This is a genomic window from Phenylobacterium sp. FG114 (assembly GCF_057809855.1).
The window spans coordinates 1-56,944 of sequence record NZ_JBMDKU010000017.1 but is presented as its reverse complement, the minus strand read 5'-3'; the positions used below and the strand labels follow the sequence as shown (position 1 = coordinate 56,944).

The window sequence follows — 56,944 nt, the reverse complement described above, 5'->3', positions numbered from 1 at the left end:
GTAGGCCACAGTCCCGTCGGCGGCGCCTTCGGGTTCCCAGTCGGAACTGGAATGGTTCGTCACGCGCGTGATGACGCCGTCGGGCCCCATGGCGACGATGTTGATCCGGGTCTGCGGCGCCTCGACCGCCAGGCGGTCGTGCCGGTCGCTGGACATCCGGCTGAAGGTGAACTGGCCAGCGCCAAGGCTGATGCGCTTCGGTGGGTCGCGCCGCGCCGTGTCGATGGTCCAGAGGCCGAACTCGCCGCCGCGGTTCGAGGAATAGAAGATGTGGCGACTGTCATGCGACCACACGTACCCGGCCGCCTTCCAGCCATCGGTCGTCAACGCCCGCTCGCGACCGGTCTTCAGGTCCATCAGGAACAGGTCGTCGGCGCCGTGCAGCAACGTTCGGCGGAACACCACCAGCTTGCCGTTCGGCGAAACCATCGGGTCGCTGTCGCCGAGCGTCTCGGGCGACGGCGCGGTGAGGTCCTTGACCATCCCGCTGGTGAGATCGACCGATCGAAGGCGCCAGGGGACATCCGGCGTGGCCCGGTCCCCGAACACCAGCGTCTCTCCGTTCACCCAGCTCACGCGGCTGTAGACCGCCTCCTGGCAGCGGGCGACGGTGCGCTCCGGGCCCACCGGCATCGGCACGACCAGGATGGCGCAGTGGCCGCCGGGGGTCGTGCGGATGAACGCGATGCTGTCGCCTCTGGGCGACCAGGCGGCGCTGTGGTCGTCGTTCGGGTCGCTGGTGATGCGCACCGGCGTGCCCTGGTCGATGCCGCGGATGTAGAGGTCACGGTAGACGGTCGAGTCGGGCCGCTGGGCGTAGACGATCTGCTGGCCGTCGGGCGAGAGCGCGGGGTGCGTCTCCATGCCCGCTTCGGCCGTGAGTTGATGGTAGGCGTCGGCCGTCCAGGTCACGGGGCGCGGCGAGAGCAGCAGCATCGCCGCGGCGGCGATCGCCACGACGACGGCCGCGGCGCCGCCAGCAAGCAGCCAGCGCCGCGGCGTTGAGGCCCTCGCGACGGCCTGCGGCGCTTCGCCGGGCGGCGTGTCCGCGTTCGCCGCCGTAGGCAGCGGCTGGACGTCCGCGCCGGCCTGCAGGCGGTAGCCGACCGTCGGGATCGTATCGAGCTTGATCCGCGGATTTTCGTCCAACGCCTTGCGAAGCTGGGCCACGCAGCGGTTCAGCGCGCCGTCGGTGACGATGCGGCCGTCCCAGCAGAGGTCGATCAGTTCATCCCGGCTGACCGGGTGGCCCTTGGCGCGTTGCATCGCCACCAGCACCTTCATCACCCTCGGCTCGAGGGTGGTGACCCGGCCCGCGAATTCGACCTCGAGGGCCGATGGACGCACCAGCGTACCGGCCAGCGCGAACGGCAGCTCGCGGGCCAGCGTGAGCTTCGGCCATAGCGCGACATGTTCGTTCATCGTGAAACCATCACGCAGAAATCACGCCCGCAGCCACGCCGTCCCCGGCCGAGCATCGGACAAACCACCGGGTCTGAACAGCCACGTTCGCCGGGATTACAACGATGTCACGTATCGCGGGTCTCTTGCTGACCCTTGCCGCCGCGTCCCCCGCCGCAGCCCAGGACAGCGCCGTCCGCACCGCCGCCGACGCCTTCGGCGAGCGGGTGGGAACCGAGCAGTCCGGACTTTATGACGAGGGCCAGGTCCGCGGCTTCGACATGAACGATTCCGGCGCCTATCGGATCGAGGAGGCCTACTTCAGCCGCGTGTCGCCGCTGAACGATCCGGTCCTGGCTGGCGTGGGCATCCGGGTCGGCGTCAACGCGGCCCGCCTCGCCTACCCCGCACCCTCGGGCGCAGTGAACTACCGGCTGCGCTCGCCGGGGCCCACGAACGAGGTGCGCCTGGGCGCCGGGCTTCGCGATTTCGGGACGCGGGTGGTCCAGGGCGACGGCTCATGGAGGACCGAGGACGACCGCTTCGGCCTGGCCGGCGGCTTCGTATGGCGCCCCCAGGTGCGCTGGTCGGCCGGCAGCGAGGGCAAGGCCATCGACGTGGGCGCGGTGGGGTCGTGGAACGTCGCCACGGACCAGCGGGTGCGGGTGTTCGCCTCGCTCTACCGTCGCCGCTACGACGGCGACTACGCCTTCCTGCCGACGGACGGCGCCGCCCCACCCGACGCTCGCAAGCTGCACCAGTATTCGCCGGACTGGGCGCGGGTCGAAGCCATGAACGCCAATCTGGGGGTCCTCTACGATGGCCGCTTCGGTCCCTGGACGGTGGACCTCGCCGCGTTCCGTTCGCAGTTCGACAGCGACGGCGGAGATTTCACGATCATCGAGACCCGCGCTGGCGGCGACGCCTTCGCGACCACCTATCGCAGCCCCGGAAAGCGAAACATTTCCGATTCAGCCGAGGCGCGCCTGGGCCGGCGCTTCGACACAGGCGACGTCAGCCATCTCCTCTCGGCCTCGGTGCGCGCCCGCCGCAGCCGGGTGGATCTCGCCTCGACGGTCGCCATCCCGCTCGGCGCCTTCGACCTCCGCGACGACGAGCCGAACGGCGTCGAACGGCCGTGGAGCGGGACCCGCGGCCTGGACACCGTGGAGCAAGTTACCGGGTCGGTCGGCTATGGCCTGGCCTGGGCCGAGCGGCTGCAGGTGCGTCTCGCGGCCCATCGGACGCGCTATGACAAGGAGGTGCTGAGCAAGGCCGGCGTACGCAGCCAAGGCGTCAGCGAAGCCACGCTCTACAACGCCTCGGCCGTGGTCAGCCTCACGGCGCGCACGGCCATCTTTGGCAGCTGGGTCACCGGCCTGGAGGAGAGCGGGGTCGCCCCCACCTCGGCGGTCAACCGCGACGAGGTGCTGTCGCCGGTGGAGTCCGAGCAGTTCGAGTTGGGACTGCGCCACAACCTGACGTCCGGCCTCGTGCTTATCGGCGCCCTGTTCGATGTCTCGAAACCTACGACCGGCTTCCGCGTCGATGGCACGTTCGGTCACGTCGGGCAGGTGCGGCACCGGGGGGTCGAGGGCTCGCTGGCCGGCCAGTTGGACGCCAAGACCAGCATCGTCCTGGGCACCGTGGCCTTCACGCCGAAGATCACCGGCCCGCTGGTCGACGCCGGCCTGGTGGGCCCGCGCGCGGCCGGCATCTCGCACGTGGTCGCCAACGCGAGCATCGAGCGGCAGGTCGCCGCCGGCTGGTCCATGGACGCGCAGCTCAGCTACTCCGGCGAGCGCTGGGCCGACACGGCCAACACGTACAAGACGCCGGCGGTCGCCACGCTCAGCCTGGGCGCGCGGCGAAGGTTCGAGCTGGGCGGCAAGCCGGCCCAGTTCCGGGTGCTCGCGTCCAACCTCACCGGCGCCGGGGGCTACTGGGCCTCGCCGTCGGGCCTCCTGTGGCCGATCGCGCCCAGGACGGTGAGGGCCATGCTGACCCTCACCCTCAGCTAACGCCCTAGCGACCGCTGGTCGGTGCGACCGGGGCGTTGTTGGCCTCGGCCGAGCGGCCGCGGCGGCCCGGCAGCATGGCCTGGGCGGCGGCCAGTTCCGCCTTGTCGAGCGCCCCGTCCTTGTTGGTGTCGATGCGGTCGAAGTAGTTGGCGATCATCTGGCCCATCTGGCCCTTCGCCTCGGCCTTCTGCAGCTTGCCGTCTAGGTTGTCGTCCATCATCCCCATCAGGCGCGTGGGCGCGAAGCGGGCGTCGCTGTCGACCTGTTTGGCGGCCGTCTCGTCCAGCCAGCGGAACGAGAGCTGGGTGAACAGCATCTCCTCGTGGCTTTGCTCGCCCCAGGTGACCTTGATCGTGGGGTCGGGGTTGGACGGATTGCGCTTGGAGTTGTCGTAGACGTAGTTGGCGATGATCCGCGAGCCGGCCGGGATCTTGATCGGCTTGTCGAACGTGTACGCCCGCTGCCAGTTGAAGTCGTAGCGCGGCAGGCTGAGCAGCAGCGTCTTCTTGCCGTCGGGCGTCTGCAGCCACAGGTCGTTGGAATAGGCGCGGTAGTGGGCGTGCGGGAACGCCGAGTACAGCAACGCGTCGTTGGGGAACTCCACGTAGGCCACTTCCTTCGCCCGCGCGGTGTTCGGGGCGATGGTGATGGTGGGATCGATCACCACCACGCTGCGCATCATCAGCTCGGGCGGCTTGTCGTAGAAGTAGACGCCGATCTTCGAATTATCGACCGCTTCCTTGCCGTACGGCGTGTAGTGCATCTGGAAGCCGATGGCGCCGCCCGCCGGCAGGTAGCTGCCGACGTTCGACGCATAGATGTTGGACTCCGCGCCCACCGCGTAGCCGCCCACCGAACCTTTCCAGCGAGTCTCCGAGGACTGGCCGTTGGCGGGCATCTCGGCCATCCAGCCCGTCAGCACATGGTGGACCGACTGACGGTCGCCCGGCTTCACGGTCGTCGCCCGGATCCAGCGGCCCTCCGTCTGGGTGTTCGCGATGGCGGGGCGCTGGTAGTCGACGATGCCCGACGCCGGGACCTTGAAGGCCGGGATGTCGATGATCATGTCGGGCTTGCCGAGAGGCCACTCGGCCGCCACGTGCTTCACCGCGCCCAGCGGATCGGTCCCCTCGCCGCGCGGCGCGCCCCCCTCGATCCAATGGACCAGCGTTTTGATCTCGGCCGGCGACAGGTTCTTGTCGTCCGAGAACCGACCGACGTGTGGGTCGGCGTTGTAGGGCGGCATCCGGTCGGTCCGGATCACCTCGCGGATCATGGGCGAGAAGCCCTTGACCATCTCGTAGTTGCTCATGGCGAACGGGCCGATGCCGCCTTCCTGGTGGCAGGCCACGCACTTGGCCTCGAGGATCGGAGCCACATCCTTCACGTAGGTGAGCTTCGCCCCCTTGCCGCGCTCGGGGAACGCGATGGCGGCGCCGGTCAGCGAGGCGGTCGACGCCGGAACCGGCTGGCCGGCGGCCAGGGCGTCCAGCGCCGCGCCGACGCCGGCCACCGGGCCGCGATAGGCCACGGTCCAGGTCTTCGGGTTGATCACGAACGCCTCAGCCGAGCGCGTGACGCCCAGGCCCTCGCCGATGAGTTGGTTGGAGTCCATGAGGATCGGCAGCTCGATGCCCGCCTTGGCCGCCTCGGCGAGGATCGCCTCGCGGCTGTCCTTCAGGCTGGAGTTCAGCAGCATGATCTCGACGCCCTTGGCCCCGTAGGTCGAGGCCAGGGTCTTCAGCGCCGGGGCCGCGGCGCGGATCGCGGCGTCGCCGTTGGCCTGGGTTATGATGACCACCGCCGGCGCGTCGCCGAGACGGTAAAGCTCGTGGGCTTCCAGGTTGGCGTCCACAAGCATGAAGTTGTCGACACTGGCTGGCGCCGTGGCCGACGCGTTGATCGCCGAGCCGGCGGCCATGGCGCTGGGCGCGCCCTGGTCGGTGGCGCAGCTCGACAGCAGGGCCGTGGAGGCCAGCAGGGCCAGGACGCCGAAACGGGCGGTGCTCATGGAATCTCCCCCAAAGGAAATGCTTGGCTTCGGCGGTCCCGAAGTTGAACGCGCCGTCATTTTCCAAGGGCTTCGTTACACCAATATTTCGAAGAATGACCGCCTATGACGGCCGTTTCCCGCCAGCCGGCGGGCCGGGCCCAGGCTATCGCCGAGCGTCGAAGCTCAGGAGCACACAGCCTTGAAGATCGCCCTCGCTATCGCGACGCTCGCCGTGTTCGCGACCACCGCTCGAGCCGCTGACGACCGCGCGACCGTCGCGGCGCTCGACGTCGCCTACCAAGCCGCGGTGAAGGCGAACGACGCCGAGGCCATGGCGAAGATCCTCCATCCGGAGATGACCCTGGTCGTCGGGTCCGGGACCGTGGTGACCCGCGAGGACCTGCTGAAGGAAGCCCGGGGCAAGACCATCGTCTACGAGATCCAGGACGAGGCGCCCGGCAGCCAGACCGTCCGGATGTTCGGCGACGACACTGCGGTGGTCACGGCCAAACTGCGCCTGAAGTACACCTCGGCCGGCAAGGCATCGGACCGCACGCTCTGGTTCAGCGACACCTACGTCCGCACGTCCTCCGGTTGGCGCTACGCGTTCGGCCAGGCCTCGCTGGCCCTCCCGCAGGACTAGCCGTCGCCCAGCATCACGAGGTTGCCCTCGCTGTCGCGGAACAGGGCGTAGCGTTCGTTCGCCCGCCAGGGCGCCGCCGTGGGATCCTGGGTGAACGCGACACCCCTCGCCTTCAACGTCGCGCAAGTCTCGTCGAGGTCGTCGCAGACTAGGATCAGGTCGGGCTGCTCCGAGGGCGCCTCGTTGGGCCGACGCACGAGGACGACCCGGGTCACGGCGTCGCCCACGCTCAGCTCGATCCAACGGAAGCCCTCGCCATAGGCCTCGTCGGCGGCGACGGTCAGGCCCACCCGATCCCGCCAGAAGGCGACGGCGCGATCCTGATCGGCGACCGGCAGGTTGGCGAACTTCACATGGCGCAGCATGGCGGGAGCCTACGCCCGCGCGACCAAGACGGAAACGCCCTCCCCCGGTGCTAGCTGAGGAGGGCGTCCGGCATCCGCCATCCGGCGTCAGCCTCCCGTCTGCGCCTTCCCACCCGGCGCGGCGACGATCATCTGGACCAAGGCTTCCGTGACCTTGGGTTCCAAAGCTTCAGTATGGCCTTTGTCGAGTCTCACCACATCGGCCACCACCCGTCCACCCTGGCACCCCTGCCAGGCGAAGAGTTCGCTCGTGCCGGGAGCGGCCTTGCGGCCCCAAACCTTGTAGCCCGCCCTGGCGTAATCCCAGACGTGGCCGCCCTTTTCGTCCACGATGTCCTTTTCGCGGACACGCCGCGTGCAGCCGTACTTTTCGGCCCAGGGAGAAGTGTCAGGCAGGGCGTCGATCTCCCACTGGCCGACCTCGAAGATGTGCGAGAAGTCACAGGTGGGCGGGCTGTCGTTGGCCATTGGGTTGGGTCCGGCGGGACGCGGGTCCGGCGGCGAGCCATCCGCCTTGGGCGGTCCGAACTGCTTCACGAACGGCGCCTGGCCGATCCGGCCGCCGGACAGGCTGAGCCAGCCATCGACCTTGTTCTTGAAGTAGTCGCTGCAGACAATGCGCCGCGAGGTGAAGCCGCCCTGGCTATGCCCGGCCAACCACATCGAGCGGATATCGGTTTTGCCGAAGCTGTCGAACACGAAATCGGTGATGTTCTGCAGATAGGCGTCGTCGGCCGCCCCGTCCCAGCGGCGCACGGGCGTGGCCGTCGCGGCCGTTGGCGTCGCCACGACCAGCCGGTACTTCTGGACGAAATCCGAGGCTGGGAAGTAGTGGCGCTGCCAGTTACCGACCGAGCCCGCCCCGTGCAGGTTCAGGATGAAAGTGACCTTCTCGCCCGGCTTGAGGTCGCAGGGGTAGTCCAGCCAGAACTTGCGGCCCGTCTTGGCGTCGGTGGCGTTGCCCAGGTTCGCGAGCGGCGCGCCGTTGCAGGCTTCGCCGTCGCAACGGCCGGCTTGCGGGGTCGTGCAGACCACCCCGCCCACGTCGCGCGCCATCGCCGGAGCGGCCGCCAGGCTCGCAAGCGCAGCCAGCGCCATCAGCTTCATGTTCATTCCGGTGCTCCCTGCCATGCGCGGTCCTTCGCCGCGTCGGCCGACGGTATCAGTGGTCTTGGAACTTTGCGCCGATGTTTCAAAAGTTCGGTATGGCGCGCCGGATCGCCGCGCCTGGATCAAACCCCCCTAGACTGACCTTACGGACGGCGCAGAATCTTCCTCCAAACGGCGAAGCCGACCCATCGCAAGGAAAGATCATGCCCGAAGCTCTCATCATCGACGCTGCGCGTACGCCGCGCGGGATTGGCAAGGTGGGCAAGGGCGCCCTGGCCGACCATCACCCGCAGCACCTCGGCGCCGCGGTCCTGAAGGCTCTGGCCGAGCGCAACGACCTGAACACCGCCGAAGTCGACGACGTGATCTGGGGCACCTCGTCCCAACGCGGCAAGCAAGGCGGCGACATGGGCCGCATGGCTGCCCTCGACGCCGGCTACGACATCAAGGCCAGCGGCGTGACGCTGGATCGCTACTGCGGATCCGGCATCACCGCGGTGAACCTGGCGGCCGCCCAGATCATGTCCGGGATGGAAGACCTGGTCATCGCCGGCGGCTGCGAGATGATGTCCTACACCGCGTCCAGCGCGCCGAAGCCCGATCCGGAGGCCGGCCCGATGCTGATGGACTCGGGCAATCTGCGCCTGCGGGCCCGGCATCCGCAGAGCCACCAGGGCATCTGCGCCGACGCGATCGCCACCATGGAAGGCATCAGCCGCGAGGCGCTGGACGAGCTGGCCTATGTGAGCCAGCAGCGAGCGGACCATGCCATCCGCAACGGCCACTTCGACCGCGCCTTGGTGCCGGTCTATCGCGAAGACGGCTCGCTGGCGCTGGATCGCGAGGAGTTCCCGCGGCCGCAGACCACGCGGGAGGGCCTCGCCAGCCTGAAGCCTTCGTTCGAGGCCATGGCCAATGTCCCGCTCGACGCCAAGGGCACGACCTTCGCCGGCCTGATCAACCAGGTTTATCCGGACCTGAAGATCCAGCACTTCCACCATGCCGGAAACTCCTCGGGAGTCGTGGATGGCTCGGGCGCCGTCCTGCTGGCGTCGCCGGAGTACGCCCGGAAGAACGGCCTCAAGGCGCGCGCCCGCGTGGTCGCCATGGCCAATGTCGGCGATAGCCCCACCCTCATGCTCAACGCGCCGGTCCCGGCGGCCCAGAAGGTGCTGAAGAAGGCGGGCCTGACGGTCGACGACATCGACCTGTGGGAGATCAACGAAGCCTTCGCCGTCGTCGCCGAGAAGTTCATCCGCGACCTGAAGCTGGACCGCGAGAAGGTCAATGTGAACGGCGGCGCCATGGCGCTGGGTCACCCGATCGGCGCGACCGGGGCGATCCTGATCGGCACGATCGTCGACGAACTGGAACGCCGTGACCTCAAGCGCGGCCTGGTCACGATGTGCGCCGCCGGCGGCATGGCGCCGGCGATCATCGTCGAGCGCGTCTAGTGGCGCCCGAGCGCGACGGCGCTCGAGATTCGTCGTTGAGGCGCGCCCCGGGCGGCGAACCGGCGGCCACTTCGCCTGGGCGCACCTTGTCCCGGCAGCGCCGCTTCGTGACGCCGGGGCCGGAGGAGACGGTGGAGGAGCTCGCGGTGCGGGCCCTCCCCGACCAGACCGTGGAAACCGCGGTGGACGCGATCAAGAGCTGGAACCTGCACATCTTCGCGGTGCGCAGGCCGCCAGGCCTGTTGCTGGGGTCGGACGTGGTGTTCGTCGAGCCTCCGCTGTCGTGAGCCCCAGGGCTGACGAAGCGGTCATCGTCGCGGCGGATCTTGTCGCCGGCCACGACGGCTCGACCGAACTGCTGGTGCGGCTGCGGCATCCGAACGGGGCCGAGGGGCCCGTCGTTCTCGACGAGGAGACGGGCCTGCGGCTGATGAAGAATTGCGGCGCGGCGGCGTTGGGCGAACTGGTGGGCCAGTCCTGGCGGCGGATCGTGGAGGGAAGCTGATGTTCGACGTCATCGTGCGGAACGGCCTGGTGGTCGACGGTTCAGGCGCTCCCGCCTTCAAGGGTGATGTCGCGGTCAAGGACGGGCGTATCGCCGCCGTGGGCGAGGTCGCAGGCGAGGCCCGCCGCGTGGTCGACGCCGGCGGCCGCGTCGTGGCCCCCGGCTTCATCGATCCCCACACCCATTTCGACGTCCAGCTTCTCTGGGACGGCGCGGCGCGGCCGGCCCTGGAGCACGGCGTCACCTGCGTCGTGCCCGGCAACTGCTCCCTCTCCCTGGCGCCGCTCAAGGCTGCCGACCGCCGTCGGGTGGTGGGTATGTTCCAGCAGATCGAGGAGATGCCGCCCGAGGCCTTCACCACCGCCTTCGAGTGGAGCTGGGAAGACTTCGCCGGCTACCGCGCCGCCATCGAGAAGGCCTTGTCGATCAACGTCGCCCCGCTCGTGGGCCACAGCCTGATCCGCCTGTGGGTCATGGGCCCGGCCGCGCAGGAGCGCGCCGCCACGCCCGACGAGATCGCCGCCATGCAGGATCTGCTGCGCGAATGCCTGGACGCCGGGGCGGTCGGCCTGTCGACCAGCTTCGTCGATGTCGACGAGAACGGCCGCCCGGTCCCCAGCCGCTTCGCCCAGTTCGAGGAACTGGACGCGCTCTGCGCCGTGCTGGGCGAGTACGACCGCATGCTGCAATGCGTGCCCGAGTTCTACGCCACCGACATCACCATCGCGCGCATCGACCAACTGGCCGAGCTCAGTCTCAAGCACAACATCCCGACGACCTTCTCGCCGCTGTTCGACACCTCCGCCGTGCCCGACAATGCGCCGCGCGCCATCGCCCGCGTGGAAGAGCAGTTCGCCCGTGGCGCCCGCGTCTGGCCCCAGATGCAAACACGACCGATCGACATCAGCTTCAGCCTGCTGCGCCCCAGCCTGTTCTTTGCGCGCCTACCCCGCTGGGTGCGCATCCTGCGCCAGCCGCTTGAGGCCCGCCTGGCCGCTCTGCGCGACCCCGAGACGGTGGCCAAGATGGTAGCCGACACCGGCCCGGATGGTGGTGAGGCGATGATGGGCCGCCTGGTCCTGCGCGGCGGCGACGCGGCCCCGGCCGAGCTGGCCGGCCGGACGCTATCCGAGATCGCCAAGGCGCGCGGCCAGGTCCCGGCCCAGGCCTTGATCGACCTCAGCCTGGAACATGGCCTGGACGTGGCTTTCCTCAGCGCCAGCCAGGGCCACCAATCCACCGATCGCATTGGCCCCATGCTGGCCCACCCGCTGGTCCACATCGGCGCGAGCGACGGGGGCGCTCACCTGGCTTCGTTCTCGACCTACGGCGACACCGGCTATCTGTTCAGCGAGTTCGTCCGCAAGGCCGGCGCACTCAGCCTGGAGCAGGCGGTCGCCAAGATCACGGGCGAGACAGCCGACATCTGGGGCCTCAAGGACCGTGGGCGCCTCAAGCCCGGCTTGGCGGCCGACATCGTGGTATTCGATCCTGACACCATCGACCGCGAGCCCGAACTGCCCGCCTTCGACATGCCGGGCGACGGCATGCGCTATGTCCGGGCGGCGCGCGGCGTCGACACGGTGCTGGTGAACGGCGAGGTGGCCTACGCCGGGGGCGCATATACCGACAGCCGATCGGGCGTCGTCTGCGTCTGACGCCGCGCCCTAAGTATTACCAAGATGTTAACGCGTTATCGCTAGTCGGTATATTCGGCGACGCCGTTCTTTTGCCCAATTCATCTTTCAATATTGGGAACTAGGGACGGCATCCGGTTGTTGAACAACCGACGGCGCAAAACGCGACGTCTCGCACAGGAAAACGAGCTCTACTGTAATTTGGGGGCGCATTCGATGTTCGCCAGCGCCATGACATCCGATCCGGGCCTCGCCCGGGAACTCTCCTCCGCCCGCGCGCGCCTGGCCAGTCAGGAGCGCCAGATCCAGGAGCTGAACCACCGCATCGCCAACAGCCTTCAGCTGGCGGCCGACATGCTGGTGTTCGAGCAGCTCAGATCGCGCGATCCGGTGGCCGCAGCCGCGCTGGAAGCTAGCCGCGCCCGCCTCGTGGCCGTGGGCGAGCTTCATCGCTACCTGTACGACCACGCCGACCGCGCGTCGGTCGAGCTCAGCCCGTTCCTCGCCGGTCTCTGCCAAGCCATCGCCGCGACGACCGGCCTCAAGTGCTCGATCCAGGCCGACCTGACCAGCGTGCCGGGCGACATGGCCCAGCAGCTCGCGATTGCCATCAACGAGTTCGCGATCAACGCCGCCAAGCACGCCTACGAGGGCAAGCCCGGCGGCCGCCTGGTGATCACCAGCCGCCGCGACGGCAACGAGCTGGTGATGACGGTCGCCGACGAGGGCAAGGGCTTCACCACCGGCGCGGGCCGGTCCAGCGGCCTGGGCATGTCGATCGTCGCCGCTATCGTCCGCGACCTGAAAGGCGCGATGACGATCAAGGGCGAAGGTGGCGCGACCTTCACGATCCGCGCACCGATCCCCGGCGCCGCGCCCGTGGTGGATCGCTCGTTCCAGTCCTGGGTGGACGCCGACTAGCCGTCAGGCCACCCTGCCGACCCGCGCGCGGGCGTCCCGCACGACCTGGCTCGGCGCCCGTTCCGCCGCCCGCGCCATCAATCCCAGCACGCTGCGCGCCAGCGCCAGCCGCAGCGGCCTGACCTTCAGCCCAAGTTTCCGGCGGATGTCGACCCGCAGCAGGTCGATGGCCGCCTCGACCACCAGCGGCTGCAGCGCCCGGCCGGCGAGGCCCAGCGGCGAGGTGGTCGACACGATCCCCAGGAATTCGTCGATGATCGGATGCGGGACCAGCATCGGCCGCATGCGGTCGAACCACCCCTCGACGCCCGCCACCGACGCGGGCGGCTCCGGCGCGCCGAACAGCCGCCCTAGCCGCCCGCCCTCCGCGAAGTAACGATCCTGGTCCCCGCGGCTCAGAGGCGCGACATATCGATCGTAGGCGTTGAGGAATCCCCAGCTCGCGGTCACATGGACCCACGTCATCAGTTCGGGTTCCAGCGCCGTGTAGGCCTGCCCCTCGGGCGTCACGCCGCCGACCCGCTCGTGCATTCGGGTCACCATCGCCACGCGCGCCTCGGCCGCCTTGGTCGGACCATAGGTGGTGATCAGCGTCGCCTCCCCGGTCCGCTGCATGCGCCCCAAGGGATCTGTGCGGAAGGTGGAATGCTCCCAGACCCCAGTGCGCACGCGCGGCTCGGCCAGTTCCAGGATCACCGCCGCGACGCCGCCGACGGCCAGCGCGACGGGGTTGGCGTGGACCCGCCAGGCCATGGAGTCCGGCCCGAACAGCCCCCGATCGCCGGCCGGCTGGCGGTAGTCCAGCTTGCCCCCACTCATCGGGCCGGCGCGCGACGCCCTCGCCCGCGGGGGGGCCGCAGCCCGGGTGGTGTCTTCGAACGCCGTCATCCGCAATCCTCGCCGCGTGTCGGCCTCAGCATAAGGCCGCGGCCCGCTCGGAACACTCGGATTGGCATATCCAGCCGCCGAGCGGAAAACTGCACGATCTCAACGCATTGCGCGGCAGATCTCGACCCGGCGGAAAGAGGCCGTCCGGGGCGCTCGGAACCGCCGGACGGCCAGTCGGACACCGGAGGCCGGGGTAGCGGCCGCCGTCCGCTCGCGGGCCTGCGAACCCGAGCCGGCCCGCGCGCCCTGCGCCGGGCGTTCAGAAAGCCTTGCTCACCGACACGCCGTAGAGCCGGGGTTCGGTCAGGAAGATGTTGGTGAACAGGCCCGAGGTGTCGTCGGTCAGGTACTGGTCGGTCACCACCGTCTTGTCGCCCACGTTCTTGACGTAGGCCTGCACGTTCCAGCCCAGGTCGGGGATGTCGAAGATCAGCGACACGTTGGTGTTGGTGTACGACCGCAGCCGGTCGTTCACGGCATTGAAGATCCGCGCGTACGACTTGCCCTGGGCGTAGAAGTCGACGCGTGGCGTCGCCGTCCAGCCGCCGCCGAGGTCGAACCGGTACTGCGCGCCAAGCGACAGCGTGTAGTGCGGCGAGTTGGGCAGCTGATTGCCTCCCAACGCCGCCGGGATGCCGCCGCTGGGCGTGACCGCCACCAGGGCCGACAGCGGCGTCCCCGGCGCGAAGGCGCCCTGGCAGACGCCCAGATCCGATCGTCCCGGCACGCCGGTCATCGCGATGGCCGGCAGGACGCCCGCGTTGATCAGGGCCTGCAGCGCGGCGACCTGGTTGGTCGGCGCGATGCAGTTCGAGAAGGTCCCGCCGTTCTTGACGGTGACGAAGCCCGAATTGCCCTGCGTCAGGTTCGACAGATCCAGCGAGTCCGTCCCGCCCAGCTTGGTGTCGAGGAAGCCGAGCTGGCCATTGAAGCGCAGGTTCTGGACCGGCTCCCACAGCGCTTCGAACTCGGCCCCCCAGATCTTGGCGTCGATGTTCACGTTCACCGAGGTCCGCTGGATGATCTGGGAAACCTGGTAGCCCTTGTAGTCGTAGTAGAAGCCGGTCGCGTTCAGCACCAGCGCGCCGCCCATCAGCGTGTTCTTGGACCCGATCTCGAAGGCGTTGATGAACTCTGGCTCATAGGTCTCCGGGAACAGGTTCTGCCCGGCCGACTGCGGCGGGTTGAAGCCGCCGCCTTTGTAGCCGCGGGCGTAGGAGGCGTAGAACAGGCTCTTGTCGGTGAAGCCCAGGTCCGGCGACCATTCGGCGTTGAGCCGCCCGGTCAGCTCGGTGAACGAGGCCTTCTGCTGCGGCAGCGCCGCGAGGCCCGAACCCGGCAGGAACAGGCCGGGCTGGAACGGCTGGGCCTTCTTGTTGTCGTCGGTGTAGCGCAGGCCCGCCGTCACCCGGAACTCGGGCGTGAACTCGTAAGAGGCTTCACCGAACGCTGCGTACGAGCCGATCTGATAGCGCGTCCGATTGTCGAAGTAGTTGTGCCCGGACCCATCGGGGATGGCGTTCGGGTCCACGTAGACGCACTGCGGCGTGGTCAGCGACCCGTTGAGCGCACAACCCGGCGTCGCCGCGTTGAACAGACCGATGGCGACGGCGGTCAGGGTATTGCTGGTCACCACATAGTCGCTCTGCGACCGGAAACGCAGGTAGCTGGCGCCGAGGCTGAAATTGAACGGTCCCTCGAACGACGACTGCAGCCGCAGCTCGTAGGTGCGCTGGACGCTCTGCCCGAAGGTGAAGTCGATGGTGCGGAACTGGTTCGACGGCCCAACCTGCGGATCGTTGAAGACGCCGCCCGGCGAAATGGGCGTGACGTTGAAGGTCTGCGTGGGGGTGGTGCGGTTGTAGTCCGCCTGGCTGGAGCCGTTCCCGTCGGCGTAGCTGCCCGTGAACGTGAGCTGTAGCTGGTCGGCCAGCTGGTAGGCCAGCGACAGCATGATGATATCGCCCTTGGACCGGTACATCGGGTCGAAGGCCGACTCGATGTTGCGCAGGTTCGGGTCCTGGGCCTTCCCGGCATAGGCGTCGCCGGTGATCAGGCCTGTCAGGATGCCGAGCCCCCCGCCCAGGGTCGCGGCGCTGTTGACCGCCTGCAGCGCGTTGGCGCCCCGCAGATTGCCGGGCACACAGCCCTGGCTGAGATAGGCTTGCGTCGCTCGGCCCGGCAGGTTGGTCGCCACGCCACCCACGCTGGTGAGGCCCGGGTCCTTGATGCAGAGCTGCTTGGCGACCCGGGCGCGGTCGTCGTCTTCCTTGAAGTGCTCCCACATCAGATCGGCGGTGAAGCGGTCGTTCGGCTTGAAGCGCACGCTGATCCGGCTGGACCACAGGTCGCGGCCATCGATCCGGTTGCCCGTGACCAGGTTGCGGCCGTAGCCGTCGCGATCCACCCACGAGCCCGCCGCCCGCACATACAGCCAGTCGGTCAGCGGCACGTTGAGGAAGCCGTTGGCCTGCTTGTTCTGGTAGTTGCCGTATTCCGCCGTCAGCCGCCCCTGGAAGGTGTCGACCGGCTTGGCGCTGATGATGTTGATCAGGCCGCCGGTGGTGTTGCGGCCGAACTGCGTGCCCTGGGGCCCGCGCAGCACCTCGATCCGCTCCACGTCGTAGAAGTTCGAGTCCGCCAGATTGTTGGCGGTCAGCGGCACGTTGTTCTCGTGAACGCCGATGGCCGCGTCGGCGCTCGTCGCCACCAGCTTGGTGCCGATGCCCCGGATCTGGAAGTTGTAGCCGCCGAAGTTGCCGCGGCTGAAAGTGACGTTGGGCACCGCGAGCAACAGGTCGCGACCGCCCTCGATCCGCTGCTCCTTCAGCGCCTCGTCGGAAAACGCCGACACGGCGATCGGGACGTCCTGGATGCTCTGTTCGCGCCGCTGGGCGGTGACGACCAGTTCCTGGATGACGTTGGCGGCCGGCCTGGCCTGGGCCAGCGCGGGCTGCGCCGCCAGCATGGCGGCCGTGGAGACTCCGAGCGCGAGCGCGCCCCGAAACGTGGCTTGCATCCGCATCCTCCCATGCCCCTCGGATGTTTCCCCTGGGGTCTTTCGATGGAGGTTCGGATGGCCGTTTCAGCGGCCGTTCCCCCTCCCTTGCGAGGAAGTATGGGCCTCTCGAAAACATGGCATACTCGGGTTCGGCCGATGCCGTTCTCCGAGAGGGCGAGCGCCTGCGCGGCAGGGTTGCTCGGATATGTCAGTGGGGCGCGGGCAGGCCTTCCGTGACGTCATGACCTAGCGCCATCCGGCAGGTCATGATCGCCAGTTCGTGGCACAGCAGGCGCCGCTCCGCCTCGTCGGAATCCAGGAAGGCGATCTCAAGCATCGCGTTGAACAGCATCTGGGAGATCAGCCAGGTGTCGGCCTCCGGCTCCGGCAGGTTCAACCGGTCCGCCGAGCACGCGCGGATCGCCTGGCACAGCCCGGTCAGCGCGGCCCGCGCCTGCGTCATCGCCGGCAGGGTCGTCACGAACGGCGCTTCGCGCAACATCACCTTGAACGCGTTCTGGCGGCTGCCCAACGCCTCGACGCCAGCCATCAGCAAGTGCTCGGCGCCTTCGAGCTGGCCCATGCCGGCCGTCTCCAGGATCGCCTGCTCCATGCGCGCCACCAGACGGGCGCACGAGTTGGCGGCGAGCGCGGCCACGATGGACTCACGGTTCGGGAAATACTCGTAGAGGGTGCCAATGCTGACGCCGGCCCGCTCGGAGATGCAGTTGGTGGTCAGCGCTTCGTAGGGACCAATCGCCAGGACCTGGCCGCAGGCGTCCACGATCGCGTCGAAGGTCGCCCGGGCGCGGGCCTGACGCGGCAGCTTGCGGGGCTCCAGCGTCACCCTGGCGACGGCGGGGCGGACGGGCTGGCGCCGGGCCTCGCGCCACTGCGGCGCTCGTCCGGGATCGCCGCCCGATAGGGTCATGAGTCCAGCTCGGTCTTGAGGCTCGGGTACTTGCACTCGAGATGAGCCGCGGCCGCTTTCAACTCGTTGATCGCCTCGTCCACATGCTGGCGCTGCTGCTGCAGCTGCTCGATGCGACGGCGGTGGATGCGCAGGGCCTCGGCGTCCTGCGACGCGGGGCCCTCCTCGTCGTAGGTGTCGAGGATGTCGCGGATCTCGGCGATGGAGAGCCCGACGCGGCGGCCCCGCATGATCAGCTGCAACCGCGCCCGGTCCTTGTAGGAATAGACGCGGGAGGTGTCGCGCCGCGCCGGCGACAGCAGCCCCTGCTCCTCGTAGAAGCGCAGCGCGCGCGGCGTCGCGCCGAACTCGCGGCAGAGCTGGGTGATCGAATAGGTCCGATAGGGCGGACGGCGCAGGTTCAGGAACGTCGACATCTGTCTTTCCTCCTCACAGCCCCAGCACGAGCCGGGCGATGATGTCCCTCTGGATCTCGTTGGAGCCGCCGTAGATCGAGGCGGCCCGATTGTTCAGGTAGCGCGGCATGGCGACGAGGCCTTCGTCCGGCCCGATCGCCGCGACGTTCGAGCCCGGCTCGCGGGCCTCGGGCTGGTCGACGCCGGCGTAGGATCCCAGCGCCGCGATCGAGATCTCGTCGATCCGCTGCATGGCCTCGGTGCCGTTGATCTTCAGCATCGACGAGGCGGGGCCCGGGTTCTTGCCGCCGGCCAGCGCCGACAGCACCATCCGCTCCGACATGTCGATGGCGGTCACCGCGATGGCGGCCTCGGCCAGTCGCCGCCGGTGCGCGGGATCGTCGCCCAGCGCCGCCGTGGCGATCCGCTGCGCCCGCTCCAGGCCGACCTGCAGACCCGGCGCGGAGCCACCACCCCGCTCGAACTCCAGCAGGTACTTGGCCACCGTCCAGCCCTGGTTCTCCTCGCCGATCCGGTTGGCCTTGGGCACGCGCACGCCGTCGAAGAATACCTGGTTCACCTCGTGCTCGCCGGCCAGGGTGATGATCGGCTTCACCGAGATCCCGGGCGTGTTCATCTCCAGCAGCAGGAAGGTGATGCCCTGCTGCGGCTTGCCCTCGGTCGAGGTCCGCACCAGGCAGAACATCCGGTTGGCGAACTGGGCGTGGGTCGTCCAGATCTTGGACCCGTCGAGAACGTAATGATCTCCGTCGCTTACGGCGCGAAGCTGTAGCGACGCGAGATCCGAGCCGGAGCCTGGTTCCGAGTAGCCCTGGCACCAGTAGTCCTCGCCGGAGAGGATGCGCGGCAGATAGAACGCCTTCTGCTCGGGCGTGCCGTAGCCCATGATCACCGGGCCCACCATCTTCAGGCCCATCGGCGACAGGCTGGGCGTCCCGGCTCGCGCGCACTCGGCGGCGAAGATCGCCCGCTGCACCTCGCTCCAGCCCGGCCCACCGTATTCCTTGGGCCAGGCCGGCGCGGCCCAGCCCTTGGCATGCAGGATCTTCTGCCAGGGCAGGCTGTAGCGCGGCTCGCAGAACACGCTGGTCAGGCGCTCACCGGCCCGGCGCAGCTCGGGCGTGAGGCTGGCGTCGAGGAACGCCCGCACCTCATCGCGGAAAGCCAGGTCGGAGGCGGTGAGCTCCAGGTCCACGTGCCGACGCTCCCCTAGAACTTGGACCTTAACGTGACGCCGTAGGTCCGCGGCGCACCCAGGAACGCCGCGAAGGTGCCCGACTGCAACGGCTGGTCCACGACGACCTGATAGTACTTCTCGTTCGTCAGGTTCTGCGCGAACAGCTCGAGCGTCCAGCTTTCGCTTTCAGACCCGATGCCGACCCGGCCGTTCCAGAGCGTCAGCTCCTTCTGGTTCTTGAGCGGATCCAGGTTCGAGCCGGTGTTGTACGCCGAGGTGTAGCGCCCCGAGAGGCTGGCCCGCAGGCGCAGCCCGTCGGCGATCTGGTTCTCATAGACCGCCGACCACGACGCCGACCACAGCGGCGCGTACGACAGGCGCGACGTCGGCAGCCGCGGGCCGATGCCCGCGGTTGGGGTGAAGTTGCCGAACTGGGTCACCGCGTATGTCACCCCACCCGTGGCCGTTAGGCCCCGGACCGGCGTGCGCCAAACAGCATCCAGGTCGACGCCCTTGGACGTCACCTTCGGGATCGAGGCCACCACGAAGCTGATGCCCGTGAAGGTGTTCAGTTGGAAGTTCTCGAACGTCTGGTCGAAGGCCGCGGCGTTCAGGATCAGCCGGTTCTCGAAGAGCTGGCTCTTGAACCCGGCCTCATAGCTCTCGACCGTCTCGGCCGCGAAGCTGGTGTCGGGATTGATCACGCCGGCCCCAAGCCGGGCGCGGTCCAGGTTGAAGCCGCCGCTCTTGTGGCTGTTGGCGTACGACACATAGGTCATCAGCTTCGGATTGAACCGGTAGCTGGCCTTGGCCGTGCCGCCCAGGCGGTCCTCGCTGCGCTTCTGGCGGGTGTCGACGTTGTTGAAAGCGGGGTCGCCGCCGGGTGCGCAGATCGCGGCGCGCGCGGCGGCCGGGATCGGCCGGGCGATCGCCGCGGCGCAAGCCAGCCCCGGGGCCGTGTTCCGGTACTGCGAGAACACCTTCTTGGTGTCGTCGCTGTAGCGCAGGCCGAAGGTCAGCTCGAGCGCGTCGGTGACATGCCAGGTGTTGTTGGTGAAGAGCGCCCAGCCCTTGTTCGAGTGGTCGAACCGGTCGTAGGCGCCCGTCCCCGGAATGAAGTTCTGGCCGACCGGAATGCCGGTCAGCGCCGAGACGGTGGCGGGGTTTGCGCCGCCCGAAAGCAGAAGGCCGAAATAGGTTTCGTAAGCCGTGCCCCAAGGGGTGAAGGCGCTGGTGTCGAGCTGCTCGTCCGAATAGTAGCCGCCGACCATCCAGTCGACCGGACCGGAGCGTCCGGCCAGGCGAACTTCCTGCGAGAAGGTCTCGAACTTGCCGAAGGTCCGGCCGTCGCTGGGCCGGTACCAGATATCGGCCGACGAGAAGTCGATGTCGGCGCCCTGCAGGTTCTTCCAGCCGCGCCAGGCGGTGATAGAGGTCAGGGTGACGTCAGGATTGATCTCCAAGTCCGCCTGCAGCGACAGGCCCTTGTCGGTCAGCTTCTGGTTCGACTCCCGGTTGGCGTAGACGAGGCGGCGGAAGGGGTCGGCCGGACGCAGCGTGCCTTCGTCGGCGGCGAGCGCGTCGATCAGCGCGCCGGTCGCGCCGACGAGGGTCGTGGCCGTGAGGCAGCAGTGCTCGTCACGCTTGGTGTAGTCCACCATCGCCTTGACCGTCAGGCTGTCGGTCGGCAGCCACAGCAGTTGCCCGCGGATCGTCGAGACATCCTGGTCGTCGTTGCGCGACTGCGAGCTGGGCCCCGCGCCATTGCGCACCTGGTTGAAGCCGTCGCGCTTGCGGATGGCGGCGAAGACGCGGCCGGCCAGGGTCTCGCTGATCGGGCCGGTAACGCCGGCCGCGAAGCCGCGCTGATCGTAGTTGCCGTAGGTCAGTTCGGCGTTGGCCCCGAAGTCGAATTCGGGCGCCTTGGTGATCACGTTGATGACGCCGGCCGAGGTGTTCTTGCCGAACACGGTGCCCTGCGGCCCCTTCAGCACCTCGATGCGCTCCAGCTCGCCCAGGTCGCCGAACGCCACGCCGCTACGGGCGCGGTAGACGCCGTCGATCACGGTGCCGACCGAGGATTCGAGGCCTGGGTTGTCACCGATGGTGCCGACGCCGCGGATGCGGATGGAGGTCTGGGCGCTGCCGGTGGACGAGGTCACGCTGAGGCCCGGGGTCAGGACCTGCAGATCCTTCACGTCGCGGACCCCCGCGTCCTGGAGCTGCTGGCCCGACACCACGTTCACGACGATGGGCACGTCCTGCAGGTTCTGCTCGCGCTTCTGGGCGGTGACGATCACCGCGTCCACCTCGGCGACCTCGGCCTCGGCGGCTTGAGCTCCACCCGCAACGCAGAAAACCGCCAGAACGGCGGCCGACGGCGCCCACTTACGCAACTTCATCATTCCTCCCCTCGCCCTCTGTGGGCGTTGTTCTTAGGTGCAAGCTTGCGGGCGCGGACGGTACCGAACAAGCTAGCGGAAGTGATAGGGGGAGCCCGCTTGCTTACCGACGCCGAGGCTCTGGCGCGCGACATCGTGGCGGCCGGCGCCCAGATCGGCCTGCCTTACGTCGCGGCGGCCAACGACATCTCCTCGACCGTCCCGCCCACCGGCGCGGATGGCCGGCCGTTCGCCGAGACCCTGTTCCGCTGGATCGACCCCGACCTGCGCTACTGGGAGGATCACGGCTTCGCCCTGCGCGCAGCCTTTATCCACGCCTCGCGGGCCTGTTCCGAGCCGTTCTACTTCGCGGGCGGGCGGTTCGCCTCCTGGCGGCCGAACCGTGCGCTGGACGCCATCACGGCGGAAGGCCCCATCGATACCTACGGCGTCGGCGCGGCGATCGTGGCGCCCGCGTACCTGCCCGGCGGCGTGATCGGCGCGGTCATCTGGGCCACCCCGGACGAAACTTTGGATGTGGCCCAGGCCTTCACCGCCCACGCCGCGACCCTGCACATCCTGGCGCTCCGATTCGTCGCCACCTACGAAGAGGCCATCGCTGGCTCGGACGAGACCCCGGCCAAGCTCACCCGCCGCGAGATCCAGTGCCTGAAGTGGGCGGCGGCCGGCAAAACTGACGCAGAAATCGGCGAGCTTGTGGCCATATCGCTGCCAACCGTGCGGTTCCATGTCACCAACGCCGCCCGCAAGCTTCGCGTCGCGGGCCGGTCGCAGGCGATCCAGCGCGCCGCCACCCTGGGCTATATCGGCTCGGCGGGGGCCGGTGCGGCGTCAGGTCCCGTGCGGACTCGCGCGGCGAGCGAGTAAGGTCCCTCCGTGGGAGATTCGTGAGAGGACGGGAGTATGCGTCCCCGAGTTTGGCGCGCGGCGGTGACGGTCGCGGCGCTGCTGTGCGTTGCGCTTCCCGATGCGCCGGCGATGGCCGCCGCGGCGGCCGCGGCCCCGCGCGCGCTCACCGCCCGCGAGACCGCCCAGTGGCAGGCTCTGGTCGTCCAGGCCGAGGTGGCCCGCGCCGCCGGCAAGTGGAGCGAGCTCGAGAAGGTCACCCGTCGTCGCGTCGCCATCGAACAGCGCGCTTACGGCCCGGACGCGTCCGTGACGGCGGTCTCGTGGTCGTGGATCGGCCAGGCCCTGGTCCGCCAGGGGCGCGACTCCGACGCCGAGCCGTTCTATCGCCGAGCGCTGGAGATCGACCGCAGGGTGCTCGGGCTGCGCGATCCCCAGACCCTGCTGGCCATATCGAACCTCGCAGGCCTGCTCGAACGGCGGGGCCGGTTCGCTGAAGCCGAGCCTTTGCGGCGCGACCTGCTCGCCGCCAGCCGCGCCACGTTCGGCCAGAAGAGCGTCGAGGCCGCCGCCGCCGCGGTTGCGCTCGCGGACGTGCTCCGCGCGCAGTCGAACCCGCGGGAGGCCGAGCCGCTCTACCGGCTGGCCGTCGAGGCCGACACCCAGGCGCTTGGCGAAAAGGCCCCCCAGCTCGCCGCCGACCTGGGAGGCTTGGCCGCCACCCTCGACGATCTCGGCCGGTTCGCGGAATCGGAGCCGTTGCACCGACGCTCGCTGGCGATCCGCCGCGAGGTGTTCGGCGAGCGCGACGCCGCCACGGCTCAGGCCTATGCGCGCATGGGCGCGAACCTGGAGGCCCAGGGGCGCCATACCGAAGCCGAGCCGTTGCTGCGTTTGGCCCTGGCCACCGACCGCGACGTGCGTGGCCCACGTCATCCCGCGACCGCAGCCGACGCGGCGGCCTTGGGTGCGAACCTGGACGCCCAGAAGCGGCCCGAGGAGGCCGAGCCGCTGCTCCGCGAGGCGTTGGCGGTGCGACGCCGATTGCTGGGCGAGAAGCACGCCGAGACCGGAGCCAGCTACGGCGCCCTGGGCGACAACCTCGTCGCGCGGGGCAAACGGCGCGAGGCCGAACGCCTGCATCGCCGCGCCCTGGACATCGTCCGCGCCGCCCGCGGCGAGGACGATCCTGCCACCGCCCAGGCTTACGCCGCGCTCGCTAGCGATCTTAACGCGCGCGGCCGCAACAGCGAGGCCGAACCCATGCTGAGCAAGGCGCTGGCGATCCGCCGCGCGACGCTCGGGGAACGCCATCCCCTGACGGCCGCGACGTACGACGCCTTGGCCGAGAACCAGCACCGCCTGGCCTCCAACGCCGGGGCCGAAGCCCTGTCTTCCAAGGCCGTCGCCATCGTCCGCGCCCGCCGCTCCGCCGACCTGAAGGCCGCCGGCTCGGACCCCGACGCCGCCATCCGCCGCGCCCGCGCCGATGCCGAGCCCCGTCCCGCCGCGGCCGAACCGATGTTCAAGCGCTACCTGCGCCTGGCCTGGCTGGCGTCCAGGGAACAGCCGAACCAGATGGGCCGCCTGCAGGATCAGGCCTTCACCGCCGCCCAGGACCTGGAGGTGTCGCCCGCCGCCCGCGCCCTGGCCCAGACCGCCGCCCGCGCCGCCTTTACCCGCAAGGCCGCCGCCGGCGACGCTCGCGTGCGCCAGGACCTCGCCGGCCAGGTCCGCCAGATCGAGGGTCAGCTCACCCGCGCCCTGCCGCAGGACGATCCGGCCAAGGCCGCGCGCGTCGGCGCCGCCCTCGACGCCGTGGGTCGCGAACTCGCCAGCCTCGACGCCCGCCTGCAGCGCGACAACCCGAACTATGCCGACACCATCTCTCCGCCCCCGCTGACGATCGCCGAGGCGCAGAAGCGCCTGAAGCCTGGCGAGGGCATGCTGTTCATCGTGCCCACCGGCGACGACATCCACGTCTTCGCGCTTTCGCGGACCAAGGTGAGCTGGAACCGGCTCGAGGGTCGGCAGACCGAGCTGGAGGGCCGCATCCGTGCGCTGCGTTGCCAGGTCGACGACGGCGCCTGCGGCGGCAAGGCGCGCCTCGATGGGCAGGTCGCGCCCTTCGACCTGCAGATCGCGTACAGCCTCTACCGCGACCTGATCGCGCCGGTGGAAAGCGCGCTGCCGGGCGTCGACCGCCTATTCGTCACCGCCTCGGGCGCGTTCGGCGGCCTGCCCCTGAGCCTGCTGCCGACCACCGCCCCGGTGGCCGGAAGGAGCAGCGCCCAGGCGCTACAGGCCACCCCCTGGCTGGCGGATCGCTATGCGCTGACCACCCTTCCGTCGGTCGCCAGCCTCAGGGCCACCGCCCCGTCCCGCCGGCCGGCGGCGCAGCGCTGGGCGTTCGTGGGTTATGGCGATCCCGCCATGGATACGCCGGTCCCCGCCCTGCGCGGCCTAGCGGACCCCACGGCGATCAACAGCGTCTTCGCCCCCATCCCCGGCACGGCGAAGGAGCTGCGCGCCATGGCCCGCACCCTTGGCGCGCCGGCGGCCAGCGTGCGGCTGGGCGGCAAGGCGACGGAAGCGTCGATCAAGACCTCGCCCGACCTCGCCAAGGCCGGCGTCATCGCCATCGCGACACACGGCCTTTTGTCCCACGAGATCAAAGGGCTGGACGAACCCGGGCTGGTCCTCAGCGCCCCAGCCAAGGCGACGCCCCAGGACGACGGCGTGCTGACGGCCACCGAGGCCGCGGCGCTGGATCTGTCCGCCGACTGGGTAATCCTGTCGGCCTGCAACACGGCCGGCAGCAACGGGACGCCCGGCGCCGACAGCCTGTCAGGCCTCGCCCGCGCCTTCCTCTATGCCGGAGCGCGGGCCCTGCTGGTCAGCCATTGGCGGGTTTTCGACGACGCGACCGCCGCGCTGACCGTCCAGACCCTGGCGATCCAGAAGGCGAACCCGGGCCTCTCGAAGGCTCAGGCCCTGCAGAAGGCCATGCACGTGGTCCGCACCGGCCGCCGCCCCGACGGGACCGCCCTGCCCGGCTGGCGGCCCGAGTGGGCCCATCCCGCCTACTGGGCGCCCTTCGTCGTGATCGCCGCGGACGCCTAGGGTCGTGACGGCCAGGCCTATGGCGTGAACCAGACCACTACGCCGACCAGACCGGCCAGGCTCACCCCCGTCAGGATCAGGCTGGTCCGGAGCCGGAAGCGCAGGCTGAAGAACAGCACATAGCCAATCACCGACAGCAGCAGGATGACGATCGCCGAGGCGTCGATCACCGCCTTCCACGCCCCGCCCGAATTCTTGCCCCGGTGCAGTTCGTTGATGGTGTCGATCAGCCGGGCGCGCTTCGTCTCCACCTCGGCCTTGCCGGTCGCCAGGTCCACGACCACGTCCGACGAGCCTTTGGGCCCTTCGAAGCGGAGTTGGGCCTCCTCGTCGATCACCTCGCCGCTCTGCCAGGCGCCGATCAGCGGGGTCTTGCGGCCCACGGCTTCTCCAAGCGCCTTCGCGGGGTCATTGGCGACCTTGGCAGTCGCGAGGTCGGCCGCGGCCAGGGTGACCGTCGTCTCCCTGGACGGCTGTTCCTTGTCGGTGGTCGTCCACTCTGGGTGGTTCAACAGCAGGCCGGTGATGGCGAAGAAGATCAGCGCGAGGAACGCGAAGGCCGACAGGTAGCCGTGCCAGGCGCGCGATTGCCGGTAGATCTCGACCTTCCAGTTGATGCGCCTCTTGGCAGCCTTGGGTTCGGCGTCGGCCTTCACTTACTTCGACTTCCCGTACCGGACCTGCGTCGCGCCCAGTTCGTCCTTGCCCGGCGCGGCTGCGGTGGCCGGCGCCGCGCCCAGCATCACCTGGATCGCCTGGTAGGCGTGACCGCCGTGCTCGCGGGCGGCCTCGACGTTGATCAGGTACTTGCCCTGCGCCACGCGCTTGCCGTTGGCGTCCGTCCCATCCCAGCCCACGGTGTACCTGCCGGGCGCCCGCGTGGGCTTGCCCACGGCCTCGACGATCCCCGGCTGCTTGCGCCCGACCCGGCGCCACCAAACGTAGTTGTCTTCCTGCCAGTCCTGGCGCGTGCCCTGCACCAGCAGCGTCTTGATCGGGTTCTTCTCCATGTCCGTGACCCAAACGATCACGAACGGCTTCTTGTAGTTGGCCGCCTCGATCTTCGGCAGGGTGTAGGCCACTTCCACCTGGAAGCCGGCCGGCAGCGGCGCGGCCGCCTGGCAGGCGTTCCAACCTGAGGTCTTCCAGGCCTGACCGTCCTCGATCACCATCGCCTCGATGCCCGGCGTCGCCTCGGCCAGCGCCAGGCCCGCATCCCGCGGCATGACGGCCAGGGCGGTGGACAGCGCGTCGGCGGTCGCGGCGTCGGCAGCCAGAACGGCGGCCTGGCGGGCGGGCGCGGGGGCGCCGGTCGCGGGATCGATCAGGTGCGAACGGGCCACGCCGTCGACCAGCCGGTCGCGCATCCCCGGACCGCTGACCGCCAGCGCGCGGTTCGAGACACGCACCACCTCGGCCGGCGCGGCGTTGTCGGCCAGGTTCGCCGGATCGGCCACGCCGATGCTCCAGGCACGGTCGCCGGAACAGGCGATGTCGCCGCCGATGTCGATCATCATCGCCCGTGCGCAGGGGGCGGCGCGGCGCGCGGCGGCCATCGCCGCGTCGATCACGTAGCCCTTGGCCAAGCCGTCCGGCGCGAAGCGCACATCGTCGGGCCGAAGCACCGTGCGCGTCGCCCGGTCCAGGCCCACGTCGGCGGCTTCGGCGCGGCCAGCAGCGGCGCAGATCGCCTCAGCCGACGACAGGCCTTCCGCCTCGCCCAGCCGACCACTGAACGCGCCGCCGGTCTTCGTCCGCCAGGCCTCGCAGGCCGACAGCACGGCGAAGAGGTCGGGAGACACCTTGCGCTCGGCCACGCGGTTCAGCGACGACAGCTCGCTGTCGTCGCGCCAGCCGCTCAGCACCCGGTCCAGCCGGGCGATCTCGCCTGTGGCGGCCGCGAAGGCGAACTCGGCCTCAGCGCGGCTGCCGGCTTCCACCGCCATGTCGAACGACGTGCCCAGCACGTGATCCAGATGGAACGACCAGGTCTGCGCGGGCGCCTCGCTCGGGGCCGAAACGCTGGCCAGGAGGGCGGACGCGGCGAGAAGCGACGACATTAGGGCTCCGGACTGAAGTGGCGGACGAGACCGCCCAAAAACCTGCTGCGGCCCTTGTATGTGCGAATAGTTCGCATTAGCAAGACATGGCTCAGGTGGAGGCGTGAAAATGCTGCGTGCAGCGGGTGTTATGGGCGTCGTCGGCGCCCTTCTGGTCGCCCAGGCGGCGACTGCGGCGCACATGCCGTACATCAAACCCACCACGTTCAGTCCCAAGCGCGACTTCGTCACCCTAGAGTCGGGGATGGCCGCCGACCAGTTCTTCGCCATGGACTTCCCGATCCGTGGCGAGGGCGACTATTGGGTCGTCGGGCCGAACGGCCAGGCGGTGAAGGCGGCATCCGCCACGAACCACAAGGAATTCTCGGTCGTCGAGGCCGCCCTGCCCGGCCCCGGCACCTATCGCATCACCACGGGCGAGCGTCCCGGCCGCACGGCCAAGTGGGCCAAGATCGAGGGCGAGTGGAAGATGGTCCGCCCGGCCGGCGGCAGTGGCGGCCGTGGGGTCGAGGAATCCGCAGTGCCGCCCGGCGCAGAGACGATGACCGCCGCCTCCTACCTGCGCGCTGAGACCTACGTCACCCGAGGGGCGCCGGACCGCGGCGCGGTCAAGCCGACGGGCCAGGGCTTCGAGGCCGAGCTCCTCACCCATCCCAATGAGATCTTCGCCGGCGACCCCCTCAAGCTGCGCTTCCTCAACGACGGCAAGCCGGTGGGCGACGTCGCCTACGCCGTCTATCGCGGCGGCGATTTCTACGAGGAGAAGCGCTACACGAACTCGGCCCGCGCGGGCGCGGACGGCGCGGTCTCGCTCAACATCGAAGACGCTGGCGTCTACGTCCTGGTCGCGACCTGGCCCGGCCGCGTCGCGGGCCAACCGATGGTCCCGGTCGCCAAGACCACCACCTACAGCCTGACGTTCGAAGTCTCGCGCTGAGCCCTGAATTCCTTCGGAGATTTTCCATCATGCGCCGCAACGCCCTGCTCGCCGGCATCATCGGCGGCCTCGCCCTCGCGGGCGCCGCCCAGGCGCATACGCCCTATCTCGCGCCGACGACGTTCGCGCCGGACCGGCCGTTCGTGACGGTCCAGGGCGCACTGTCCGAGACCAATTTCTTCGTCCCCGACTTCCCGATCCGCGGCCAGGGCGACTACTGGGCCACCGGCCCCTCGGGCGCGCCGGTGAAGGCAGACGGCGTGACTATGCTGAAGGAATACGCGGCGGTCGAATTCTCCCTGCCCGCCGACGGCACCTGGCGCCTTTCGACCGGCGAGCGCGCCGGCCGGCAAGCCAAGTGGGCTAGGGTCGACGGCGTCTGGAAGATGGTGCGTCCGTCCGGCGTGCCCGCTGGCGGCCCGGGCGGCGCCCGCGCGATCGAAGAGTCGGCGATCCCGGCCGGCGCCGAGACCATGACCTCGGTCAGCTACCTGCGCGCCGACACCTACGTCACCAAGGGCGCCCCCAGCCGCGGCGCGCTGAAGCCGACCGGCCAGGGCGTCGAGGTAGAGCCGGTCACCCACCCCAACGAAATCTTCGTCGGCGACGCCTTCAAGTTCCGCCTGCTGAACGACGGCAAGCCCCTCTCCGGCGTCGAGTTCCACATCGCCCGCGCCGGCGACATCTACGCCGAGAAGAAGTTCAGCCACGTGGCCAAGACCGCCGCCGACGGCGCCGGGGCGGTGACCTTCACCCAGCCCGGCGCCTATGTGTTGGAGGTCCACTACCCGATCCGCGCTGAGGGCGCCCGCGAGCCGGTGGCCAGGAGCAGCGTCTACACCCTGACCTTCGAGGTCACCCGCTAGAAGTAGCCGCCGCTCTCCATGTCCGCGATCAGGTCGGGGCCGGTCGGCGACCACCCCAGCCGCGAGCGCGTGAGCGCGCTGCTGGCCGGGATGTCGGCGCCCGCGAACATGGCGAACCAGCCGAAGTGCTCCACGGCCTTCTCAGGCGGAACACCGACGACCGGGACGCCAAGGCCGCGGCCGATGGCTTCGGCGATCGAGCGGAAGGCGACGCTCTCTTCCGCAATGGCGTGATAGGCGCTTGCGGTCGCGCCCTCCTCCAGGGCCAGTCGGAACACCTGCGCGGCATCCGTCCGGTGCGCCGCGGGCCAGCGGTTCGAGCCGTCGCCCACATGGGCCGAGACGCCGGCCTTGCGGGCGATGTCGATCAGGATCGGGACGAACCCGTGGTCGCCCCGGCCGTGCGTCGACGGCGGCAGCCGCACCACGGAGGCGCGCACGCCGCGCGCGGCGACCTCCGCGATCGCGGTCTCCGAGGCGCGCGGCCACTCGGGCGCCGGCGGCGGCGGGACGTCGCCCTCCGTGGCTAGCCGCCCCTGCGCCAAGCCGGCCAGGCCCGAGGTGGCCAGCAGCGGACGATCCGAGCCCTGCAGGACGGCGCCCAACGTCTCGATGGCCCGGCGATCCTCGGCGGCGTTGTCGGCGAACTTCGAGAAATCATGGTTGAAGGCCGTGTGGATCACGCCGTCCGCCCAGCCCGCGCCGCTTCGCAGGCTCTCGAGATCGGCTAGGTCGCCGCGATGGACCTGGGCGCCTGCCGCCGAAAGCGCCGTGGCTCCGGCCTCAGAGCGGGCAAGGCCGAGGACCTCATGGCCCGCGGCCAGCAGGTCCTTCACGACCGCCGATCCTACGAAGCCCGTTGCGCCGGTAACGAAAACACGCATGAGATATCTCCTGACACTCTGGTCAGGGACCTTCTCTCGCCGCCGCTATTACTGGTAAAGTTGTGATATTATAAGGGTATAATGACTAACAGGCTGGTCGACGCCGTGACCGACAACGCGCTGGGCGCCTATCTTCGGGATCGCCGCACCAGGCTGGATCCAGCCGCTTTTGGCCTCTCCGCAACGCGCCGGCGCACGCCGGGGCTGCGTCGCGAGGAGGTCGCCCAGCGGGCCAACATCAGCGCCACCTGGTACACTTGGCTGGAGCAGGGGCGAGGCGGCGCGCCGTCCGCCGACGTGCTGGACCGGATCGCCCGGGCGCTGCTGCTGACCGACGTCGAGCGCGAGCACCTGTTCCTGATCGGCCTCGGCCATCCGCCGGAGGTTCGCTACCAGTCGAGCGAGGGCGTGACGCCCCGGCTTCAGCGGTTGCTGGACGCTTTCGAACTGAGCCCTGCACTGGTCCGGACCGCCACCTGGGACGTGGTCGCCTGGAACCGGGCGGCGACGCTCGTCCTCTCCGATTACGGCGCGCTTCCCCCGGGGCGGCGGAACATCCTGCGCCTGATCTTCGGCGACCCCGCCGTGCGGGCGGCGCAGTACGACTGGGAGAACGTGGCGCGCTTCGTCGTCGCCGCCTTCCGGGCCGACGCCACGCGGGCCGGCGCGGCGGCGGAAGTGACCGCGCTGGTCGACGAACTCAGCCGCATGAGCCCCGAATTCCAGGCGCTCTGGCGCGAGAACGATGTGCGCACCTACGGCGAGGGCCTGAAGCGCCTGCGCCACCCGATCCTGGGCGAGGTCGCCTTCGAGTACTCCGCCTTCAGCGTCGACGGCCGCCCGGATCTGGGGATGGTGGTCTACAACCCCGCCACGGCCGCCGACGCCGACCGGATCCGCGCACATCTGAACACGCTTCCGCCGGTGGCGAAGGTCGCCTGACCCGCCGCTACCGCGGCTGCATCCGGATCGCGCCGTCCAGCCGGACGTCCTCGCCGTTGAAATAGCCGTTGGTGATCATCGTCTCGGCGAGCTGGGCATACTCCTCGGCCTGGCCCAGGCGCTTGGGGAACGGCACCGAGGCCGACAGCCCGGCCTTCACATGCTCAGCGGCGCGCGCCAGCAGCGGTGTGTCGAAGATGCCCGGCAGAATGGTGTTGATGCGGATCGCCTCGCTGGAAAGGTCGCGGGCGATGGTCAGGGTCATGCCGACGATGCCCGCCTTGGAAGCCGTGTAGGCCACCTGCCCGATCTGCCCGTCCTCGGCCGCGACCGAGGCGGTGTTCACGATGGCGCCGCGGTCGCCGTCGTCCAGCACCGGCAGGCTCAGCATCCCCGCCGCGCTCTTGGTGATGCAGCGGAACGTGCCGATCAGATTGATCTGGACGATGCGCTCGAAGTTCTCGAGCGGGTATTCCTTCACCGCACCGGTCTCCTTGTCGCGCGAGACCGTCTTGGCCCCGCCCCCGACGCCCGCGCAGTTCACCAGGATCCGCTCCTGGCCCTGGGCCGCGCGGGCCTTGGCGAAGGCCGCGTCGATCTCTTCGGTGGAAGTGACGTTGGCCTGGCAGAAGACGCCGCCGATCTCCTTGGCCAGGGCTTCCCCCAGGTCGGCGTTGAGGTCGAACAGGGCCACCTTCACGCCGTGGCCGGCCAGACGACGGGCCGTGGCCGCGCCCAGACCCGAGGCGCCGCCGGTGATGACGGCCGAGATGGTGTTGTCGAGTTTCATGGTCGCTCCGGAATGGCAGGCGCGACCAGTGCGCCGCCGCACGCAGCGTCAGGCAAGCCTCAGACCGCCAGCCCGAACTCCCGCATGGCCGGGGCGAAGTTGACGTTGTCGTGGTTGTCCCGCGTCAGCTTGATCAGCACGAACCGCTGCAGCTCGGTGAGCCGGCGCCACTCCCGCGCGGTCGGCGGCGGGACACCCACCGAACGCGCATAGTCCGTCACCACCGGCGGCGCCTCGCCGACCAGCTCCCAGAGTGCGGCGGTCGCCTCGGGCAGCAGCCTGGCGGCCTCCTTCGCGCGCAGGGCCACCAGCGCGACCAGGCGGTCGTGATAGGCGCAGACCTCGCAGGCCGACCCGCACGGCAGGTCCAGCAGCTCCTGCCTGTCCTCCCGCGTGAACCGGCTCCATTGGCGCAGCGAGAGCTTGATGCCGCTGCGATCCAGCTTGAGCCGCACCGCCATGGGAATGCAGCGCAGGGTCGCGACGAAGTCGTCCTCGAAGGCGAAGAGCTGGTTGTCGTTCATCACACGGCCTCGGCGAGCGGTTCCGCGGGACGCGCCGCGAACTCGGCCTGCGCGGTGACCTCACCGACGATCAGCACGACCGGCCCCGTCGGCGCCGCTGCGGCCAGCGCCCGGCCCAGGTCGCCTAAGGCGCCGGGAATGGCGCGGGCGTCCGGCCGGCCTGCGTTCTCCACGGCCAGCGCGGGCGTCAGCGGCGGGCGGCCGTGGGCGATCAACTGCTCAGCCGCCGCCGCCAGCCGGTCGCGGCCCATGTACAGCGCAAGCGTTGTCTGCGGATCGGCCGCGGCCGCCCAGCCGCCTTCGGTAAGGCCCGAGTCCTCGGTGGTGGCGGTGGCGACCAGCAGCCGGCGCGCCTCGCCGCGATGGGTCAGCGGGAAGCCGAACTGCGCCGCTGCCGCGCTCGCGGCGGTGACACCGGGCACGACCTCCGTCTCGATCCCGTGGGCGTGGAGGAAGGCGGCCTCCTCACCTACCCGACCGAACACCGAGGGGTCGCCGCCCTTCAGGCGCACGACATCAAGGCCCCGACGCGCGAGCCGCAGCATCAGGCGGTTGATGGTGTCCTGCTTCATGCTGGTCCGCCCGGCGCGCTTGCCGGTCTGGAGCTTCACGCAGGCGGCTGGCGCCAGCGCGACGACCTCGTCGGCGACCAGGGCGTCGTACAACAGCGCCTGCGCGCCCTCGACAGCCCGCAACGCCCGGACGGTCAGCAGGTCGGCGGCCCCCGGCCCCGCGCCCACCAGGCGCACCTTTCCTGGCTCACGCGGCATGGCGGACGTCTCCCTTGGCGGCGGCGATCAGGCGGGCGATCTCGGGACGGCACGAACCACAGCTGGTTCCGGCGCCGGTGGCCTCGCCCACGGCGTCGAGGCTGGCGCATCCTGTCGCGACGGCGGTCTCGATACGCCTGGCCCGTACGCCGCGGCAGGCGCAGACGATCGGGCTCGCGTCGACCGCCCGGCCCGGCTGGCGACCGATCAGCAACGCCGCGCGGTCGGCGGCGGTCAGCGCCTCGGCGGCGAACAGGTCGGCCAGCCAGTCGCGCGGCGGCAACACGCCCGCCGTCGTGAAGAAGATCACCCGCTCCAACCGATCGCCGTCGATCCAGGCCTCGCGCAGCCCGCCCGCGCCCGGATCCTCGTAGCGCAGGACGTCGCCGGCCTTCCGCGTCAGGGCTCTCTGCACGGCGGCCCGCTCGCGCTCGTCGCCGCGGCCGGCAAACTCGTGGAGCTGGCAGGCGGCATGCGGGATGCGCCGCCAGACGAGGTCGAGACCGGCCGGCGGCTTCCAGGCCTCGCGCGCCAGGAAGAAGCCGCGCCAGGTCTCGCGATAGGCCCGGACGCGGGCCGGCGTGTGCTTGAACTCGGGCTGCCCGGACCGCGGATCCACCTTGGGCGCGACCAGCGGATTGGCCCGGCCGGACGGCGCGAAGGCCTCGGTCCAGTGCATCGGCATGAACACCGAGCCTCGGCGCTGGCGGTCGGTCAGCCGGGCCAGCGCGACAGCCTCGCCGTGGGCGGTCTGCACACGGGTCAGGGCGCCTTCCCCGATGCCCAGCAGGCCAGCGTCGGCGGGGTGCATCTCCACATAGGGCTCCGGCGCGTGGCGACACAGTTCGGGCGCCAGGGCCGTCCGGGTCATGGTGTGCCACTGGTCGCGGACCCGGCCGGTGTTCAGCGCGAACGGGAAGGCGCCCGACGTCGCCTCGGCCGGACCCCGCGCGGCGACCGGGACCATCTGCGCGCGGCCATCCGCGGTCTGGTAGCGACCGTCGGTGAACAGCCGCGCCGTGCCGCCCGCCGCCGTCACCGGCCACTGGATGGGATCCAAGGCGTCGTAGGCGTCGGGCGTGATCGTCGCCATGGGCCCGAGGTTCAGGATCCGGCTTTCGTTCTCATAGGCCGTCAGGCGCGCCCACTCGCGGAACACCTGCGCCTGGGCGCGCCACCCGAAGGCCTCGGGAAAGCCCATCGCCGTCGCCACGTCGGCCACGATCCGCCAGTCTGCGCGCGCCTCGCCGGGCGGGTCGAACAGGCGCCGCTGACGGCTGATCCGGCGCTCGGAATTGGTGACCGTGCCGTCCTTCTCGCCCCAAGCCAGGGCCGGCAGCTTCACATGGGCGTACTGCAGGGTGTCGGTCTCGGCCATGCAGTCCGAGACGACGACGAAGGGGCACGCCTCCAGCGCCGCCTGCACGCGGGACGCATCGGGCAGGCTGACCGCCGGGTTGGTGGCCATGACCCAGATCGCCTTGACCCGCCCGTCGGCCACGGCGTCGAACATGTCGATGGCCTTGAGACCCGCGGCCGGCGCGATGGTGGGCGAGCCCCAGAACCGCTGGACCCGGGCGCGCGACGCGTCGTCGAAGTCCATGTGGCCGGCCAGGGTGGTGGCCATGCCGCCCGTCTCGCGCCCGCCCATGGCGTTGGGCTGGCCTGTGATCGAGAACGGGCAGGCGCCGGGCTTGCCGATCCGGCCGGTGGCCAGGTGGACGTTCAGGATCGCCGAACCCTTCGCGACCCCCTGGGCCGACTGGTTGGCGCCCATGGAAAACAGGCTGACCGTCCTCGGCGTCTCGGCGAACAGGCGGAAGAACGTCTCCAGGTCGGCCGGCGGGACGCCACAATCCGCGGCCACCGCGGCGAGCGACTGATCGGCCTGGGCGAGTTCCGCCTCGACCTCGGCGAAGCCCGCGACGTGGGCGCTGATATAGCTGCGACCGACGGCGCCGCGACGGATGAGATCGGCCAGCAGGCCGTTCCAGAGGCGAACGTCGGTCTGCGGCGCCAGCGCGAGATGCAGGTCGGCCGCCTCAGCCGTGTCGGTGCGCCGCGGATCGATCACCACGTGGCGTTGGCCTCGGGCCCGCGCCGTCTCCATGCGCCGGAACAGCACCGGGTGGGTCCAGGCGGCGTTATGGCCCGAGAAGACCACCAGGTCGGCGAGGTCCAGGTCTTCGTAACAGCCGGGGACCAGGTCGGCGCCGAACGCCAGCTTCTGCGCCATCACGGCCGAGGCCATGCAGAGCCGCGAGTTGGTGTCGATGTTCCCCGAGCCGATGAAGCCCTTCATCAGCTTGTTGGCCGCGTAGTAGTCCTCGGTGAGGAGCTGGCCCGAGACGTAGAAGGCGACCGAGTCCGGGCCGTGGCGGGCGATGGTCTCCGCGAACCTGGAGGCCACCCGCTGGGTCGCCTCGTTCCACGAGACCCGCCGGTTGCCGATCATCGGGTGCAGCAGCCGGCCCTCCAGCCCCACCGTCTTGCCCAGCGCCGTTCCCTTCGAGCACAGCCGGCCCAGGTTGGCGGGGTGGTCGGGGTCGCCCCGGACCTCCAGCGCACGCCCCTCGGCCGCCGCGCTGACGCCGCAGCCGACACCGCAGTAGGGGCATGCGGTGCGGACGCTCATGGCCTAGGCGCGCCCCAGCAACAGCCGGCCGTCCTCGACGCGCAACGGGACCACGGGCGTGCAGCCCTTGCCGCGGTCGGCGCCCATGGGTTCGCCCGTGGCCAGGTCGATGTTCCAGCTGTGCAGCGGGCAGGTCACCGCATGGCCGTGGACGATGCCCTGGCTGAGCGGGCCTCCCTTGTGCGGGCAGCGGTCCTTCAGCGCGAAGACCCGACCGTCGCCCGTCCGGAATATTGCGATGTCACCGTCGGCCGTCGGCACCCGCCGCGAGCCGCGCATCGGAATGTCGGTGACGGCGCCGACGTCCGTCCACTGGATGGGGTCCTTGACCAGGGCGTTCATGCGAACTCCATGCGACGGCTGAGCGGGTTGAATTCGTGGGAGTCGCGGCCCGCCACGCGCTCGGCCCAGGGGTCGATGCGGTAGAAGCGCTGTGAGTAGGAGAAGCGGTCGTAGAGCGCCCGGCGGGTCTCCGGGTCTTCGACGGCGGCCCGGATCGCGTCGAGGCCGACGCGGTCCATCCACTTGTAGACCCGCTCCAGGTACCAGCCGCCCTCGCGGTACATCTGCATGACCGCGCAGATCGCCCAGACCGCCTCGTCCTCGGACGCGACCTTGGTCAGCAGCTCCGTGCCCTTGATGTGCAGGCCGGCCGCGCCGCCCACATGGATTTCGTAGCCGCTGTCGACGCAGATCACGCCGATGTCCTTGCAGGTCGCCTCGGCGCAGTTCCGCGGGCAACCCGAGACCGCCAGCTTGACCTTGGCCGGCGACCACGAGCCCCACATGAACTTCTCCAGCCGCACGCCCAGGCCGGTGGAATCCTGGGTCCCGAACCGGCACCAGTCGGTCCCTACGCAGGTCTTCACTGTCCGCAGGCCCTTGGCGTAGGCATGGCCCGAGACCATGCCCGCGGCGTTGAGGTCGGCCCACACGGCCGGCAGGTCGTCCTTCTTCACCCCCAGCAGGTCGATCCGCTGGCCGCCGGTGACTTTCACGGTTGGGATGTCGAACTTGTCGACCACGTCGGCGATGGCGCGCAGCTCGTCGGCGCTGGTCACCCCGCCCCACATGCGCGGCACGACGGAATACGTGCCGTCCTTCTGGATGTTGGCGTGGACCCGCTCGTTGATGAACCGCGACTGCTTGTCGTCGCGGTAGTCGCCGGGCCAGGCGCAGACCAGGTAGTAGTTCAGCGCCGGCCGACACGAGGCGCAGCCGTCGGGGGTGGTCCACTCCAGCGCCTGCATGACGGCGGGGAACGACTTCAGCTCCTCGGCCACGATCCGCCGGCGAACCTCGTCGTGGCCGCGGTGGGTGCAGCCGCAGACCGGCTTCGGTCCCCTCTGCTCCTGGAAGGCGTCGCCGATCGACAGCTTCAGCAGCTTCTCAACGAGCGGGGTGCAGGTTCCGCAGGAAGCCGAGGCCTTGGTGACGGCGCGCACGCTCTCCAGCGTGGTCAGGTCCTGACTGGAGATCGCGGAGACGATCTGGCCCTTGCAGACGCCGTTGCAGCCGCACACCTCGGCGGTGTCGGCCATGGCCGCAACGGCCGCGCTAGGGTCCAGGCCCCGAAGGCCCTCCGTGGCGGCCTGCCCAAAGACCAGGGTCTCGCGGAAGTTCGCGACATCCTCGCCCGACTTCATCAGGTCGAAGTACCAGCCGCCGTCGGCCGCATCGCCGAACAGCACCGCGCCGGCGACCTTGCCGCCCTCCAGCACGATGCGCTTGTAGATCCCGCGGCCCGCGTCGCGGAACACGATGTCCTCGCAACCCTCCCCGCCACCGAACTTGCCGGCCGAGAACACGTCGACACCCGACACCTTTAGGCGGGTGGAGAGCACCGAGCCTTCGTAGGCGCCCGACCCGGCCGTCAGCGTCTCACCGAGCGTCCGGCACATGTCCCAGATCGGCGCGACGAGGCCGTAGCACTGGCCCCGGTGCTCGACGCATTCCCCAACCGCGAAGATGTTTGGGTCCGAGGTCTGCATCCGGTCGTCGACGACCACGCCGCGCCCCACCTCCAGACCGGCCGCTTTGGCCAGCCCGGTGTTCGGACGGATGCCCACCGACATCACCAGCAGATCGCAGGGCAGGACGCGACCGTCCTTGAGCCTCAGGCCCGTGACGCGGCCCCCCTCGCCGACGATTTCCTCGGACTGCGCCTCCAGCACGGTCTCGACGCCGCGCGCCAGCATCGCTTCGGTGAGCAGGAAGCCCGCGGACGCGTCGAGCTGGCGCTCCATCAGCACGTCCATCAGGTGAACGACGGTGGCCTTCATGCCCCGGCGGGCCAGGCCGTAGGCGGCCTCGATGCCTAGCAGGCCTCCACCGATGACCACCGCCCGACTGTCGGGTAACGCCGAAGCGGCGGTCATGGCCTCCACGTCATCGAAGTCGCGGAAGGTGACGACGCCCGCCAGGTCCGAACCCGGAAGCGGCAGGCGAATAGGGTCCGAGCCAGTGGCCAGGATCAGGCGGTCGTATGGCCAAGCTTGACCATTCGCCACACGTATCAACCTGCGCGCGATATCAATCTCGTGGACCGCGAGTCCGGTGTGGAGGGTGATCCCGTTGTCGCGGTACCAGGCTTCGTCGTTGATCACGATGTCGGCGAACGACTTCTCGCCCGCCAGCACCGGCGACAGCATGATCCGGTCGTAGTTCACCCTGGGCTCGGCGCCGAAGATGGTGATCTCGTATCGAGCGGGATCGCGCTTCAGCACCTCCTGCACCGCGCGGCAGCCGGCCATGCCGTTGCCGATGACGGCGAGCTTTTCCTTGGCCATGTCGGCAGCCCTCAGAGACGCAGGGCCGAGGCGGTCGCGCCGGCCAGCGCGGGCCAGGTCTTCCGCCAGCGGGCCTTCACGCCCGTCAGGCCGACCAGGGCCAGCAGCGCCAGGCCAGCGAAGGCCAGAAGGCCCAGTTGGTATGAACCCGTGACCTGCTTAGCCCAGCCCAGGCTGGAGGCCAGGTAGAAGCCGCCGATCCCGCCGGTCATCCCGACCAGGCCGGTGACCACGCCGATCTCCTTGCCGAACCGCTGCGGCGCGAGTTGGAAGACCGCCCCGTTGCCGGCGCCCAGCGCCATCATCGAGAACATCATCAGGGCCAGGGCCACCCAGGCGCTGGGCTGCTGGAAGCTGACCAGCGCCAGGCCCAGGGCGGCCAGCACGTACACCACGGTGAGCGTTCGCACCCCGCCGAAACGGTCGGCGAACGCGCCGCCCACGGGGCGAACGAACGAGCCGGCGAAGACGCAGGCTGCGGTGAAGAAGCCCGCCGTCACGGCCGGTAGGCCGTACTCGGCGTTGAAGTAGATGGTCAGCGACGACGACAGGCCCACGAAGCCGCCGAAGGTCACGCCGTAGAGCGCCATCAGCCACCAGGCGTCGCCCGTCCCCAGCACGCTCATGTACTCGGCCAGGGTCTTGGCCGGTGGCCGGTTAGGCGCGTCCTTGGCGAAGACGAGATAGACCACGAAGGCCATGGCCAGCGGCAGGGCGGCCAAGCCGATCACGTTCTGCCAGCCGAACACCTGGGCGAGGCCCGGGGCGAACAGCGCCGCCAGCGCGGTGCCCGAGTTGCCGGCGCCGGCGATGCCCAGAGCCAGGCCCTGGTGCTCCGGCGGATACCAGCGCGATGCTAGCGGCAGGGCGACGGCGAACGAGGCGCCGGCGACCCCGAGCACCACGCCCAGCGCCAGCACCTGATGATAGGTGTGGACGCCCAGGAACCACGCCAGGGCGAGACCGCCCATGACGATGAGCTGGCCGATAAGACCCGTCTTCTTCGGCCCGATATGGTCCACCATCACCCCCGCCACCAGGCGGAGCAGCGCGCCGGACAGCACCGGCACGGCGACCATCAGGCCCTTCTGGGCGGGCGTCAGGCCGAAGTCCTTGGCGATGGCGACGCCCAGCGGCCCCAGGATCACCCAGGTCATGAAGCTGAGGTCGAAGTAAAGAAAGGCGGACAGCAGGGTCGGCGTGTGACCCGACTTCAGGAACGAGCGGCTGACCATGGGTTTAGGCCCCGTGCTGGAGTGGACAGGCGGCGTCGCCAAGGATTCGGATGGGGCTCGTCGTCGAGCCGGTCCGGTGAGCCGCGAACGCCGTTGTCCTGGGCCTGATGGAAAGGGAGCGCCTACCCCGACCGGGTGTCACGCCGGAGAAGACGGTCGGGCGGCGACGCGGTTGCTGCAGCGCAATATTTGGGCGCCACCGAAACGCACGGCGCCTGCTTTCCGGGCGTCAGACGCCGGCGGTGGCGTAGAGATCGGGGCGATAGACCCTGGCGGCGAGCTCGGCGGACTCGGCGCCGTCCGGCAGATGGCCCCAACGCGCCATCTGCTCCAGCAGCCAGGCGGCGTGCGCCGGCTCGGGCGCATTCGCCTTGGCGTCGTGGAAGATCATGTCGGCCAGCGATTGTTCGATGATGCCCGCAGGCGCACCCACGTAGCGAGGCTCGGCCAGGAGCGCCGCGAGTTCGGAGCGGTTCCCTTCAGCCCACGCCGCCGCCCGGACGAGCGCCCTGAGCAGCGCCGAAAGGGTGGCGGGATTGCCCGCCGCCCAGTCCTCGGTGACGGCCAGCACCTTGTCCGGCGTCCTTGGCCAGAGCTGGGAGGCGCGAACCGCGGTGACGCCCGCTCCCGCCGCCACGGCCGCCGCGCCCCAGGGCTCGGTGACGCAGATACCCTCGACCACTCCACTCGTCAGCAGTTCGGCCATCCGGGCCGGCGGCGCCACGGTGATCCGCACGTCGGCGTCCGGATCGACGCCCGCGCGGCTCAGCCAGTCGCGCAGCAGATAGTTGTGGGTCGAATAGGGGAAGACCATCGCCAGGGTGATCGGGCTGGCCCCTTCCTCCCGACGACGCGCCACCAGCCGCGCCAGGCCGTCGGCCGTCGCGCTGGAACCCACGACCCCCGCCAGCCGCGACGAGAGCGTCACCGCCGGCCCGTTGAGGTTCAACGCGACCGGAGCCACCAGCGGCCTGAACTCGCCGCCCGCCGCCGAGCGCAGGGCCATGGGCGCCAGCATGTGCGCGCCGTCCAGGGCGCCCACGTCCACCTTGTCGCGGATCGTGGCCCACGAGACTTCGCGGACCAGCTCCACGTCCAGCCCCTCGGTGGCGAACATGCCCTTGGCGTCGGCGACGATCATCGCGGCGGCGTCGTTGAGGGCCACGAAACCCAGGCGCAGGCGGATCATCGGGCGTCCCCCTTCAGCACGCCGGCGAAGGCCAGCAAGTCGGCCGCCACAGCCCCCAGTGGCCGGCCGGTGTCCATCGAGAGCTTGCGGAGCAGCTTGTAGGCCGCGTCCTCATCCAGCCCGCGCTCCTTCATCAACAGCGCCTTCGCGCGTTCGACGGTCTTGCGCGAGGCGAGATCGGCCTTGGCCTTCTCGAGGTCCTGGCGCAGGCCGTTCATGAGCTGGAAGCGGCTCATCGCGACCTCGAGCACCGAACGGACCCGCGCGGCCGACAGTCCATCGACCACATAGGCCGACACGCCGGCCAGCACGGCCTGCTCGGCCAGGCCCGGCTCGGAGCGGTCGACGAACATCACCACGGGGCGCGGATTGGCGGCGGTCGCCTCGCGCAGGCTTTCGATGGTGTCGCGGTCCGGACTATCCGAGGCGACGACGATCACGTCGGGGGCGAAACGCGACGCCTCCGGCTCGTCGAATGCGGACGCGTGGCGCACCTCCAACGGCTCGACGCCGGCAAGGCCTTCCGCCACGAGGGCGGCGCGGGCCGGGTCGGGATCGACGACGAGGACGCGCATACCGGCCGACTTGGCGGGCGCCGCGGCCCGGGTCGCCATTCTTTGCTCCCGGCCGTGCTGCGGCGCCGAAACACGCTCAGGGAGCGGTCAGGCTTTGCCGTCTTCTTGGGCAGAATCGTCGGCGACCAAGCGCCGCAGCAACGCTTCGCGCTCCGCCGGGGTGTTCGCGCCGCGCAGGCGCTCGGCGACGGACGGCGCGACGGGCAGCCGCACAAGCCCGGCTCGCTCGACCAGCCGGCCCATCGGCCAGCCATGGCCCGCGTCGCCCGGAAGCGCGCCGAGGTCGATGACGAGCGGCAGGTGCAGCCCCTCGTAGGCGGCGCCAGTTGGCGACGCGGCCAGCAGCGGCGCCAGGTCTTCGGCGGTGAGGGTCGGCGCGTCCGCGGCCAGGACCAGCGCTCGTCCGCACCCCGCGGCCCGCAACGCCGCCGCGCCGGCGACCAGGCCCGCGACGGGGCCTCCGCCCGGCGGATCCTCGACCGCGCGGGCAAGGCCGTAATCCGTGGCGCCCGCGGTGACGACGGCCTGCGCGCCCAACGCCTCCGCCAGTTCGGCCAGCCGATCCACCGCGCGACGGCCGGCCCAGTCCTGAGCCGCCTTGTCGACGCCCATCCGCGACGAGGCGCCGCCCGTCAGGATCACGACGCCCAGCATCATCTCACCAGACGTCGACGAACGAACGCGCCTTGGCCCCCGGCGTGCGCGGCGGACACGACTTGATGCCGCGCACGATCCAGTCGCGGGTCTCGGCCGGGTCGATCACGGCGTCTATCTCGTCCACCTGGGCCACCGAGATCGCCTTGCCGTTCTGGTACATACGGCCCACCAGCTTCTGGAACAGCGCCTCGCGGGCATCGGGATCCGTCTCAGCATCCAGTTCCTTGCGGTAGCCTAGGCGCACAGCGCCCTCCAGGCCCATCGGTCCGAACTCGGCGGTCGGCCAGGCGATGGTGAAGGCCGAGGCGGAGAAGTCGCCCCCGGTCATCGCCTGGGCGCCCAGGCCATAGCCCTTGCGCAGCACCACCGCGAACAGCGGCACGCTCATGCCGGCGGCCACCACGAACAGCCGCGAGCCGCGCCGGATGGCGGCGGTGGCCTCGCTGTCGGGCCCCACCATGAAGCCCGGCGTGTCGCACAGGCTCATTACCGGCACGCCGAAGGCGTCGCACAGTTGCAGGAAGCGCCCGCCCTTCTCCGCGCCCTCGCTGTCGATGGCGCCGCCCAGGTGGCGCGGGTCGTTGGCGATCAGGCCGAGCGGCCGGCCCTCGATCCGCAGGAAGCCGGTGATCATCCCCTTGCCGTAGCCGCCGCGCAGCTCGATCCAGGTGCCGGCATCGGCCAGGGTCTCGATCACGCGACGCACGTCGTAGGCGCGCACCCGGTTCTCGGGGATCAGGTGGCGCAGCGTCCGCTGGTCGGCGCAGGTCCACTCCGCGACATCGCCCTGGAAGTAGCCCAGCAACTGTCGCGCCGCTGCCGTCGCCGCCGCCTCGTCGGCCACCAGCAGGTCCAGCGCGCCGTTGGCGTACTGCACCGCCGAGGGGCCGATCTCGTCCGGTGTGAAGACGCCGAGGCCGCCGCCCTCGATCATCGCGGGGCCGCCCAGGCCGATGTTCGAGTATTCCGTGGCGATGGTGATGTCGGCGCAGCCGAAGAACACGGCATTGCCCGCGAAGCAGCGGCCCGAGTTGATCGAGATGCGGGGCGCGACGCCCGACAGGCGTGCGAAGGTCGTGAAGCTGGTCGTGTCCAGCGACGAGGACGACAGCCCGCCCACGTCCACGTCGCCGGGCCGGCCTCCGCCGCCTTCGGTGTACCAGATCACCGGAAGCTTCCAGTGCTCGGCGAATTCCAGGATCCGGTCGGTCTTCTTGTGGCTGAAGTGGCCCTGGGTGCCGGCCAGCACCGTGAAGTCGTAGGCGAGGGCCACGCAGCGCGCGCCGCCGACCTCGCCGACACCGGTGACGATGCCATCGGCGGGTGTGTTGACCTGCAGGTCCTCGACCGAACGACGCCGCTTCTGAGCCGCGATGGCCAGGGCGCCATATTCCTTGAAGGTGCCGGGGTCGAACAGGTCCTCGAGGTTTTCGCGCGCCGTGCGCTGATGCGTTCGGCGGCGTCGAGCCACGGCGTCCGGGCGCTTGGCGTCCAGGGTCAGCGCGGTGCGGGCGATCACCTCGGCGAGGTCTGGGCGGATCAGATCCAGGTCGATCTCGTCGGCGGCCACCGCGTGCTCAGCGTCTTCGCCGGGCACGATGAAGGCCAGCGGCGCGCCCTCGTCGAGCGTGTCGCCGACGCTGGCGGCCAGGCTCTGTACGACGCCGGCGAGCGGCGCGACCACCACGTGCTGCATCTTCATCGCTTCCAGCACCGCCACCGGCTGGCCTGCGGCAAGGGTTGCGCCCGCGCCCACCTCCAGGCTGACGACGGTGCCGCGCAGGGGCGCGCAGGCGGGATGCGTGCCGGGCGGCGTGGCCGCGTGACCGCGTGCGGCAGGCTCCGTCGTGGCCTCGGCCGACGGCTCGGGGGCGAGTTCGGCGGCGCGCGCCAGCAGCGCCGGAAGGTTCGCTTCAAGAAACCCGGTGTCGGCCTCCCCGGCCAGGAACTCGGGCCGTTCCAGCACCGCGCGCAGCAGCGGCAGGCTGGTCGGGGCGCCGGCGATCTGGAACTCCGCGGCAGCCCGTCCCGCCCGGGCGGCGGCGGCGGCCAGGGTCGGCGCCTGCACGACCACCTTGGCGATCAACGAGTCGAAGGCCGGATTGGTGCGATAACCGCCATAGCCGTAGCCATCGACGCGCACTCCGGGTCCGGTCGGCGGTTCGTAGCGGCTGAGCACACCGCCCGCGCCGCTCGCCACCTGGCCATCCGCCGACAGGCTCTCCAGGTTCACCCGCAACTGGATCGCGGCGCCCGTGACCGGCGGCGCGCCGTGTCCGAGACCCAGCACCGACAGGCTACCGCCCGCCGCCAACCCAAGCTGGATCTGCACGAGGTCCAGGCCCGTGACGGCCTCGGTGACCGTATGCTCCACTTGGAGGCGCGGATTAACCTCCATGAAGGCCGCATGCTCGCCGTCCAGCAGGAATTCGAACGTGGCCAGGCCGCGCAGGCCGGCCGCCTGGGCCATGCGGACCGAGGCCTCCTGCATGCGCCCGCGTACCTCCGACGACAGGCCGATGGCGGGCGCGACCTCGATCAGCTTCTGCCGCCGGCGCTGGATGGAGCATTCGCGGTCGTGGATCGAGACCGCCGACTCCCCGTCGCCCGCGACCTGCACTTCGATATGTCGCGCGCGGGGGATCATCGCCTCGGCATAGAGACGACCGTCGCCGAACGCGCCCTCCGCCTCCCGGGCGCAGGCCTCGTAGGCCGCCGCCGGGTCCTCGCCCGCGAGGACCAGACGCATGCCCCGCCCGCCGCCGCCGGCGATCGCCTTGATCATGATCGGCCCATCGACCTGGACCTGCAGTGCGCGAACTTCCTCCAGTGTGGCGGCGGCCTCGGTGCCGGCCGCCAGCGGAACGCCATGCTCGGCTGCGAACGCCCGCGCCCGGGCCTTGTCGCCAAAGAGGTCCAAGGCCTCGGGGCTGGCTCCTACGAAGGTCAGCCCGGCTTCGGCGCAGGCGCGCGCGAAGGCGGCGTTCTCCGACAGGAACCCATAACCCGGATGCACTGCGTCGCATCCGGCCTTCACGGCGGCCGCGACGATCGCCTCGATGTCGAGATAGGCCCGTGGCCCCACACCCTCCAGCGGGGCGGCCTCGTCCGCGAGCCGAACGTGCAGCGACGTGGCGTCGTCCTGCGAGAACGCGGCGACCGTGACGATCCCGAGATCGGCGGCGGCGCGAGCGACCCGGATGGCGATCTCGCCCCGGTTGGCGATGAAGAGGCGCTTCAGCCGCGCACCCGTTCGGCGAGAGGTGGGATTTGCATCGTCGCCATCATAGGCGCCCTGCCGCGACGGCCGTAACCCTCGAATTGCCGAGCCGGCCGGCGCGGCGCCCCCACGCGCTTGACCTGAGTCAAGGCCGGCGGGGCTGCAGGGCGCAGGCTGCGAAGTCAACGCAACCCGGATACCGGCATGCCCCACGCCCGCAACCTTCTGCTATCCGTCGTCGCGCTTGCGGCGACGGCGGCCGCGCCAAGCGTCAGCGCCACGCCGCCAGCGTTGAGCGAACAGGAATCGATCGCGCTGGGGCGGGCCCTCGCCGCCCGCAACTGCGGCATGTGCCATGCGCTGGAGCGGACCGGGCCGAGCCCCAACCCGCAGGCCCCGCCGTTCCGGTCGCTGCACGAGCGTTTCGACGTCGAACTCCTGGGCGAGGGGCTGGCCAGCGGCATCCTGACCGACCATCCCGCCATGCCCGAGTTCCGGTTCGAGCCCTACGAGGTGGTGGCGATCGTACGCTACCTGCGCAGCGTTCAGGACAAGCAACGGACCTGAGCCGGACCGGTCAGTCGCCTTCTTCGGGAAGCTTGCGGCCCCGCCAGGCGAAGAAGGCCGCCAGCACGCAGCCCGCGGCGATACCGGTGGCGAGTTCGTGAACCAGCGTCACACCGAAGGTCGTCAGCACCACGGCCGCCGACGCCGGTTGCCGCAGGAGGCGGATGAACTCCACCCGCTCCGCCATCGTCCAGGCGACGACCAGCAGCAGACCAGCGAGGGCGGCGAGCGGGATGAAGGCGGCCAGCGGCGCGGCGACCACCGTGAACGCCAGCAGGAAGAGGGCGTGAAGGATCCCGGCGAGGGGGCTTCGGGCGCCGGCCCGCACGTTGGTGGCCGTACGCGCGATGGTCCCTGTGACGCAGATCCCGCCAAACACCGACGAGGCGACATTGGCGACGCCCTGCGCGACCAGCTCCATGTTGGAGCGGTGCTGGCGGCCGATCATGCGGTCGGCGACCTTGGCGGACAGCAGGCTCTCGACCGCGCCAAGCAGGGTGAAGGACACCGCCGCCGGCGCTACGGCCAGAAGCATCGCGATATCCAGGCGCGGCAGTCGCGGGGCCGGCAGCCCGCTGGGAAGCGCGCCAAAGCGCGTGCCAATCGTCTCCACCGACAGATGCAACCCGGCCGCGAGGGCAGACGCTCCTGCCACCGCCAGGAGCATCCCTGGCCAGGTCGGCCGCCACCTGCGCAGCAGCAGAATCGAGGCTGCCACGCCGACGCCGATCGCGAGCGCCGCGGGATTGACGGTCGACGCAGCCGAGAAGAGCGCCTCGAGTTTGGGGAGCAGGGGCCCAGGCTCGCGCCCGGCAAGTCGAAGGCCGCCCAGGTCCTTCAGCTGACTCGCGGCGATCGTCACCGCGATCGCGCAGGTGAAGCTCACCGTGACCGCATGGGGGATGTGACGCACGAGCGTCCCGAGCCGGAGGGCGCCGAGCAAGAGGAGCATCACCCCCGACAGCAACACCGCCGTCAGCAGCCCCTCGACCCCGAACTTCGCGGCAGTGGCGGCCACCAGGACGATGAAGGCGCCGGCCGGCCCGCCGATCTGGGCGCGGCTGCCGCCCAGGGCCGAGACGATCACGCCCCCGACGATGGCGGCGTACAGGCCGCGCTCCGGGCCGACGCCGGACGCCACGGCGATGGCCATGGACAGCGGCAGCGCCACCACGGCCACCGTGAGGCCGGCGCCGGCGTCGGCGCGGAACGCCGCCCAGTCGTAGCCCTCCCGCAGGACCGAGATCAGCTTGGGTTCGAAACGATGGGCAGTCGACCGGCCGTCCGGCATCGCACTCTCCAGACGACGCACACGCGACGGCCGACAAACATAGGGCATAGTGGGCGCCCTCGACCGCACTGCCTTGACCATTATCAAGGGCGGCCGCGGAATCGACTAGGGATCTCGCGGCCCGGCCCAGTCAGACAGCCGGCTCGAGGGGCGTCAGCCGTCCGCCCCCCTGCTCAGGCTTCCTTGCTCAGGCTTCCTTGCGACGGCCCAGACCCAGGAGGGTGATCAACGCGGCGGCTGCGGAGAGCGCCGCGGCGGCCGTGGCGATGGGGTGCGCCTTGGCCTCCGCCACCGCCTTCTCGGCCAGGTAGCGGGCTTCCGGGGGGGCTTTCTTGGCGACCCGTTCGGCGGCGTCGCGCAACGCCTGGGACGCCTGGGCGAGCGCGGTCTCGGCGTCGTCGCTGAGCGTTTCGGCGGCCTTGCGCAGCGCCTCGGCGATGTCTTCGCGGGTGTCCTCGATGTCGTGGCGAATCTGCCGGGTCAGGGGCTTGGTCATGGGTCTTCTCCTGGTTGGGGGCAGGCCGCTCAACCCGGCGACCCTCGTAGGCTCGACCGTCAGACTGCGGCCTCGTGCGCGGCGCCGCCTTGACCGGCGTCAACCGCGGCGCTGTCCGAAACGGAGCGTGCCAGGGCCGCCAGCAAGGCCTCCCGTGCGTCGTCGCTCGGCAAGGCCTCCAGTCGGGCGTTCAGATCGAGCAGCAGGCGTGCGCGGGCGTTGTGCCAGTCCGGCCGCGACACCGCCGTCGGCAGGATGCGGGCCGGCCCCGGCTCGGCCGCCGCGCCAGACTTCGACAGGATGAAGCGCTCGTCCAGGCCGGGGATCACGAGGCGGGCCGGATCGAACCCCGCCTTCGCCAGCCCGTCGCGCAGGCCTTCCAGGCCATCCGGCTCGCCATGCGCCAGGAACACCTGGCCGCGGACCGGGCCGCGGGCCGAGGCCCACTTCACCAAGCCGTCGTGGTCGGCGTGACCGGAGTAGATGTCGAGCGAGCGCACGCGCGCCCGAACCGAGATCGCCTCGCCCTCGATGCTCACGGAGCGCGCGCCTTCGGCGAGTATCCGTCCCAGAGTGCCCTGGGCTTGAAAGCCCGGCAGCAGCACGGTGGCGTCGCGCCGCCAAAGCAGCCGCTTCAGATGCTTTCGCACCCGGCCCGCATCGCACATCCCGCTGGCGGCAAGAATCACATGCCAGCCCCGGAGCCGATCCAGTTGGTCGCTTTCCGAGGGTTCGCGCAGAAATTTCAGCCGGCCGCTTGAACGCAGGTCCGCGAACGGGTTGGCGTCCATCGACGGGCTCCAGCCCCGTTTCTGAAAGACCTCGGTGGCCTCGATGGCCAAGGGGGAGTCGAGAAAGACGTCCGCTTCAGGGATCTCGCCCTCGCGGGTCAGGATCTGCAGGTCTGCGAGCAGCTCCTGCGAGCGCTCGACCGCAAACGCCGGGATCAGCAACGGGCCGCCGGCCCGCTGGGCGTCGCGCAGTTCCTGCGCCAGCAGCCGCCGACGCGCGGCGGGATCCAGCAGGGGCCGCTTGCGCCCGCCATAGGTGGACTCGACGATCAGGTGATCGACGCCCGAAGGGCCCTCTGGATCCGGCAGGAAGTCGCGCCCACCAGGGCCCAGGTCCCCCGAGAACAGCAAGGTTATCGGCTCCTCCTCGGTCTCGACCGTCACTTCGATCGACGCGGAGCCCAGGATGTGTCCGGCCTCCCAGTAGCGGGCCGTGATCCCGGGCGCGACGTCGACCTCTCTGCCGAGCTTCACCGTCCGGAAGAGCTCCAGCGTCCGGTGCGCGTCACGGGCGGTGTAGATCGGCTCCACCGCGTCGCGCCCGCGCTGCTGATTGCGCCGGTTGAGGCGGCGCACTTCGCTTTCCTGGATATCGCCGGCGTCCGGCAGCATCACCTCGCAGAGGTCGCGGGTTCCACCCGTGGCCAGGATCGGCCCACGGAAGCCCGCGCGCATCAGCTTGGGCAGGAGGCCCGAATGGTCGATGTGCGCATGGGTCAGCAGGACGGCGTCGATCTCCTCCGCCTCGAACGGGAAGGGCTCGTAGTTCAGCGCCTTCAGCGTCTTCGGACCCTGGAACATCCCGCAGTCGATCAGCACCCGGGCCCGCCCGGTCCTGAGGAGCGCGCAGAATCCCGTGACGCAGCCCGCAGCGCCGTGAAAGCTCAGCTCGACGCTCAAGACCAGCTCCTCGCGCGGGCCTCGCGTAGCCGCGTGCGCAGTTCGTCGACGTCATCGTGCTGCCGAGCGTGTGGGTCGGTAAGGTCGATGCGCGCGCTCACCTCGGGCGGCAACGCCATCTTGAGGAAGCCCAGGGCCCGGGGCGGACCCATCAGCACGAGCCGCTGAAACTCACCCCTGCCCGCCTCGACGGCGACCCGGGTGGCCACCCGCCGCAGGAAGCGGCGTTCCGGCTCATGCTGCGGCGCTCGCTGGTCGCCGCGATGATGCTGTCCCGCGGACTGCTCCTCGTCCGTCGCCGTCATGTGCAGGGCCGTCAATTCCTGAAGGGGGCCGGTGCGGGCGCGCTCGCAGAAGACGCGGGCCTCGCGTCCGTCCGCGGTGACGATCCAGGTGACGCTGCCTTGGTCCATCGCTTGGCTCCAGTTGTCAGGAAGCGACAACTTCCGCCGCGCGGGCCGTCCTCTCCGTGACGCAGATCAAACCGGTGCGCCGCAGCGCCTCCGTACTGGTACTTAGTGGGCGTCCACGAATGTCGGCTCCGCCACACAGGGCGTAGCTCTTGGTCATCGAACTGGAGCCCGCCGATGACCCTGGCCTACCCCCTCGACGATGCCCGCGCCGCTCGCCCCGCCTCGGCCCTCACCGACGCCTTCGACCGCCACGGCGTGCGGATGGCCTACGGCCGCAACACCGAGATCTACGCACAGGACGACGCCGTCGAGCTGCTCTACCGCGTGATCCGCGGGGTGGTTCGCACCAGCCGGGTCACCGCCGACGGCCGCCGCCAGGTCGGCGACTTCTACTACCCGGGCGACCTGTTCGGCTTGGAGCCCGGTCCCGACCACCGCTTCGGCGCCGAGGCGCTGGACGACTGCGAAATCCTGGTCGTGCGGCGCAGCGCGGTCCGCGCCGCCGCCGGCGACGCCGAGCTCGACCGGGCCATCCTTGAGGCGCAGCGCCTGGAGATGGAGCGCCTGCAGGATCACGTCGTGATGCTGGGCCGCAAAAGCGCCCGCGAGCGGGTGGCCAGCTTCCTGATGTCCATCGCCGAGCGCAGCGACGACGACCACGCTGATCTGGCCATGGGCCGGCAGGACATGGCCGACTACCTCGGCCTGACCATCGAGACCGTCTCGCGGATGCTGACCCAGCTGCAGGGTGAGGCGATCGTGGCCTTCCCGTCCTCGCGACGCTTCCAGATCCGGAAGTGGACCGCCCTGGAGGCGCTCGCCGCCTGATCTCGATCGATCCCGCCTGTGCGGCCGCAGGCGTACGCCGGCCGCGTCCTAGGCCAAGGAGCCGAAGATGACGAAGACGATGGACCGCGCCGCGACCGAGGTGGTCGTCCGCCCGAACACCTACGCCACCATCCTGGTGCACGCCGAACCGGGTCTCGCCTCCACTCACCGCGTCGAAGCCGCCGCGCGGCTGGCCAGGAACCTGGATGCCCACCTCATCGGGCTGGGCGCCGAGACCTTCGATCCGACGCCCTACTCCGGCGCCTTCATGGGTTACACCGGCGGCGAATGGGTCGGGCTGGTCCAGGAGCAGGTGGAGAAGAATATCGCGGCCGCAGAGACCGCCTTCCGCCGCGACGCGGCCGGCGCCGATGTCGAATGGCGTTCGATCCAGGACTATCCGCACCGGGCGCTCGTCAACCTGGCGCACGCCGCCGATTTGATCGTGGTGGGCCCTCGCGGCGATCGCGGCGCGTTACAGGCCGCCGATCCTGCCGATGTGGTGATGACGGCCGGCCGCCCCGTGCTGGTGGTTCCGGAAGGCCGCGGCCATCTGGTGGGCATGAACGTAGTCGTCGGCTGGAAGAACACCCGCGAGTGCCGACGCGCCCTCACCGACGCACTGCCCTTCCTACAGCGCGCCGAAGAGGTGGTCGTCGCGGCGATCGTCGAGCCGGGCATGGCCGACGCGGCCGCCTTCGAGACCGACGACGTCGTCACCAACCTCAAGCGCCACGGCGTAGACGCCCGGCCGCAGGTCAGTTCGATCGATCGCTACCAGACCGTGGAGGGCGAGCTCGAACGGATCGCGGCGCATCATGGCGCGGATCTGATCGTCACCGGAGCCTATGGCCACAGCCGCGTTCGCGAATGGGCTTTCGGCGGGGTCACTCAGAGCTTCCTGCATCGCCCGAGCTGCTTCGTCCTGCTGAGCCACTGACCCCCGCTGCGAGGGCCTTCCACGGCCCTCGCGCCAGAGGAGTGACCTATGTCCCGCATCGATCCCCTCGAAGCCGGCCCGATGCTCGGCGGGGCGTTCGCCGCCGTCTGGAATGACCTCGCCCATTTGCGCGCCACCGCGCCCCTCCGTCGCTAGGCCGCTCATGTTCCGCTTGTCCACGATCGTCCCCCTGGCGGCTGCCGCCACGCTGGCGGCCTGCGCATCCGCCGGCCCCGAGCCCAGCCCCGGCTTGGGGGGCGTGCCCCCGCTGCCGACGCTCAACGCCCAGCAGCAGCGCGGCCACGACTTCGCCGTGCGGCGCTGCGCCGGCTGCCACACGGTGGGCCTGGATGATGGCGGCGCCCAGGAAGGGCCAGCCTTCTACAAGCTGGCGCGCCGCTACAATCCGATCTCACTCGAGCGGCGCTTCGCAGAAGTGTCCGCCCATGGCTTCGACCGGATGCCGGCGGTTTCCTTCACGGCCAGTGAGGCCGAGGACCTCGTCGCCTACTTCGACACCCTGCAAGGCAATTGAGCCACGGAGGTTAAGTCATGGCCTACACAGACCTCCTGCTCACGACGCTGACCTATCCGGACGCGACGCCGGACCGGGCGATACGCAGCGGCGTGGCCTTGGCCAGACGGCTCGGCGGTCAGCTGACGCTGCTGACCGTGCGCGTGGACCTGCCGCAACTGCACAACCCGCTGGCCAACGCCCTTCTGAAGCTGGACGACATCAGCAAGATGGAAGAAGCGCGGAGCGCGGCGACCGCTCAGCTCGAGGCGGCATGCGCGCGCATCGCCTCCGACATCTACCAGGAGCCCCTCACGACCGAGACCGTCACGGCCAAGCTCTACGAGGAGGCCGAGGTCGTCGCGCGGCTCGCCCGCACTCGAGACCTGGCCCTGATCGCGATCGGTCCCGCCGTGCTCGCCGACCGCGACCTTGCCGAGACAGTGCTCTTCGGCTCCGGGCGGCCCGTGATCGTCTATCCCGAGAGCATCGACGCGACCCCTGGCGACGGCTTCAAGCGCGTGGCCATCGCGTGGGATGGCGGCCGCGCAGCGGCTCGCGCCGTCGCCGATGCCCTGCCCATCCTGCAGCAGGCCGGCGAAGTGCGGATCTTCACGGCCCTCGGCGACAAGCCGCAGGCCATCAAGGGGACTGCGGCGGACCTCCAGCGTCACCTGCGCCGCCACGCGATCGAGGCGGCGGTCGACGAACGGCTGGATCACGACCGCGCCATCGGCTGTCGCTTCGGGGACTATGTCGCCGAGACGAAGCCGGACCTGCTGGTCATGGGCGCCTACGGCCACGCGCGGCTCCGCGAGTTCGTTCTCGGCGGCGCCACCGAAGCTGTGCTGCAGGATCCGCCATGCCCCGTATTGCTGTCCCATTGAGGCGCGTCCCCGCGCCGCCGGCCGGCTGGCCCCGGCCGGCCGGACCACGCTCGCGGGCCACGTGGCTCATGCAGGCGGCAGCCCTCGTGGTGATCGCCCTGTTGGCGTGGCGGCTCGCGGACGTCCTGCTCCTCGCGTTCGGCGCGGTCCTGACGGGTATCCTTCTGAACGCGCTGGCCGCTCCCCTGACGCAACGCTTGCGACTGCCGCGCCCCATCTCCCTCACCCTGGCGGTCGCGGGGCTGACCGGCGTGATCGCCGCCTCGGTGTGGCTGTTCGGCCAACAGGTCGCCGTACAGGCGGCCACCCTGGGCGAACTGGTTCCGCGCGCCTGGCAGGCGCTCGAGGCGCAACTCGCGACCTCGCCGCTGGGCGCCTATGTCCTCGACGACCTGCAGCGGTTGCGCCACGCCGACGGCTTGGTCGTGCAGACTGCATCGCGCCTGCTGCAAGGCTCGCTGAGCGCCGCAGCGGCGACCGTCATCATGCTGTTTTGCGGCCTCTATCTCGCCTTCCACCCGGCCACCTACCTGCGAGGCCTCCTGCATCTGGTCCCTCCGCGTCGCCGTGAGCGCGCGGCCCAGGTGCTCTCGGCCTGCGGAGAGGCCCTCAACCGCTGGCTGCTGGGCGCGCTCGCCTCGATGCTGCTCGTAGGCGTCACGGTGGGCCTCGGACTCTGGTGGGTGGGTGTGCCCTCGCCGCTGGCGCTGGCCGTGCTGGCCGGCCTCGCGCAATTCGTGCCCGTGGTCGGGCCATGGGCCGCCACCATTCCCGGGCTGATCGTCGCGGCCGCCCAAGGGCCGCACGCCTTTGCCTGGGCGACCGCCGTCTACCTTGGCGCCTCCCAGTTCGAGGCCAATGTCGCCACTCCGTTGCTGCTTCGCCAGATGGTTGAGCTGCCCATGGGGCTCACCCTCTTCGCGGTTCTCGCCATGGGCGTGCTGCTGGGCCCGCTCGGCGTGGTGTTCGCCACGCCACTCGCGGTCGTCGCTTACGTCATGGTCCGTCACCTGTACGTCGAGGACTTGCTCGGCGACCGGATGACGCCCGGCGAGGGTGTGCCGCCATGACCGATGGCGACCTCGGCGCGCTCGTTCACCTCCATCCCGACCGCCGACGCCCCGCCCTCGCTGCGGGCGTCGGCATGCTCCTGCTCGCCGGCGTCGCCATAGCCTTTCCCGCGCAGGCGATCCGCGTGATCGGCGCGGCGAGCGGCTGGCTGCTGTGGTTCGCCGGGGCGATGATGCTGGCCGTCGGACTGCTGACATTCTCGGGATCCTTGCGGGGCCTGGCCGTGGCGGCCGCGCTCGCCGCCGTCGGGCTCGGCGCCTATCTCACCTTCAACCCCACCGTCGGAGCGCTCGCCGCTGCGCTGGTTCTGGCCGCTGCGCTGGTCGTCGATGGGAGCTTCCAATTGGGCGCGGCTCTCCACCTGCGCCCCCTTCGCGCCTGGCGTTGGCTGCTGGCCTCGGCGGCCACCAGCTTCATCGCCGCGGCGCTGCTGGCCGTCGGACTGCCGGTCCGCACGCCCCACGCCGTGGCGATACTCCTGGCGGCGGCTTTCGCCACGACCGGCCTGGCGCTCATTGCGACCGGTCTCGCGCGGACGGCCCCGCGCGCGCCCGCCGATTCGACCATCGTTTGAGGTGACCCCGGCTTGTCACATTCGAGCTTCGGACCTACCGCTTCCAGCATGCCGCAGGTTCCGCCGCCTCAGGATATCCGTCGCGCCCGATGGGCTCGGATCTGGTCCTACGGCGTAGCCCTGGGCGCCGCCGCCGCTTGCGCCGCGTTCCGGATCCTCCTGGACCACTATTTCCACGACACGCTCGTCTTCCTGCTCTTCGTGCCGGCGCTGCTGGCCGCCGCCGCCGTCGGGGGGCTGGGTCCGACCTTGGCCGCCGGCGTCATGTCGATTCTGCTCAGCTTCTGGCTGATCGGCTTCCAGACGATCGGTGACCCCGAGGTGCTCGTCCGCGCCCTGGTCTTCGTTGTGCTCACGGTCGCGATCGGCCTTATCGGTTCGCGCCTGCTTCACGGCGCGCGCACGATCCGCCAGTTCATGGCCGACGCGCGCGCTCGCGAGGCGCATCTTCAATCGATCCTCGACACCGTGCCGGACGCGATGATCGTCATCGACGAGCGCGGGATCATGCAGTCGTTCTCCAGCGCGGCGGAACGCCAGTTCGGATGGACCGCGACCGAGGTGGTCGGCCGGAACGTCAGCATGCTGATGCCGGACCCCTACCGGTCGGCGCATGATTCGTACCTGGCCCGGTACATGGAGACGGGGGAGCGGCGAATCATTGGGATCGGGCGCGTCGTGGTGGGCGAGCGGAAGGATGGCACGACCTTCCCGATGGAATTGTCCGTCGGCGAGATGCTTTCGGGCGAGACCCGCTACTTCACGGGCTTCGTGCGCGACCTCACCGAACGTCAGGCGGCCGAGCGTCGGCTGCAGGACGTCCAGGGCGAGCTGGTCCATGTCTCGCGGCTGACGGCCCTCGGCGAAATGGCTTCCGCCATGGCCCATGAGCTCAACCAGCCCCTCACCGCCGCGACCAGCTTCATGAAGGGTTGCCTCGTGCTCCTCAAGCGCAAGCCGCTCGACGAGGCGCGACTCGAGGATATGATCAGCCAGGGGGCCGAGCAGGCCCTCCGGGCCGGCCAGATCATCCGACGCCTGCGCGAGTTCGTCTCGAAGGGCGAGGCCGAGCGCAGCATCGAGAGCTTGCCGCAGTTGCTTGAAGAGGCCGGAGCATTGGCCATGGTGGGCGCTCGGGAGCGCAATGTGAGGCTCCGTTACGAGATCGACCCCGGAGTGGATCTCGTGCTGGCTGACAAGGTGCAGATCCAGCAGGTGGCCTTGAACCTCATCCGGAATGGCATCGAGGCGATGGAGGAAAGCCCGAAGAAGGAACTCTTCGTTGGCGCACGCGCGGCGCCGGACGATATGGTGGAAGTGTTCGTGAGCGACACCGGGCACGGGATCAGCCCGAAAGCGGCTGAGCAGCTGTTTCAACCGTTCATGACCACCAAGGCGCACGGGATGGGGATCGGGCTTTCCATCTCGCGCACCATCATCGAGGCCCACGGGGGACGCATCTGGGTGGAGCCCAATCCCGTAGGCGGGACGATCTTCCGCTTCACCCTCCCCCGCGTGGGCGACGAGGAAGTGACACGCCATGAGTGAGCCGATTGTCCATCTGATCGATGACGACGAGGCGATCCGTACGTCGCTGGGGTTCCTCCTTGAGATGAACGATCTGCCGGCGCGCACCTACGCCTCGGCCCTGGACTTCCTGGAGGTCGCCGGAACCTTGTCCGCCGGCTGCATCGTGACCGACGTGCGCATGCCGGAGATGAGCGGCCTTGAGCTGGTCCGCCGGCTGAAGGAGCGCGGATTCAACCTGCCTGTGGTCGTCATCACCGGGCACGGCGACGTTCCGCTCGCTGTCGAGGCGATGCGCGCCGGCGTCGTCGACTTCATCGAGAAGCCGTTCGACGACGAGGTGCTGCTCCGCTCGATCCGCATGGCTCTGGACGCGAAGGCGGAGACCGACATCCATGCCCAGGAGCGCGCCCGTTTCGAGCAGGTTCTCGCGACGCTTTCCGGGCGCGAGAAGGACGTCTTGCGGGGCGTGGTCGCCGGCAAGATGAACAAGGTAATCGCCTACGAACTGGGCATCAGCCAGCGGACGGTCGAGGTCTATCGCGCCAACGTCATGAGCAAGACCCACGCGAACGGCCTCTCCGAGCTGGTTCGCATCGCCCTCCTGGCCGGATTCGCTTGAGCGAGATCAACGCGGGTCGAGGGCGCCCATGGGACGCTGGCGTATGGATCAGCTCGTCGGCCAGCCTCCCCGCACCATAGTCTACGTCGTAGACGATGATGACGCCGTGCGCAGGGCGCTGGCGTTCGCGCTGGATCTCGACGGCTACGAGGTGGAGACCTTCGAATCCGGCGAAGCGCTGCTCCTGCGCGACCCGCTCGATCCTGCCGGATGCCTGGTGATCGACGAGCGCCTTCCCGGCATTTCGGGGCTCGACACCCTGCGCCAGCTCCGCGCCCGCCAGGTGGCCCTGCCCGCGATCTTCGTCACCAGCCATCCGAAGCCGGCGCTGCGCGAGGCGGCCGCCCGCGCCGGCGCGCCGATCGTCGAGAAGCCCCTCGAAGGTGCGACGCTCATCTCGGCCATTCAAGGCCTGATGGCGCAGGCCCAATAGGGCGATCGAAGCCGCTTGAGGAGCGGCTTCGCGTTGAGGCCAAACCGTCCCTCGGCCGCTCTGGCCTTCTGATCTGACGGCCGCGCCAGAACCTCCCGCTCAGAGCGTGAGGCGCGCGTCTGCCTTAAGCGGCGTATCCGCCGATGCGTTTGACGTTGCAGTGGACCCAGAGCTTTTCGAGGG

The 56,944-nt window shown here is 70.1% G+C and carries 50 protein-coding genes (1 of these 50 cut by a window edge); 22 read left to right on the top strand and 28 right to left on the bottom strand.

Annotation, left to right across the window (positions count from 1 at the left end):
* A protein-coding gene (locus ACODSY_RS23070) for a winged helix-turn-helix domain-containing protein (protein WP_488954248.1) crosses the window boundary here: on the bottom strand, positions 1–1,422 show its 5' portion. Its footprint begins 687 nt before the window's first position; the window shows 1,422 of its 2,109 coding nt (coding positions 1–1,422); it begins with the start codon at positions 1,420–1,422; the stop codon falls past the left edge of the window.
* Between the two features lie 104 nt (positions 1,423–1,526).
* Here ACODSY_RS23070 and ACODSY_RS23065 point away from each other — a divergent pair, with 104 nt between their 5' ends.
* Complete coding sequence (locus ACODSY_RS23065) at positions 1,527–3,422, top strand: TonB-dependent receptor (protein WP_488954247.1); 1,896 nt, start codon at positions 1,527–1,529, stop codon at positions 3,420–3,422.
* Between the two features lie 4 nt (positions 3,423–3,426).
* Here the strand turns inward: ACODSY_RS23065 and ACODSY_RS23060 are convergent, their stop codons facing one another.
* Positions 3,427–5,433: a hypothetical protein gene (locus ACODSY_RS23060; RefSeq protein WP_488954246.1), complete on the bottom strand. Its 2,007-nt coding sequence runs from the start codon at positions 5,431–5,433 to the stop codon at positions 3,427–3,429.
* Positions 5,434–5,614: 181 nt separating this feature from the next.
* On the opposite strand from ACODSY_RS23060, the gene ACODSY_RS23055 reads away from it, so the two are divergent.
* On the top strand, positions 5,615–6,058 hold the full coding sequence (locus ACODSY_RS23055; protein WP_488954245.1) for a nuclear transport factor 2 family protein: 444 nt from the start codon (positions 5,615–5,617) through the stop codon (positions 6,056–6,058).
* On the opposite strand, the gene ACODSY_RS23050 is transcribed toward ACODSY_RS23055, so the two are convergent.
* On the bottom strand, positions 6,055–6,423 hold the full coding sequence (locus ACODSY_RS23050; RefSeq protein ID WP_488954244.1) for a VOC family protein: 369 nt from the start codon (positions 6,421–6,423) through the stop codon (positions 6,055–6,057). The genes ACODSY_RS23055 and ACODSY_RS23050 overlap by 4 nt on opposite strands.
* An 87-nt stretch (positions 6,424–6,510) precedes the next feature.
* On the bottom strand, positions 6,511–7,536 hold the full coding sequence (locus tag ACODSY_RS23045) for a hypothetical protein (protein WP_488954243.1): 1,026 nt from the start codon (positions 7,534–7,536) through the stop codon (positions 6,511–6,513).
* Positions 7,537–7,736: 200 nt separating this feature from the next.
* Between ACODSY_RS23045 and ACODSY_RS23040 the strand changes: the two genes are divergently transcribed.
* From ACODSY_RS23040 to ACODSY_RS23020, 5 genes are all read left to right on the top strand, one after another.
* A complete protein-coding gene (locus ACODSY_RS23040) occupies positions 7,737–8,987 on the top strand; it encodes an acetyl-CoA C-acetyltransferase (protein ID WP_488954242.1) in 1,251 nt (416 codons plus the stop codon).
* 86 nt (positions 8,988–9,073) lie between these two features.
* Positions 9,074–9,274, top strand: coding sequence for a hypothetical protein (locus ACODSY_RS23035; protein WP_488954241.1), 201 nt, complete (start codon positions 9,074–9,076; stop codon positions 9,272–9,274).
* Entirely contained in the window at positions 9,271–9,492 is a 222-nt protein-coding gene (locus ACODSY_RS23030; RefSeq protein ID WP_488954240.1) for a hypothetical protein, read from the top strand. Before ACODSY_RS23035 ends, ACODSY_RS23030 begins: the two co-directional genes overlap by 4 nt.
* Positions 9,492–11,150 carry an N-acyl-D-amino-acid deacylase family protein gene (locus ACODSY_RS23025; protein ID WP_488954239.1) on the top strand — a complete coding sequence of 553 codons (1,659 nt, stop codon included), beginning with the start codon at positions 9,492–9,494 and terminating at the stop codon, positions 11,148–11,150. The genes ACODSY_RS23030 and ACODSY_RS23025 overlap by 1 nt, the downstream gene beginning before the upstream one ends.
* Before the next feature lie 195 nt (positions 11,151–11,345).
* The gene (locus ACODSY_RS23020) at positions 11,346–12,050 is read left to right on the top strand and encodes a sensor histidine kinase (protein WP_488954238.1); all 705 of its coding nucleotides are present in this window, start codon (positions 11,346–11,348) and stop codon (positions 12,048–12,050) included.
* A 3-nt stretch (positions 12,051–12,053) separates the two neighbouring features.
* Here ACODSY_RS23020 and ACODSY_RS23015 read toward each other — a convergent pair whose 3' ends face one another.
* From ACODSY_RS23015 to ACODSY_RS22990, 6 genes are all read right to left on the bottom strand, one after another.
* Complete coding sequence (locus ACODSY_RS23015; protein WP_488954237.1) at positions 12,054–12,938, bottom strand: oxygenase MpaB family protein; 885 nt, start codon at positions 12,936–12,938, stop codon at positions 12,054–12,056.
* Between the two features lie 259 nt (positions 12,939–13,197).
* A complete protein-coding gene (locus ACODSY_RS23010; protein WP_488954236.1) occupies positions 13,198–15,957 on the bottom strand; it encodes a TonB-dependent receptor in 2,760 nt (919 codons plus the stop codon).
* A 190-nt stretch (positions 15,958–16,147) separates the two neighbouring features.
* A complete protein-coding gene (locus ACODSY_RS23005) occupies positions 16,148–16,870 on the bottom strand; it encodes a TetR/AcrR family transcriptional regulator (protein ID WP_488954235.1) in 723 nt (240 codons plus the stop codon).
* Complete coding sequence (locus ACODSY_RS23000; RefSeq protein ID WP_488954234.1) at positions 16,867–17,286, bottom strand: MerR family transcriptional regulator; 420 nt, start codon at positions 17,284–17,286, stop codon at positions 16,867–16,869. The genes ACODSY_RS23005 and ACODSY_RS23000 overlap by 4 nt, the downstream gene beginning before the upstream one ends.
* Before the next feature lie 13 nt (positions 17,287–17,299).
* Positions 17,300–18,481 carry an acyl-CoA dehydrogenase family protein gene (locus tag ACODSY_RS22995; protein ID WP_488954233.1) on the bottom strand — a complete coding sequence of 394 codons (1,182 nt, stop codon included), beginning with the start codon at positions 18,479–18,481 and terminating at the stop codon, positions 17,300–17,302.
* Between the two features lie 14 nt (positions 18,482–18,495).
* Positions 18,496–20,865, bottom strand: a complete 2,370-nt coding sequence (locus ACODSY_RS22990; RefSeq protein WP_488954232.1) for a TonB-dependent receptor — start codon at positions 20,863–20,865, stop codon at positions 18,496–18,498.
* A gap of 99 nt (positions 20,866–20,964) precedes the next feature.
* Between ACODSY_RS22990 and ACODSY_RS22985 the strand changes: the two genes are divergently transcribed.
* Complete coding sequence (locus tag ACODSY_RS22985) at positions 20,965–21,732, top strand: helix-turn-helix transcriptional regulator (RefSeq protein WP_488954231.1); 768 nt, start codon at positions 20,965–20,967, stop codon at positions 21,730–21,732.
* 36 nt (positions 21,733–21,768) lie between these two features.
* Positions 21,769–24,834, top strand: a complete 3,066-nt coding sequence (locus ACODSY_RS22980; protein WP_488954230.1) for a CHAT domain-containing tetratricopeptide repeat protein — start codon at positions 21,769–21,771, stop codon at positions 24,832–24,834.
* 17 nt (positions 24,835–24,851) lie between these two features.
* Here ACODSY_RS22980 and ACODSY_RS22975 read toward each other — a convergent pair whose 3' ends face one another.
* Together ACODSY_RS22975 and ACODSY_RS22970 are read right to left on the bottom strand one after the other, a co-directional pair.
* A complete protein-coding gene (locus ACODSY_RS22975) occupies positions 24,852–25,490 on the bottom strand; it encodes a PepSY-associated TM helix domain-containing protein (protein ID WP_488954229.1) in 639 nt (212 codons plus the stop codon).
* Positions 25,491–26,894 carry a DUF2271 domain-containing protein gene (locus ACODSY_RS22970; RefSeq protein WP_488954228.1) on the bottom strand — a complete coding sequence of 468 codons (1,404 nt, stop codon included), beginning with the start codon at positions 26,892–26,894 and terminating at the stop codon, positions 25,491–25,493.
* A 109-nt stretch (positions 26,895–27,003) separates the two neighbouring features.
* On the opposite strand from ACODSY_RS22970, the gene ACODSY_RS22965 reads away from it, so the two are divergent.
* A complete protein-coding gene (locus tag ACODSY_RS22965; RefSeq protein ID WP_488954227.1) occupies positions 27,004–27,831 on the top strand; it encodes a DUF4198 domain-containing protein in 828 nt (275 codons plus the stop codon).
* Positions 27,832–27,860: 29 nt separating this feature from the next.
* A complete protein-coding gene (locus ACODSY_RS22960) occupies positions 27,861–28,697 on the top strand; it encodes a DUF4198 domain-containing protein (RefSeq protein WP_488954226.1) in 837 nt (278 codons plus the stop codon).
* Here ACODSY_RS22960 and ACODSY_RS22955 read toward each other — a convergent pair.
* Positions 28,694–29,581 (bottom strand): SDR family oxidoreductase, encoded by an 888-nt coding sequence (locus ACODSY_RS22955; protein WP_488954225.1) that lies wholly within the window; start codon positions 29,579–29,581, stop codon positions 28,694–28,696. The two genes, ACODSY_RS22960 and ACODSY_RS22955, sit on opposite strands and share 4 nt — an antisense overlap.
* 81 nt (positions 29,582–29,662) lie before the next feature.
* Between ACODSY_RS22955 and ACODSY_RS22950 the strand changes: the two genes are divergently transcribed.
* Positions 29,663–30,523: a helix-turn-helix transcriptional regulator gene (locus ACODSY_RS22950; RefSeq protein ID WP_488954224.1), complete on the top strand. Its 861-nt coding sequence runs from the start codon at positions 29,663–29,665 to the stop codon at positions 30,521–30,523.
* Between the two features lie 7 nt (positions 30,524–30,530).
* Here ACODSY_RS22950 and ACODSY_RS22945 read toward each other — a convergent pair whose 3' ends face one another.
* From ACODSY_RS22945 to ACODSY_RS22895, 11 genes are all read right to left on the bottom strand, one after another.
* A complete protein-coding gene (locus tag ACODSY_RS22945) occupies positions 30,531–31,313 on the bottom strand; it encodes an SDR family NAD(P)-dependent oxidoreductase (protein WP_488954223.1) in 783 nt (260 codons plus the stop codon).
* Between the two features lie 59 nt (positions 31,314–31,372).
* Positions 31,373–31,837, bottom strand: a complete 465-nt coding sequence (locus ACODSY_RS22940) for a nitrate reductase associated protein (RefSeq protein ID WP_488954222.1) — start codon at positions 31,835–31,837, stop codon at positions 31,373–31,375.
* Positions 31,837–32,607 (bottom strand): uroporphyrinogen-III C-methyltransferase, encoded by a 771-nt coding sequence (gene cobA / locus ACODSY_RS22935; protein ID WP_488954221.1) that lies wholly within the window; start codon positions 32,605–32,607, stop codon positions 31,837–31,839. The genes ACODSY_RS22940 and cobA overlap by 1 nt, the downstream gene beginning before the upstream one ends.
* Positions 32,597–35,242, bottom strand: coding sequence for a nitrate reductase (locus tag ACODSY_RS22930; RefSeq protein ID WP_488954220.1), 2,646 nt, complete (start codon positions 35,240–35,242; stop codon positions 32,597–32,599). Before ACODSY_RS22930 ends, cobA begins: the two co-directional genes overlap by 11 nt.
* Before the next feature lie 3 nt (positions 35,243–35,245).
* Entirely contained in the window at positions 35,246–35,584 is a 339-nt protein-coding gene (nirD, locus tag ACODSY_RS22925) for a nitrite reductase small subunit NirD (protein ID WP_488954219.1), read from the bottom strand.
* Positions 35,581–38,031: a nitrite reductase large subunit NirB gene (nirB, locus tag ACODSY_RS22920; RefSeq protein WP_488954218.1), complete on the bottom strand. Its 2,451-nt coding sequence runs from the start codon at positions 38,029–38,031 to the stop codon at positions 35,581–35,583. Before nirB ends, nirD begins: the two co-directional genes overlap by 4 nt.
* Positions 38,032–38,042: 11 nt before the next feature.
* The gene (locus tag ACODSY_RS22915) at positions 38,043–39,266 is read right to left on the bottom strand and encodes a nitrate/nitrite transporter (protein WP_488954217.1); all 1,224 of its coding nucleotides are present in this window, start codon (positions 39,264–39,266) and stop codon (positions 38,043–38,045) included.
* 229 nt (positions 39,267–39,495) lie between these two features.
* Entirely contained in the window at positions 39,496–40,455 is a 960-nt protein-coding gene (locus ACODSY_RS22910; protein ID WP_488954216.1) for a CmpA/NrtA family ABC transporter substrate-binding protein, read from the bottom strand.
* The gene (locus ACODSY_RS22905; RefSeq protein WP_488954215.1) at positions 40,452–41,069 is read right to left on the bottom strand and encodes an ANTAR domain-containing response regulator; all 618 of its coding nucleotides are present in this window, start codon (positions 41,067–41,069) and stop codon (positions 40,452–40,454) included. The genes ACODSY_RS22910 and ACODSY_RS22905 overlap by 4 nt, the downstream gene beginning before the upstream one ends.
* A 48-nt stretch (positions 41,070–41,117) precedes the next feature.
* Entirely contained in the window at positions 41,118–41,687 is a 570-nt protein-coding gene (mobA, locus tag ACODSY_RS22900; RefSeq protein WP_488954214.1) for a molybdenum cofactor guanylyltransferase, read from the bottom strand.
* Between the two features lies 1 nt (position 41,688).
* Complete coding sequence (locus tag ACODSY_RS22895) at positions 41,689–45,093, bottom strand: acetyl-CoA carboxylase family protein (RefSeq protein ID WP_488954213.1); 3,405 nt, start codon at positions 45,091–45,093, stop codon at positions 41,689–41,691.
* Between the two features lie 18 nt (positions 45,094–45,111).
* Here ACODSY_RS22895 and ACODSY_RS22890 point away from each other — a divergent pair, with 18 nt between their 5' ends.
* Entirely contained in the window at positions 45,112–45,474 is a 363-nt protein-coding gene (locus ACODSY_RS22890; RefSeq protein ID WP_488954212.1) for a c-type cytochrome, read from the top strand.
* 10 nt (positions 45,475–45,484) lie between these two features.
* Here the strand turns inward: ACODSY_RS22890 and ACODSY_RS22885 are convergent, their stop codons facing one another.
* The 4 genes from ACODSY_RS22885 to ACODSY_RS22870 all read right to left on the bottom strand — a co-directional run bounded on the left by ACODSY_RS22885 (position 45,485) and on the right by ACODSY_RS22870 (position 49,365).
* Positions 45,485–46,765, bottom strand: coding sequence for a SulP family inorganic anion transporter (locus ACODSY_RS22885; protein ID WP_488954211.1), 1,281 nt, complete (start codon positions 46,763–46,765; stop codon positions 45,485–45,487).
* A 187-nt stretch (positions 46,766–46,952) separates the two neighbouring features.
* On the bottom strand, positions 46,953–47,261 hold the full coding sequence (locus ACODSY_RS22880; protein ID WP_488954210.1) for a hypothetical protein: 309 nt from the start codon (positions 47,259–47,261) through the stop codon (positions 46,953–46,955).
* A 59-nt stretch (positions 47,262–47,320) separates the two neighbouring features.
* The gene (locus tag ACODSY_RS22875; protein ID WP_488954209.1) at positions 47,321–48,952 is read right to left on the bottom strand and encodes an MBL fold metallo-hydrolase; all 1,632 of its coding nucleotides are present in this window, start codon (positions 48,950–48,952) and stop codon (positions 47,321–47,323) included.
* On the bottom strand, positions 48,949–49,365 hold the full coding sequence (locus ACODSY_RS22870) for a host attachment protein (RefSeq protein WP_488954208.1): 417 nt from the start codon (positions 49,363–49,365) through the stop codon (positions 48,949–48,951). Before ACODSY_RS22870 ends, ACODSY_RS22875 begins: the two co-directional genes overlap by 4 nt.
* Before the next feature lie 174 nt (positions 49,366–49,539).
* Between ACODSY_RS22870 and ACODSY_RS22865 the strand changes: the two genes are divergently transcribed.
* The 9 genes from ACODSY_RS22865 (at position 49,540) to ACODSY_RS22825 (ending at position 56,761) form a co-directional block, all read left to right on the top strand.
* Positions 49,540–50,193: a helix-turn-helix domain-containing protein gene (locus ACODSY_RS22865; protein ID WP_488954207.1), complete on the top strand. Its 654-nt coding sequence runs from the start codon at positions 49,540–49,542 to the stop codon at positions 50,191–50,193.
* Between the two features lie 67 nt (positions 50,194–50,260).
* Positions 50,261–51,133, top strand: coding sequence for a universal stress protein (locus tag ACODSY_RS22860; RefSeq protein WP_488954206.1), 873 nt, complete (start codon positions 50,261–50,263; stop codon positions 51,131–51,133).
* A 163-nt stretch (positions 51,134–51,296) separates the two neighbouring features.
* Positions 51,297–51,668, top strand: coding sequence for a c-type cytochrome (locus ACODSY_RS22855; protein WP_488954205.1), 372 nt, complete (start codon positions 51,297–51,299; stop codon positions 51,666–51,668).
* Between the two features lie 17 nt (positions 51,669–51,685).
* Positions 51,686–52,534 carry a universal stress protein gene (locus tag ACODSY_RS22850; protein WP_488954204.1) on the top strand — a complete coding sequence of 283 codons (849 nt, stop codon included), beginning with the start codon at positions 51,686–51,688 and terminating at the stop codon, positions 52,532–52,534.
* A gap of 68 nt (positions 52,535–52,602) precedes the next feature.
* Positions 52,603–53,604, top strand: coding sequence for an AI-2E family transporter (locus ACODSY_RS22845; protein ID WP_488954203.1), 1,002 nt, complete (start codon positions 52,603–52,605; stop codon positions 53,602–53,604).
* Entirely contained in the window at positions 53,601–54,179 is a 579-nt protein-coding gene (locus ACODSY_RS22840) for a DUF308 domain-containing protein (protein WP_488954202.1), read from the top strand. The genes ACODSY_RS22845 and ACODSY_RS22840 overlap by 4 nt, the downstream gene beginning before the upstream one ends.
* 48 nt (positions 54,180–54,227) lie before the next feature.
* Positions 54,228–55,727, top strand: coding sequence for a PAS domain-containing sensor histidine kinase (locus ACODSY_RS22835; protein ID WP_488954201.1), 1,500 nt, complete (start codon positions 54,228–54,230; stop codon positions 55,725–55,727).
* Positions 55,720–56,328: a response regulator FixJ gene (gene fixJ, locus ACODSY_RS22830; protein WP_488954200.1), complete on the top strand. Its 609-nt coding sequence runs from the start codon at positions 55,720–55,722 to the stop codon at positions 56,326–56,328. Before ACODSY_RS22835 ends, fixJ begins: the two co-directional genes overlap by 8 nt.
* Before the next feature lie 43 nt (positions 56,329–56,371).
* Positions 56,372–56,761, top strand: coding sequence for a response regulator (locus ACODSY_RS22825; protein ID WP_488954199.1), 390 nt, complete (start codon positions 56,372–56,374; stop codon positions 56,759–56,761).
* Positions 56,762–56,944: the final 183 nt, after the last annotated feature.

Coding starts and splice junctions, on each gene's coding strand:
- ACODSY_RS22955 (WP_488954225.1), bottom strand. CDS start 29,581: ATGCGTGTTTTCGTTACCGGCGCAACGGGCTTCGTAGGATCGGCGGTC.
- ACODSY_RS22960 (WP_488954226.1), top strand. CDS start 27,861: ATGCGCCGCAACGCCCTGCTCGCCGGCATCATCGGCGGCCTCGCCCTC.
- ACODSY_RS22905 (WP_488954215.1), bottom strand. CDS start 41,069: ATGGCGACCCGGGCCGCGGCGCCCGCCAAGTCGGCCGGTATGCGCGTC.
- cobA (WP_488954221.1), bottom strand. CDS start 32,607: ATGCCGCGTGAGCCAGGAAAGGTGCGCCTGGTGGGCGCGGGGCCGGGG.
- ACODSY_RS22825 (WP_488954199.1), top strand. CDS start 56,372: ATGGATCAGCTCGTCGGCCAGCCTCCCCGCACCATAGTCTACGTCGTA.
- ACODSY_RS23000 (WP_488954234.1), bottom strand. CDS start 17,286: ATGTCGACGTTCCTGAACCTGCGCCGTCCGCCCTATCGGACCTATTCG.
- ACODSY_RS22915 (WP_488954217.1), bottom strand. CDS start 39,266: ATGGTCAGCCGCTCGTTCCTGAAGTCGGGTCACACGCCGACCCTGCTG.
- ACODSY_RS22885 (WP_488954211.1), bottom strand. CDS start 46,765: ATGCCGGACGGCCGGTCGACTGCCCATCGTTTCGAACCCAAGCTGATC.
- ACODSY_RS23045 (WP_488954243.1), bottom strand. CDS start 7,536: ATGAACATGAAGCTGATGGCGCTGGCTGCGCTTGCGAGCCTGGCGGCC.
- ACODSY_RS22990 (WP_488954232.1), bottom strand. CDS start 20,865: ATGAAGTTGCGTAAGTGGGCGCCGTCGGCCGCCGTTCTGGCGGTTTTC.
- ACODSY_RS22845 (WP_488954203.1), top strand. CDS start 52,603: ATGCAGGCGGCAGCCCTCGTGGTGATCGCCCTGTTGGCGTGGCGGCTC.
- ACODSY_RS22865 (WP_488954207.1), top strand. CDS start 49,540: ATGACCCTGGCCTACCCCCTCGACGATGCCCGCGCCGCTCGCCCCGCC.
- ACODSY_RS23010 (WP_488954236.1), bottom strand. CDS start 15,957: ATGCAAGCCACGTTTCGGGGCGCGCTCGCGCTCGGAGTCTCCACGGCC.
- ACODSY_RS22855 (WP_488954205.1), top strand. CDS start 51,297: ATGTTCCGCTTGTCCACGATCGTCCCCCTGGCGGCTGCCGCCACGCTG.
- ACODSY_RS23065 (WP_488954247.1), top strand. CDS start 1,527: ATGTCACGTATCGCGGGTCTCTTGCTGACCCTTGCCGCCGCGTCCCCC.
- ACODSY_RS22890 (WP_488954212.1), top strand. CDS start 45,112: ATGCCCCACGCCCGCAACCTTCTGCTATCCGTCGTCGCGCTTGCGGCG.
- ACODSY_RS22965 (WP_488954227.1), top strand. CDS start 27,004: ATGCTGCGTGCAGCGGGTGTTATGGGCGTCGTCGGCGCCCTTCTGGTC.
- ACODSY_RS23025 (WP_488954239.1), top strand. CDS start 9,492: ATGTTCGACGTCATCGTGCGGAACGGCCTGGTGGTCGACGGTTCAGGC.
- ACODSY_RS23060 (WP_488954246.1), bottom strand. CDS start 5,433: ATGAGCACCGCCCGTTTCGGCGTCCTGGCCCTGCTGGCCTCCACGGCC.
- ACODSY_RS23020 (WP_488954238.1), top strand. CDS start 11,346: ATGTTCGCCAGCGCCATGACATCCGATCCGGGCCTCGCCCGGGAACTC.
- ACODSY_RS22840 (WP_488954202.1), top strand. CDS start 53,601: ATGACCGATGGCGACCTCGGCGCGCTCGTTCACCTCCATCCCGACCGC.
- fixJ (WP_488954200.1), top strand. CDS start 55,720: ATGAGTGAGCCGATTGTCCATCTGATCGATGACGACGAGGCGATCCGT.
- ACODSY_RS22980 (WP_488954230.1), top strand. CDS start 21,769: ATGCGTCCCCGAGTTTGGCGCGCGGCGGTGACGGTCGCGGCGCTGCTG.
- ACODSY_RS22930 (WP_488954220.1), bottom strand. CDS start 35,242: ATGAGCGTCCGCACCGCATGCCCCTACTGCGGTGTCGGCTGCGGCGTC.
- ACODSY_RS22850 (WP_488954204.1), top strand. CDS start 51,686: ATGGCCTACACAGACCTCCTGCTCACGACGCTGACCTATCCGGACGCG.
- ACODSY_RS23005 (WP_488954235.1), bottom strand. CDS start 16,870: ATGACCCTATCGGGCGGCGATCCCGGACGAGCGCCGCAGTGGCGCGAG.
- mobA (WP_488954214.1), bottom strand. CDS start 41,687: ATGATGCTGGGCGTCGTGATCCTGACGGGCGGCGCCTCGTCGCGGATG.
- ACODSY_RS23040 (WP_488954242.1), top strand. CDS start 7,737: ATGCCCGAAGCTCTCATCATCGACGCTGCGCGTACGCCGCGCGGGATT.
- ACODSY_RS22835 (WP_488954201.1), top strand. CDS start 54,228: ATGCCGCAGGTTCCGCCGCCTCAGGATATCCGTCGCGCCCGATGGGCT.
- ACODSY_RS22860 (WP_488954206.1), top strand. CDS start 50,261: ATGACGAAGACGATGGACCGCGCCGCGACCGAGGTGGTCGTCCGCCCG.
- ACODSY_RS22870 (WP_488954208.1), bottom strand. CDS start 49,365: ATGGACCAAGGCAGCGTCACCTGGATCGTCACCGCGGACGGACGCGAG.
- ACODSY_RS22940 (WP_488954222.1), bottom strand. CDS start 31,837: ATGAACGACAACCAGCTCTTCGCCTTCGAGGACGACTTCGTCGCGACC.
- nirB (WP_488954218.1), bottom strand. CDS start 38,031: ATGGCCAAGGAAAAGCTCGCCGTCATCGGCAACGGCATGGCCGGCTGC.
- ACODSY_RS22970 (WP_488954228.1), bottom strand. CDS start 26,894: ATGTCGTCGCTTCTCGCCGCGTCCGCCCTCCTGGCCAGCGTTTCGGCC.
- nirD (WP_488954219.1), bottom strand. CDS start 35,584: ATGAACGCCCTGGTCAAGGACCCCATCCAGTGGACGGACGTCGGCGCC.
- ACODSY_RS22910 (WP_488954216.1), bottom strand. CDS start 40,455: ATGATCCGCCTGCGCCTGGGTTTCGTGGCCCTCAACGACGCCGCCGCG.
- ACODSY_RS23050 (WP_488954244.1), bottom strand. CDS start 6,423: ATGCTGCGCCATGTGAAGTTCGCCAACCTGCCGGTCGCCGATCAGGAT.
- ACODSY_RS22945 (WP_488954223.1), bottom strand. CDS start 31,313: ATGAAACTCGACAACACCATCTCGGCCGTCATCACCGGCGGCGCCTCG.
- ACODSY_RS23015 (WP_488954237.1), bottom strand. CDS start 12,938: ATGACGGCGTTCGAAGACACCACCCGGGCTGCGGCCCCCCCGCGGGCG.
- ACODSY_RS22880 (WP_488954210.1), bottom strand. CDS start 47,261: ATGACCAAGCCCCTGACCCGGCAGATTCGCCACGACATCGAGGACACC.
- ACODSY_RS22950 (WP_488954224.1), top strand. CDS start 29,663: ATGACTAACAGGCTGGTCGACGCCGTGACCGACAACGCGCTGGGCGCC.